Source organism: Prevotella sp. SGI.167 (assembly GCF_050313615.1).
GTDB lineage: Bacteria > Bacteroidota > Bacteroidia > Bacteroidales > Bacteroidaceae > Prevotella.
Map to the genome: position 1 here is coordinate 1 of NZ_JBNPLT010000024.1, position 56,974 is coordinate 56,974.

The window sequence follows — 56,974 nt, forward strand, 5'->3', positions numbered from 1 at the left end:
GGGGGGGGATTTTTCGGCATTTTAGTTAACAGACCTTAAATCAAAGAAATTTTTTCTGTTTTTGTAAGCCAATAAGAGAAATTTTGGCTATATTTGCAGCAGGAAATAACATCGAGATGAAATTGCAGCAATAATGAAATTAGCTTTTCTGTCTAAAATCATTAGACAAATAATATAGAACAGTAAATATAAAAGACGCTGATAGATGAACATCAACAGAAGATTGAGCATGTGGCTCCTTCTTGCTTTTATTCTAACGACTACTCCTATTTCGGCACAAGATTGGCGATTGAAGACCAACCTAGCCTATTGGGCAACAACTACGCCCAATATAGGAGCAGAGAAAAAGATTTCAGACCAATGGTCAATAAACTTCTCCACTGGATGGAACCCATTTACTTTTAGCAAGAACAAGAAACTGAAGCACATTGCTTTACAAACAGAAGTACGCCGTTGGCTCGACAGTCCTTTTTTAGGGCATTTTCTTGGAGCCAACCTACTCTACTCTCATTACAATGTGGGCAGGGTACATTTCCCTTTTGGCCTTTTTCCGAAGGTCAAGAATCACCGATTTCAAGGCGACCTAGGAGCCATTGGCTTCGTCTATGGCTATGACTGGCAGCTCGACAAGAGCAACCGTTGGAACCTGGAGGCAGCCATTGGCTTAGGAGTGGGAATAACACATTATACCAAATATAATTGTGAGAAATGTGCCAGTGCCATCGAGAAGAAGACGAAAGTTTTCGTCATGCCTACCAAGTTGGCAGTCTCTCTGGTTTACAACTTGGGCACAAAAGATACGGACAAGCCAAATTAGAATAAAAAATAGTAATAATATATTTAAATCAATTTTAGATTATGAAGAAAGTGAAGTTTTTCGGCTTAGCAGGAATCATTCTTCTTGCAAGCGGAGCAGGTTTCTCTTCCTGCTCATCAGATTCAGCAGACTCTACGGGCGGTATAGGTGTGGCAGGACAGGTTGTTAAGACCCAGTTCTACCTGAACATTCCTTATGCAGGAAATGAAAAGGGTGGAAATGCCAGAGTTTCAACGAGAATGAGTGATGTAAACACGCAGCACAATAATAATTTCTTGGGATTACAGGATATGCAAATGTATGCTTTTGAAGGAGAAGCAGCAGGTATTACCTCTACTTCAACCAAGTCTATAACATTGGGTACTAGCGGTAATGCGCCTAGCAAGGACGACATTAGTACTAGCACAACTTCCTGGCGCAGCATTTATCGTGACATTGAGATTCCTTTGCGTACAAAAAGTTTAATTTTGTATGCTAAAGCATCAAGAGCAACTACAACAGGCTCCAGCAATACAAAAAACGAATTTCAAGCTGGCAGTTTGACAAATCCTTATGAAACTCCTAATGATGTGACAACATTATCAAGTTTAAATTTCAGCTTAAACCAGATTTACAAAACCGACAATTTTACAAGCGATGGTTCTGTCATTTTGGAGGCTTTGAATACTGTTGCACAGACAAAAATTACGCCTACAGAAGGAACAGAACTTGAATGGGCTAACGTAGGCACATCAAACATCGGAACAGCGAATGAAAGAGATGCTTTGCAGGAGCGATATAATAATTTTATCAGTGCAACTGCAGGCTCTGCAAATTCAGTTCGCCTTCTCATCACGGATTTAAAGAATGTCATCACCGGTAGCGGACTCGAGAATGACCAAGCTATGGCAAACCAGATTGTTACCAATTGCAAAACAGCGTTAGACAAATTAACATCTAAAACATTCCCTCGAGATTTAAATCTGCCAGATGGCGTAGCACAGGTAAGATGGGACGGCAATAGTAAAGAATTTAACTTTGTCGCAGCAACTGGTGTGAGCGTTGGAACAACAGTAGCTAATACCGGCAACAACATCAACTTTACAGAAATAACCTATCCTGCAGAACTGGCATATTTTGTAAGCTCTCCTGTCAAGACTTCTGAAAATGAAATCACAGCAGCTAGCAAATTGCCAAGCTATCAAGATTGGGTATCAGATACATACACATGGGAAGGTTATGACGATGAGGTAAAGCACAGAACTCGTTTCGTAGCTTTGAAAAAACCTCTCCAATACGGAGTTGCGTGTTTACAATCTAAAGTAAGTTGCAAAACTGCAGCATTAGCAGACAATGCACAAAAATTTGGTTTTAAGACTGACAACACAATTAATGTAAATAGTACCAAAGACTTTAAAGTTACAGGAATTTTAATAGGCGGTCAACCATTAAGTGTTGCATGGAATTTCGAGCCAGCGTCAACTGTTAACACCAATGATTTCAAATACACTATTTATGATCAACATGTTGATTATGGCAACAATGTAAATACTACAGGAACATCAAATAACTATACTTTAGTTTTTGACAATAAGGATGCTCACAATAATAGTAAAGTATATGTTACGATAGAGCTGGAAAATAAAGTTGAGAATTTCTATGGTGCAGAAGGTTTGATACCTATAGGTAGTAAGTTCTATTTAGTAGGAGAATTAGACCCAAGCAACACAACTACAGCATCAAAACCAACTGGTGAGGCAATTGACCGTGTATTCGTTAAGGATCACACTACTTTTGCCAACTTTACCATCAATGACTTGAAGAACGCATACAACCATATCCCTGATATGCGTACATCAAAGATCAACGTTGGTCTCGCAGTAGATCTTTCATGGAAGGCAGGCATCGAATTCAATGTAGAATTGTAAGAAAAAGATAATGAAGGATACCCTTCAAAAAACTGAAGGAACTGAAGGATAGGATACACTGAAGGAACTGAAGGATGAAATTAAAAAATCATTTTTATATGCAGCGTAGAGCAAAATAGAGGTAATTATGTGATTATCAGAATAATAACCGATTATTATACCATACGTTAAAATGGCATTTTTAGTAGGATATTATTATGTTTGAAAACTGCCTTCAGTTCCTTCAGCCCCAAAATCTGTCCAAACGGTTTGCTTTTTAACAGAAATTACACATTCTGTGATACCCATCCTTCAGAACCTTCAGTTTTCACGATTCTCTCCTTCAAAAATACTGCATTTTTGGGGTTTCAAATATTTTTACCACACTCCTGCAGGGAAATATGAAGCAGAGAAAAGGATTTATCTTACTGAGATAATTTTCTATCTTACAGAGATATTTTTTTATTTCATAGAGATAATTTCCTATCTTACAGAGATACTGGACAGAACTACTCCCAATAAGGGAGACATACAGATTATGAAATTAAAAACTCGGAAAGAACAATGAAGATTCGATATAGAATGTTTCTGATAGCTATGATGATGACAGGCATCGCCTTCGGATTGTCTTCTTGTATCGATGAAGACATGAGCAAGTGCGGCAAAGACTATAAGATAAGGTATAACCTGGTACTCAATACGCAGATTAATACCATCATCGACATGGATCTGAATCTCATCACCGAACAGGAAATAGCAGAGAGACTGAAACAGGCGCTCAGCAAGGTCTTCACCGACCATGCCAACGACAACGACCTCTCCTTCTTCGTAGGCGAAGACCTCTTTCACCACGAGGCAAACAAAATGGGTACCAACTCGGTATCCTATACCATCTATCTGCCCCGCAACAACTATAAGAATCTCTCCCTCGCCAATACCGGCAGTGCAGACAACGTACAGATTACAGGAGCCAACACCTGTAAGACGCTCGCCCTGCAGCAAGAGCAGAAAGATACCATCAACAGCCATAACATCGGATTGTTCTCTTCCCGTTTCACCATCAACGAAAACGACTTTGAGCACGACCTGTATACCACCCTCTATATGGCAAACTGTGCTGCGGTGGTGGTCATCGACCAGAGTAAGGTGCAGCCTACCAGACTCTGGGGATTTGTAGAAGGCATGGCAACCCAGTTCCAGGTGAACGACAGTCTCTACACCTCAACCCGGAATACCATGGTGAGAGCCAACCGACTCAACGAAGGCATGACAACCTATTCCATCCCTTCTCACGATGCCCTCTATACGGTCAGTTTCCCCAGCACCCAATCAGAATGGCGCTACCACGTCATCACCCAGATAAACGGTAAATATACCGAAACCATCTTCACGATGAACGAACCACTGAAGGCCGGCAAGCTTAAGATTATCAAGACCCGACTGAAGGAAGACGGTTCGCTCTCTACCAGTAACACCGCTGTAGGCGTAAGTGTGAAACTCGACTGGAAACCGGGAGGAAGCCACGACATTGACATTTAAGTGAAGAGTGAAGAACGAAGAGTGAAGAAACAACGTTCGGCGGCCGAAGGGCAAGCCAATTCAACGGCTATAAAGATTTGATACATGAATCATATTACGAAATACATATTTGCGATACTATCGCTTATCATGCTGGCAGGATGCAGCGAGAAGGACGAGGTGAGACCGATGGATACGTTGGCACCCATCTCGCTCACCCTATCTGTGCCTGCCGATAAGACAAACACACGCGTCGGAGACCCGGGAGCAGACACCAACGACAAGGTAGACTGGGACCGGCTCACCATCATCGTTGCCTATAAGGAAAAGGCCCAAGGCGACGAAATCATAGATGGAGCACCCCAGAAAATGGTATATTACGACACCTATACCAAAGAAGAATTCGACCGGGGAACCCTCGTCACCCATCCCACCTCAACCCTTTCAGGACCTGATGCCAACGGCTTTCGCACCTATACGATGTATCTGCCGTTAGGCACCTGTTGCGTTTATGGGGTTACCTATAGTAGCGGACAAGGACTGAATCTGGAGGAGATGCTAGACGGCATCGCAAAAGACGGACAAGACCATAACTCAGACATTTATGATTTACAGATTAGCAACGACTATGCTCATAAAAACGGAGCCATCGACATAGCCAAGTTTATCAGCGTAGCCACAGGCTATGCACTCAAGCTAGACCCTAAGACGCAAATTCTCACCAATGACAGAGATATAAAAGTAGAAAAAAACATCAATGCCAATATCAACACCAAGCAATACTGGCGCATGGTACTGGGCAGACTGGCTGCCAAGATTGACATCCAATGGGATGCCAAGGGAGCCTACGAGAAAGACAAGGATGGAAATCTGAAATATACCAACGTGAAAGTAAGCCAGTTTACTTATCACGGAGCATCGGCAGATGCAGAATCTTCCATTTCCGGTTCAGGAAAAGGAAGACTCTTCCCTACCCTTTACCACCAAGAAGTATCTTCCAGGACTTCGGTAAGCGGTCACACAATCTTTGTGAACACCTCGGAAATCAGCAAGCGTAACGGAAGAGTATATCATTATACCTTCCCAGACGGAGCCATTCCTCCTCGCCTCACCTTCCTGCTTGATACTGAGAAAGATGGAACGAAAAAGCCATACAACGTGACATTTGACATGAGCAATCTGAAAGATGGCTTTATCCCAGCTCGCTGGTACAAGATCAATGTAAAAATATCGGGCACTCAGCTCAAACGGGAGCAAAATATCACGATCAACAATTTCAACATATAAAACTCTTTTCAGCATGAGAATACAACATACGACATACAGGAAAATCATAGCAGTCCTCATCCTCCTGGGTTGCACCTGCCAGCTGTCAGCACAAGGCAAGACCTATCATGTAAAAGCAGATTCCGAGAAAACTGCATCCGGCAACGACGGTTTATCGTGGGATAAGGCAATCACCCTGACAGAGGCGCTGAATAAAGCCAAGGCTGGCGATGAAATCTGGGTGAAAGGCTACGAGGATATTACCGGTCACATCTACAAGGCACCGGAGGGAGGCTTCGTTCTCCCTTCGGGCGTTGCCATGTATGGAGGTTTTGCAGGAGATGAAAACAACAAGAACGATCTCCCTACGGGCAGACACAAATATCAGATGAAGTATCAGACGGCTCTGGTGGGCGACATCGATACCAACGACAAGGCGAGCCAGCAGCTGATTATCTATCCAGAGAACACCACCCGCACCGACAATGCCACCCATGTGCTGACCCTCCAGATGGGCGTAACACATGACAACACCAACGAAGGCAACAAGCCAACTATAGTTTCCGGTTTCCTCATCGCAGCAGGTAATGCCAAGGGAGAGAACACTTCTGCAAATGGCAGAGGCGGCGGCATCTACGTGGTGAACAACAGCAACGACAACAATGCCGGCAGCCGTTACTTCCGTATTTCGCAATGTAACTTTGCGAACAACTACGGCATGCGCGGAGGTGCCATATATGTAGATAATTCCTGCACCAACCAGCTGTCAGCCATCAGCTACTGCAGCATTTTTAATAATGTGGCAGGCAAGCGAGGCTCCAGCGAAAACGAAGGTGGCGGTATGTGGATAGACGGAACAGCCACCGTCTATAACTGCAACATCAACAACAATACGAACGGCGGTATCCGACTTTCGAACACATCGAAAATCGTCAACTGTTCTGTTATTGCCAACACCGTATCAGCCGCAGACCTGACCACAGACGGGGCTTCAAACAGCAATGGCGGCGGAGCAGTTTACAACACCGTGCTATGGCATTCCACTGCACTCAGCAAGCAAGACAGCCGTCCTGCCTTCTATTCCTGTGCATTTCCGGAAGTAGAGGTAACCGATTCCAAGGCCAACACCGACGCAAACGGGAACGTAAGGATCAGCAAAGAGAACCACGGCATTGAGCCAGCCCCTTGGTTCAAGCAGATTGCCGTAACCCAGGGTTACGACTTCTCGTTCAGCAGTAACCTGAAGCAATTATACAGCACCGCCTTCACTTTTGAGGAAACCTCTGCCCTTTTGAACAAGGGAAATCTGGAATACTATAAAAATCTTGTAGTTGATGCAACCCTGGAAACTACCTCTACCGACATCATGGGTAGAACACGCTACCAGAATCAGGACAACACCATCGACATCGGCGCCTACGAGTATGCCCGAATGAAGCCAGGACGCATCAGATACGTGAAGCCCCAGAAAGAGGGACTTGGCGACGGATCATCATGGAAAAATGCCACGGACGATATCCAGTGGGCCATCAACAATTTGGCAGAAAAGGCACCAGGCGAGAAAGGCGAAGTCTGGGTAGCAGCCGGAACCTATGTAGTAAAAGACCGTATCATTGCTAATGATGCCTCTGCACCGGTATCCCTACTGATGAAGAATGGCATCAGCGTTTATGGCTCCTTCAAGGGAACAGAGGAAAGACGTTCCGAGCGCATTGAGGACTCCAAGAATTTAAAGCCATGGGGCTGGAATCAGGAATCCATCATCAGGGGTGCGGAATTCAAGGGAAGCGATGATGCCAACTGGAATAATAATGACGAAGCCTGGAACATAAAGAACAGCGGTTCCTACCATGTGGTATGGTTTGCTCCCCTGCCTGAAGAAAAAGCCTTTACCGACGAAGTATATCTGGAAGGTTTCACCATTGAGGGAGGTAAATATAACGAAACGAACGCAACCCAATACGCCCCAGACTGTGGTGCTGGCGTTTATATCAACGACCCGTCAGCCCGAATGCGCTACTGCACCGTGAGATTCTGCAACCCGGGCATGAAAGAAAGCGGAACCATCAAGCCTCGTGGCGGCGGCATCTACTGCAAAAACGGACAGACGGAAGGTAACCTGGTATACGACTGCTCGGCTTACCAGGGCGGAGGCATCTATATTGACGAAGCCGGCTTCATCACCCGAAGTATGGTAACCAACTGTTCTGCCTATCAGGGAGCAGGTGTTTATCTGAAGGGTGACGCTAGCAACCCAGAGAAAGCCTATTATCAGATTCTTGCCACCTCGGTAATCAGTAACAATACCAGTACCCGAAATGGTGCTGTGTATCTGGATGGTCACGGACTGGTGATTAACAACACCATCGTCAACAACTATACCAACAACACCAAGGATCCTGCTGACGAGCTGTCATCCAATACGGGTGGTGTGTATATCAAGGAAAAAGGTCTTCTTGCCAACAACGTCATCTGGAACAACTCGCTGCTCCGGCACAAGTCTGGCACCAGCAACTCTGCGTCCATGGCACAGATTTATGCAGCCAACCCATCAGAAGAGACCGTACAGTTCTACAACAACGCCATCTCGGATGTAAATGCAGCCAAATGGACCAGCACCTATCAGAGCGGAACCATCTCCATCAACACGAATTACTCGGGCAAGGGATTCGTGATGGGCAAGGAAGCACCTTACAACACGGAGGAAGCCTTCAACGAAAAACGTGGCGTTCTTACAGACATGAAGACGGTGAACTATTACTGGGAAACATTGACAGGTAGCCGACTGCGCAACGTGGGTATCAGCTATGCTCTCCTACCATCTTCCTACCTGTATCAGCCAAAAATAGACCTGAACGGAAAAGCTATCAGTTCGGTTCCGTCAGCAGGAGCCTATATGGCTGACAACCACGACCTTGTATTTGAAAAGAATGACAGCAAGAAACGCCTGCGCATCTACTTTGACCGTTCACGAGAACTGGTGGACGGAACAGGAGAGTCGTGGGAAAAGAGCTATACCTCAACATCTGCAGATGAAGTACTCGGTTATCTTGCCGACATCAAGGCTGGGGACAATATCAAGGTAGTTACCAAGGACAATACTACACCAGAGGATTTCACTATTGAGAAGAACAGCGGATGGGAGTTTGAAATCTGCGGTCGTGAGGGTATCTTCGAACCGAAGATTGCCTACACGTTCGAGGAAACAGATGCCAGGTCATGCACCTTTAACATTCAACCTTGCGTACTCCCAATTACCGTGTATGGCGGTTATCCGGAATATTCAGAGAATCCGAATCCGAAGGATGAAGACCGCGACCCTATCAAATACCGCACCGAGCTGAACGGAAACCTGAACGGTTCAGAACTCAACGAGGGTCTCTACCATCTGGTCCGCATCGAAGCGGGTGCCAACATCACCATCGACGGCTATGCCTTTACCCATGCATACGCTGCCGGTACTGCCTACATGCCTTATGGTGGCGGCGTGCTGATAGGCAGCATGGACCAGAGCAGCCAAGCAACTACCGTAAAGCTGAAGAATTGCATCTTTGAGAACAACACGGCGACAGATGGCGGTGCTATCGCTACCATGCCAGATGCTGTGAATGTGAAATTGGAACTGGAAAACTGCGTCATCAATAACAATACGAGCAAGGATCCGCTTAATCCAAATCCTTCGGGGCTGCCTTCCATCATCTATCTGAACAAAAGCCAAGGCAGCAACAACACTCTCACACTCAACCATGTAAGCATCATCAACAATGAGGGAGTAGCGCCAGATGACGACCTTGTGAAGGCTACCTCGTATGCTGTAGGAAACAAACTGAACATCAACGGCACATGGGATGATTCGAAATGCAAGAACAGCAGCATGGATATCAACACTCTGGGAAAAGACGGAGCCAAGAACTTCAGCAACCCAACCAATGAAGTGGGTGCCAGAATGAGCGGCAACGTTTATTACGGAGGCTATTCATCCTTCCGTCCGTTGACCAGTTCTGCAGAGGCTGGTGCAATCATCAACAGTGCCCAAGAAAGCGATGCTACCGCAACAGCCAAGGACATCACCGGCGAAGACCGCAACCTTGGTGGTGCTCCTGACCTGGGTGCATACGAAGCTCTCCTGCCAAAAGCAGGAAAGATTATCTACGTGCGTTCGTACAACCAGAATTATGATAGCAGCAACGATGCCAACTATGATGACCAGGACGGCAACCCGAACTTCAATCTTCTGAAAAAACCAGATACCGAATATGACGGAAGCAGCTGGGACAAGGCTATCATCGGCAACGCCATGTGTGATAATACAAAGGCAAGAAACGGCAATGATTTCTATGTAAAGCAGAGTGACAATACGCTGCTTAGCACCACTATTGACAATACGGATTATAGTCAAGCTAAAGGCAAGTATCGTTCTAAGACAGATTCTTACGGTAAATTCTGGACAAACTCTGGCAATGAGGAAAAGCAGTCTCTCTCTGGCTGGGGATTATATAATAAAATCACCAACAACAGAGAGGAACGTTACATCAGCGGTCTGCAATACGCTGTGGAAAGAGCGGCAGAGTTGAATAAGGATATCAAAGACAAGAAAGACCGGGTTGTAGTTTGGGTAGGTGCAGGCATCTATACAGACTACAAAGGCTTTGTTGTCAGAGACAAGGTGGAAGTAATAGGCGGTTTCCCATACAAAGGCTATCCTGGAGAAGACGACCGTCATCCGCTGCTGTCACAATACGTGCCGGCACGCAAGGAATACGAGAATCTGGACAAGACCAAATATGAGACCATTCTACAAATCAGAAAGGAATCGCCTGTATACTTCACAGACAGCAGCAAGGAAATGTGGTATCAGGAGAACAAACCTTCTGATGGCTCTAAATATGACTTTACAAAAAAAAAGTTGATGGACAGTAGAAATACAGAGCGCCATTATGTACTGTATCAGCCAGACGTATGCCTTCCTACCTGGTCACCATCGGGTAATGGAAACGCCTCACGTACCGACGGTAATGCTGTACGCTATAAAGAACCTTTAAAAGACGATAAAAACTACGTGGATTACGAGCATGCCAAATGGGATGGCTTCTCTGTACGTCACGGTTACATCATCAACTATCCTGATGCCAATCGTGACGGAGGAGCTGGTGTGCGTGTATTCCGAGGAGTAGAACTGGAAAACCTTATCATCGTCAACAACTTCAACCATGGCAGTCGCGTGCGTGGTGGCGGTTTGTATATGGACGGCGAGAACAGTAAGATTTCGAACAGTTACCTGCTGAGAAACCTGAGTTATACCAACAGCAATACCAACAGCAGTGAAAGTTATGGAGGCGGAGCCTATATGATTCAAGGCACCGGCTACAACCTTGTGGTGGCAAACAACCGTTGCTATAACGACAATAACAGAGGAAGCTGTCGTGGCGGAGGTATCTTCCTGGAGAGTGCCAAGTTCTACAACAATACCATCGCCTACAATATGGCGCAAGACGGAACCGGCATCTATCACTGGCAGGATGACAAAACCGGAGTTGCATCGCAGCTTTCACTCTACAACTGTATCATCTATGATAATTATAACAACGGCAAGCAGATTACAGATCAGGTGATCTCTGCGGCAAAGGACAAAATGAATCCATCTCACAACTGCTACATGAACAGTAGTGAGAACAGTAGTGACAGCAATAGTAAATTCAAGGAAAGCGATGGCAATTTCACTGGCACAGATTTGGCTTTCCCATTTGAGGACAAGACCTACGAAAATGGAAAAGACGGACTTTTCCGCTTCCGCAATGCCCGATTAAAGAATAACTTCCGCCTGAACGAGGCTGATGGTTTAGCAGGTAACAAGTGTCTGAATGGTGGAACCACAAATGTAGGAAATGGAATCATCCTTCCGGAAACCGATATGGACTATACCAACCGAATCAAGGACTGCGCCATTGATATCGGTGCCTATGAGGCTGATAATACGACCAATATCGCGCCACAGGAAAAGACAAACAGCGCAAATATTAAAGATTACATTTATTATGTAACCCAAAACGGATGGGGAAACAGAAGTGGAGACAGTCCGGAAAACGCTGCCTGTGCTGACAAGCTGCAGGATGTGCTGACTGCTGCGGGCAAGAAATTTAAAACAGCGAACCAGGGCATCACAGATAGCAACCTAAAGCATCAGGTGTTTGTAAAAGTGGCAGGGTATCAGGCTGATGAAACCGGAAAGCGCTTTACTTATCATGCCAATACGCTGGCAGACCCTAGCGATCCGCAGAGCTATACCTTCCTGATTCCTAACGGAGTATGCCTGATGGGTGGCTACTATGAGGGTGACCAGGAAGGAGGAAAGCTGAAAGCTGGAACCTATAATTGGGATAATGACAACCGCGACTGTATCAGCTCATACCAGACGGTATTAAGCGCGAAGACCGAAATAAAAGAAGGTTCTGCCGTTAACCAGGAGGTGAACGGCTACCACACCGTGTGCTTCGGTAAATGGCCTACGGGCGACTATGACGAGTACAACACTTCTGCCCTGACAGAGAATACCATCATAGATGGCTGTCGCCTGATTGATGGTAACGCTAGCGACAAGTCGGGCTTCAAGAGTATGGGTGGTGCAGCCATTGTACCAAGAATGGCACATGTACGCAACTGTGAGATTTCCGACTGTCAGGCTACCCAAGGCGGTGCTCTCATGTTGCTGAAAGGTAGCATCGTAAGCGGTAGTGTCATCGTAAGAAACAAGGCACAGAAAGGTGGTGCCATCTATGCGCTCCGTTCCAACGATAAGAACGAAGACACCAATTACTACCATGCCTACGTCATCTCATGCACCATTGCCAGAAACGAGGCGACCATTGGTGGCGGAATCTACCAGGAGGAGAACTCCCTGATTGGCGGTAACTCCGTGATATGGGGAAATTCGGCACAGACCGATAACAACATCAGCGGTGATGTGAACTATCAGTCTCACGACTTTCTGCAGGGAATCGGAAAATATTCGGAAGAATTATTCTATCCATACAACTATTGTTTTGTAGAGAAGATGGCGTTGCCAGCCAACAGAATGAATACGGAAATGACCAGCGACCTGGACAGTTACTTCAACGACAACAAAATCTTCAAGCCTCGTGCCTATTCACCATTGATTGGTAACGGAGTTGAGAAAGAATACGTCAATGCATGGAAGAATTATGGTATCAGCAGCTACGACATTACCGGTAAGGAAAGAAACATGACCAAGCAACAGACAGCAGGTGCATACACATCTGATCTGCCTGAGTTTGATAATACCAAGCTTCTGAAGCGCCTGTTCGTTTCTCAGACAGGTGGTGAGATTGTAACAGAAGAAGAGAAGGCAAAGTATTATGGCCGCTCCTTCCTGACTCCTTTCAACAGTCTCGAAGCAGCCCTCGATTACATCAATGAGGCACGAGAAAAGAAAGTGGCTGATGATAATACCCACTTCGAGATTCTGATGACAGGTGGAACCTACAAGCCGAGCAAGATGCGACAGAATAAAGACCTTTCGCCAGAGCAAAACACGATAGACCGCCGCTTGCAGAGCTTCACCATCCCTGTGAACGTAGATATCTTCGGCAGTTTCTCGAAAGATGACCTGTATTCTTCTACTCCTGTTGATCCTGCTACGGGAAAAGAAACTGAAGATAAGTTTACAAGCTTTGGAGGTAAGACTTTGACTCCAGATGAAGCCATCAAAGATATTCTGGCAAAACGCAACAAGGACTACATGACCGACAACAATAAGAACGGATTGATAGAGCCATGGGAGTTCCAGAATCCTACGATTCTTTCCGGTGACATCAAGGCATCGGAAAAGGAACGTAATGTATATCATGTAGTCTACAGCAATGCGGGATCAACTAATACTTCGACTACATCGAACAACGAAGTCGTATTAGACGGTATTACCATCATGAATGGTGAGACCATGACAAAACTGAAGACTGAAGAAGGAGGAACTAACGAAGTTGCCGAGATTGGTCGAGGAGGCGGTATCTACACCAACCGCGTGAACTATACATTGAACCGTTGCCGACTGATTAAAAACTCCGGTCTGCATGGCGGAGCTGTCTATGTAAACAATGCAAGTCTAGACATCATCGGCAGTACAATCAGCGGCAACAGTAACGTATCAGAAAAGGCAAGTCAGGATGAAGTCACCGAACCAGGTAAGGGTGGAGCCATCTATCTCTATCTCACAGATTCAGAGAATGGAAACCTGCATATCGTCAACTCGCTCTTAGCCAACAATGATGTAACTTGTGGCAGATATACGGGCACACAAAATTCACAAGGCGGAGCCATCTACATCCGTAGAGCAAACTATGCCGGCAGTATGGCTGCGGGCTATCAGGATGCCTACATCGTAAACAGCCTCATCGTGAACAACAAGGCAAAGGAAGACGGAGCCATCCATGTGGAGAACGAGGTGCCAAGCGGTACGATTACACCTATATTATATAATACCGCCATTTGGGGTAATGAATCTACAGATAATAGTGTACTCCTCCAAAGAGAGCACATGCGCAACTGCGCCTGGGATAAATTACCTGCTTCTACAGTTTCTCCAGCAACGGATGGCAACATCAAGCTGAACAAGGAGAATATCGCATCGGATGGTCCACGTTTCACAGAGCCTACAACCACAAAGGGTTACGAAGGCTATAAACCGGATGCAAAATGGAATCCTCAGGCTATCTCTGTGCTTACAGATGCAGGTGACGGAAAGAAGGATGCAAACGATGCAAACGAGGAAGGTAAATATAAGAACTGGTGGAGTATGCACAATACTCGCCTTGAGAAATATGGTTATCCATCTGAGTACATCCGTTCTGCCAGTGGCTCCAAGAAATACGACAGATACGTTGGTCCGAAAGACGAGAATGGCAATGTAGCAGAAAAGCCTATCGACATTGGTATGTATGAATTCCAGTATGTATTCACGTTTACAGACTTTGAAAAGGTTTATATCGGTACGGAAGAGAAAGGAAATGGCGATGGTAGCAGTTGGGATAACCAAAGCACCGACCTTCGTGGTGCCATCATTGCCATGGCTAACCCTTCTGGTAACAAATTTTCAGGTACTACAATCAACAACAACAGAAAAGTGTTTGTACGTGGAGGTACCTATTATTCGCCAACCTACTCTAGCGGTGATGCCTTCTCTCTCATTGTAAACAAAGCCGACAAAGCTAAATATATAGAATCAATAGAACTTGTGGGTGGTTGTACAGGCTCGAAAAATGCTGACGGTACAGAGGTGCAAGACTTTAGCAAACCTTCGGTACTCATAGAGAACCCTGCCAAGGCGGGCGAAACCACAAACTTGCTCAATATCGAAACGAATGGTAAGCCGGTAACTATTTCCGGTTTCACATTCCAGAACCAGAGTGGCGTGGGAGTAAAGGCGAAGGTTAACAATGATCAAGCCGGAACGGGAAAAGAAATGGTTATTCATCACTGTTCCTTCCGACATAATAAAGGCATAGCGTTAGACATCGATAATACTGCCAAATTAGGTACACGAATGTGGAATATCCTCTTTGCTGATGGAGAGAATGATGCCATTAGACTTAATGATTCACAGAGCATGCATTTTGTAAATGTTACCTTTGTAAAAAACAGACTTAAGGCAATTGATGGCACAGCTAGCGTCTATAACTCATTAGCATGGCTGAATGGAGAAAATTCCATTAAGGAAGGAGGAGATAGAAACAATGTAGTTTTCCCAAATGATGTAGCAAATGGAGATGTATTAAAAGGACCAAACTTTGTTGATCCTGAAAAAGAGGATTACAGAATACGACCAAGCCTACTCCTGCTTGACAAAGGTAGCAATACTAAATATATTGATAAGACCGGTCTTAAGAAAGAATCGACTGTTGCAGAGACCTTTGCCAAAGAAAAGGACTTAGGCAATACTGCCCGTCTGATTGGCGACAACATCGATATCGGTGCATACGAGTGCGACACGAAGTTGCGGGATATTATCTATGTAAAAGAAGGTTCTGCTGTTGCAGGAACAGGTGAAAGCTGGGATAACCCAACCAACGACCTGCAAGGCGCCATTAACCTGGCTGAGCTTTATGCCAACAAGAATGCAGGTAAATATGGCTACGTCTTCGTAGATAGGAACCTGAAGGCTGATAACGTGAACATCAGCATGCCAGGCGTCAAGATGTTTGGTTCAATGCACGAAGAAAAAAGTTCTGAAACAGAACCAGATGCTATCGTGAAGGATCTCCTTACTCAGAGAAAAGGAATCATCGAGTCTGCCAGTCAGTCTACCATCAATGGACTGACACTCAACAGCGGAACTACAGATACCAGAATGTGTATTGTAGATGGTTTCAAGGTTTCGGGCAACGTCAGTCTCCAAGGCAACAGCATGCTCTCCACCTCTATCCTCGATGCAAATGCAAAGGTAACAGGCGATGCAAGTGGTTGGCTCTACAACAGTCTGGCATTAGGAAGCGTGGAGAATGTGAAGACCGTCAATGTAACTGCTTCTGGCGAATTACCATCACCAGATGGTAGTGCTGCCAACAGAGCATCTGTAACCACCGATAATAAATATGTGAAAGATGAATACTGGAAGTACCAGCTTGACGAGACTTCAAAAGACATCAATGCCAATGCAGACACAACAACAACCAACGAATGCATCGTCAAGGTGATGCACAGCCATGACCTTGCCGGCAACAAGCGCATCAGAGACAAGGTAGTAGATAACGGATGTTTCGAGACTTGGTATCTGACAAACGAGGCAGAAGCAAAGAAGACAGATTATCCTCATGGTAAATCTGTGGTCTATGTCATGGCAGAAGACAAGGAGTTAAAACTCGACAACACATTCTATATAGAGACGAATCCGTTCAGCCCAGGCTTCCTGCTCTTGAAGCACCACGCCGGTTTAAGAGGCAACAACAGTTATGTAAACCTCACCAACTTTGCCGTGGAAAGAAACTTGAAGGCAGGAACCAACTTCTTCTCCATGCCATTCAAGGCTACCAATATGGAGGTTGAGGGCACAAATAATCCTGCTGATGGTAGCGTAGTAGCCTACTACTATAATGCAGCAACTCGTGCCAAGTACGACTATAAGTTTGACCAAAACGAGAGTAAAGCATGGGTAAGAGGTGTAGATAACCAGCGAAACTTTACCGCAGGTTTCAGAATGGATGCCACAGCAGCTAAGACCGTCCGTTTCTATGGAATCAGTTACATAGAGAACGGTAGTCAATTAGGACAGATTACCCTGGTACAGAACAATAACCAGCAACCATGGTCAGACAGTAATGGCGGCGGTTTGAAGTTCACCCACAAGGAGAACATGGGCTGGAACCTCTTCGGTTCTCCTTATCTCTGCGCCATGAACTATAGCGATATGGAATATGGCAGAGTCATCTACCAATGCGAAGAAAACGGCAGCTACAAGGCTATCAATACGGATGACGGTAGCACAACGGATGGCTACATCCCGGCGATGGATGCCGTGTTTACGCAGACTGCCACTCTGGATAATTCAGAAAGCGTGATAGTAGGACATTCGGAAGCAAGGGCAACAACGGCCTATCAAGCAACCCGAGCCCTCGACATCGCTATCACCCAGAACAGCAGAACAAGCAGAGCGGGCAACGGCACTCCTGCAGATGACCAGCTCCAGTTGAACGCAGTTCCTGCACAGGAGGCGAAATCAGACTTCGACCTGGGAAGTGACGGCGTGAAATGGATAAATAGCCAGAATGCCCAGATTTATGCTAACCGTAATGGTGGACGCTACTCGCTCCTCTCTGCGGTCAGCATTGAAGCAGAACAGAGCATCGGCGTCAGTCTGCCGGAAACGGGTGAATACTCCATCAGCATCCCTGAGGATTGCGATGCCAGCGAATATGAAACCGTTTGGCTGAAGGACAAGGAAACCGGTAAGGCGGTAGATCTGAAGGAAGGAAGCTATCTGTTCAATGCCACCCAGGCTGGCGAGATGAACAGCCGATTCAGCATCAGCTTCAACCGTATGACAACTGACATGAAGTCAGTCATCACGGTCAGTACCGATGGCAGGGGCATCATTCGCGTGAAGGGTTTGAAGCCTGCCGACTTCATCAGAATATACGGTACCACGGGAGTTCTTGCTGCCCAAAAGGAGGCTAGAGCTGAGAATGAGACACTTCGCACAGCCGTGAACGGTACGGTGGTCGTAGAGGTGACACGAGGCGGCAAACAAGTTGCCGTTAGGAAGATAGCCGTAAGATAACGGCTGGAAGATTGTAAAAAGACAGTCGCAATAACGTAATATTACGGAATAAATGTTAATAAAGCGCAGAGATAATTGCTAGTTTCAATAATTGGCATTATCTTTGCGCTTAGTTCTTTGAGATTACAAACAAATAAGTAAGATAAATTATGACAGAAAAAGAAATGTACAATCTGATAAATAATCAGAACAATCAGCAGAGCAATGGCTTTGCATTCAACGAACGAGAGCGCGGATTGAGCGGTGCCTTCCCTGTATTGATGCGCAAGGTTTATACCTGGATGACATTGGCTCTCCTGATAACCGGTGTCACCGCCTTTGGTGTTGCTGCCAGTCCTACCCTCTTCATGAGTCTTCATAAGATGATGTGGGGATTGATTATCGCAGAGCTGGTTCTGGTCTTCGCCTTGAGCGGTGCCATCAACCGCCTATCATTGGGTACAGCCACATTGATGTTCATCGGCTACTCGGTACTGAACGGTGCGATGCTCTCATCCATCTTCTACGTCTACAGTCCGATGGTCATCGCAAAGGTATTCTTCATCACAGCGGGAACCTTTGGCGTAACGGCTTTCTACGGTTATACCACCAAGAAGGACCTGACCTCTATCGGCAAGATCCTCTTCATGGCTCTGATTGGCTTGATTATCGCGACCGTAGTCAACATGTTCCTGAAGAGTCCAGGATTTGATTACATCCTGAGTTATGTGGGTGTGGCAGTCTTTACGGGTCTGACAGCCTGGGACAGCCAGAAGATCAAGCAGATGCTCCAGACACAATACGACGTAAGTGAAGGAGCCCAGAAGCTCGCCTTGCTCGGTGCATTGACCCTGTATCTCGACTTCATCAACCTCTTCCTCTATCTGCTCCGCATCTTCGGAGGAAGCAACAAGGATTAAGTTTTAAGAATCATATAAAAAAAGAAAGTTGGCTGGCCCATCAACGGGTTAACCAACTTTATTTTTTTTAGAAAAAGCAAATGATAAAGTCTATACTGTTTTATCATATTCGTGATGCAAAGTTATCGAAAATATCGTAAAGCTCCAAATTTTTCGGCAAAAAAATAGTTTCATTCCTATCAAATAGGTGTTTCATTGGGGGGAATGAAACTTTTTTATATAGGAATGAAACTATTATTTTAACATTTATTTCATGGCTTTCATCTCGAAGTGCAGTTCACCACCCTGCAAGATTTGCTGATGGGAAATGCGATAATCACTCCAAGGATTTCCATTCAAGGTGGTAGACTGGATGAGATAATCATCTGCCTTCCTACGTTGAGCCGACAGAACAAATCGCTTGCCGTTCTCCAGATTCAACGTCACCTTATCAAAGCTTGGCGTTCCGATATAATACTCTGGCGTACCTGGACAAACCGGATAGAAACCGATGGAAGAGAAAACATACCATGCCGACATCTGACCCGCATCATCATTGCCCGACAATCCACCTGGCGTATCATTATACTCGGTATTCAGGATATGATGAACACGCTCCTGAGTCTTCTCCGGTGCACCAGCCGCATCATAGAGATAAGGTATCTGATGACATGGTTCGTTGCCATGCCAATACCATCCCTTGTCAAACATATCATCCAGACGGGTAACCACAGGATCATCGCCCTTAGCCGACTTGCTGTTGCGGATTACCTCAAACAGTCCTTCCGGATTCTGTGGCACATACCAGGTATAATGACAGGTAGCACCCTCGGTGATATAGCTCTTGCGATGAACCAGATCACGATTGTTTTCCCACTTACCTTTCTCTGTTCTGCCGTCAGCCCACCCAGTAGAAGGATTGATGACATTGCGCCAGTTTTCAGAACGGCGCATCAACAGCTGATAATCTTCCTGATACTTCTGACGTTGAGAAATATTCTGACAAGAATCCATCAAAGCCTTCGCCATCTGAGCCACGGCGAAATCATCATAGGCATACTCCAAAGTGCGGGATGTCTGTTCGTTGGTATGGAAAGCATCTGCCACCGGATTCTCCAGAGGAATATATCCGTTCTCAATATACGAGGTAATGGCACGTCGACCCTTGCCGTCTTTATAATCCTTGCTGTAATAAGGAGTGGAGAAGGCATTCTGTCGCATGCCGTCGTATGCCTTCTTTGCATCAAAGTTACGAATGCCCTTCACATAGGCATCAGCAAGAGCAGCACTCGCATGATCGCCAATCATCGCTGCCGTATAACTGTTCCAACATGGGAAGATAGGCATCCAGCCACCCTCCCGATACATCTGGACCAGTGACTGCATCATCTCGCCAGAGAGCTTCGGAGTGATGAGACTATAGAGCGGCAACTCTGCACGATATATATCCCACATCGAGAAATCGCCATACTTCTTCAGGGCATTATATGGAGAATAGTTTCCATAAACAGAATAATCAACCTGAGTACCGGTAGAGAACTCCGGATAATCACCATTCACATCGCTGATTTCATGAGGCAGGAATGAAGAACGGTAAAGGGCACCATAGAACTGGTTCACCTTGGACTGATTCTTGCTTTCCACATCAATGGTATGGAAACGCTCGCACCAGAACTCAGCAGCAAACTGCATCATACTGTTAAAGTCCAAGCCTCCAAACATATAGTTCTCGCCATTGAGATTTCCCAGTGCATTCTCACGGGAAGTGAAGGAAGAAGCCGACAGCCACTCCATCGACTTGCCTGCCTTGCCACGGAAGGTGAGCCAGGCACCAATACGCGCTTTGTCCTGCATCTTCAATCCCCTACTTATTCTGTTATCACCGTCAAAGACACCGTAATCCACAAGCTCATCTTCATCGTATGCCAGAACGAAATGACCGCTGAAGCCTGCCGGCTCTCCCCATCCCTGATAAATGCGGTGAACAGGATTATAGCCATATACCACATGGTTGACGGTATCAATCTCTATATACCCCTGTCCCTCGTCACTGTTCGGATTGATGACCAGATGCACCAGCTCATCCTTGTCGGGCGTGACACGGAGGATGGAAGTATGACTCAATGCCGTGAGCTCTGCCTTGAGATGTTCCTGCTTGAGGTGAACAGCATAGTAATGAGGGTGGGATATTTCATCATCATGACTGAATGGCGTGGCACGCTGCTCTGGCTGAAGACGCAGGTTACCACCCAATGCAGCTACGGTAAAGGAACCGTAATCCTGCGTACAGCCTCCCACTATCCAATGGCTGTTGCGGAAACCCTGCAAGTGGGTATCCTTATAATAATAAGGTGCAATACATTTCTGTTCGGTATCCTGTGTCTGCGGCGTCCAGAAGTTCTGTCCGTTCGGAACGAGGACAGCCGGAAGGGTTTGTCCATGTTCCTCGCTACCCTTGCCAAACATGCCGGCAGTCTGGGTATTCGCCTGTGCTGTACCCACCATCGTATTGAGGGCATTGAGCTGGCGGATATGTTCCAGATTGTGGATGCGTTCGTGCATCATCTGCTTCCATGTATTCCAGGAATAATAACAAGTACCGTATTCTACCTGAGCAAGACCACTGAGTTGGATATCCCGCTCATTGAGCATGAACTTGAAAAGAACCGAATCCTGAGCATTCTTATAAAATACCATCTGCAGGTTGGCAGCCATCGGAACCACACGGTCCATCCTGTCTACCCCATTACCCAAGACCACCTTTTCCTCATCCTCTCTGGCACTCTGCGGAAGAGAAGCCGTATCGAAAAGGAACGACAGAAGACGGTAAAGAGCCGTATCGTGACCAAAGCGAAGGGTAGCGGAAGAACGGGGAGAACACAATGCTGCATCAGCCTCAGCCTCGATATTCTGCCAGAGCGAGATGGCACAGCGTGCCGGAATCGACTCGTTGGTCGGGTCGTTGCCATTATTGATGGTCATGCGACGGTTGTTGGCATCATAGATAGCCCGGAACTCCTCATCCGTAAACAGCGCATTCAATCCATCTTCTATATCCTGCGGATAAGTAGGGAAATTCAAGCCTACATCCTGAATGGAAGAGGCTACCGTATGCATCTCGGTCATCAGCTTCAAGGGTTCATCTACTTGAGAGACATCCTTAAATAACTGAAGAAGGAAACGGCGAGGTGATACATGTGCCTGCACATGCGTACGATTCTCCAAAGCTTTTATTTCAGGAGAGACATACGCTATCCAAGCCATATCGGCAGAATCGGTCTTGACATCAAGATTCAAACCCGGCTGAAGGGTATGCAACTCCGAAGTAAAAGCCTGCATACTCCTGGCGCAACGATCCACCACGCTGGAGCGGGCCTTCACCGCATTGCCTGCAGCAAAGATCTGTGGATAACGCTCAAACATACGATGAGCGATGCCCTGATGCTGAAGAGCACCCAACTTGCTCAGTTTTCCACCATTACCCTTGGCATTCTCCCATACACGCTGCAGCATTCCCTTCACCTGCAGACCCAGCGGAGTGAGATTACTCTCATCTTCAAAATGCTTGCAGATCCAGACATACCGGTCATCCTTCGGCATCCAACGGGAACCATGGCGACCGTAATGACTGATATAAAAAGGTGCGTATCCCTGAGGAACACTCGGAGAATCAGACAGCACATAGGTAGCCGTACCAAAAGTTCCTGTCTTGGCTGAAGGACCTTCCGGGTAAGCATAATAGACGCCACCCATCTGCTGGCGGGTCTGAGCTTGCATGGATAGCACGCAAGCCAAAGAGATATATAATAATGTTACTTTTCTGTTCATATAATATATGAAACGGAGAATACTCCCATTTATTGTTTTTCCAACCTCCAATCAATACCTAAAGGATTTCCTTCCATACGCAGCACCCAAGGGAGATTTCCGGTGGTGGCTATCTGCATCACGGTATCATCCTGTTCAGCCTTCACGGTGACGCTCTCTGCATCTTGCGAAACCTTACGCCATACGATCCCATTATAAACGAATGAGCCTGTACCCAGAAGTTGCTGCAGGGCTTTCCGGGAGATAAACAGGAAGGTGCCATCCCGCATTCCATGATTGGAGCATTGGTTGCAAACATACAGGTTCTTTCCTTTCTGCGGACTATCCCAACAGAATCCGTCAGCCTCAGCCACGAGTTGACGAGGGATGAGATAGACCGACTGATTACATTTCAGCACAAGGGTATCAGGGATACTCACGGAATCTACACCCACTTCCCATTGACGATATTGACGATTAAGAATGAAGTGAGATATAAACTGCACAGGAATAGTTTTCCCGTATTTATCCACAAGTTGTTCACAAAGTGTGAATTTCTCTTTCTCCTTTATATTCAACGGTTTGAAAGCTTTATCAACAACCTTTTCCACAGCAGAAGAATGAGGGAACACAAGTTTTCCACCATTTATCAACACATCGTGAGTTATGAACATCTGCTTCCATTGCTCTCCTTCTCTCACCACCTTCAAGTCCTTTCCATTAGACAGATGGATGGTGTATTCCGGAACCATCGGTGAACCTACGATATAGAGATTCTGTCCTGCAATAGGATAGAAACCCAGCATATTGAAAATAAGCCAGGACGACATCGCTCCCCCATCATCATTACCCGGCAAACCACCAGGAGAATCATCATAGTTATCGTTCACAATCTGATGGATTCGCTGAACGCTCAAGTCAGGGCGCCCCACCCAATGATACAGGTAAGGAGTCATGAAGCTCGGTTCATTCGCCACATTGAAATGGCCATTGGCGAAGAAGGTATCCAGTCGTTTGATGAAAGCATCCTTTCCTCCACAAGCCTCAATCAGTCCCGGCACATCGTGTGGAATACTGAGACTATACTCAGCCGACAAAGCCTCGTAGAAGAAGGTTGACCACCATGGAAGATACCAGGGCGCCACCTTGGTATCCGGATGATAAGGAATCACAGGATGATAGACCTTCGACTTGCCCCAAGGCACAGAGTCGAGCCATCTGCCATCCGCACCTCTCGGCATGACAAATCCCTTCATCCCCTGCCATTCATAATCAGAACGCCAGAGGTTGCGCCAGTTATGCGAACGCTTCATATACTTATCGTAGAGTTCCGGATAACCCAGTCCTTTTGCCACCTGGGCAATACACCAGTCATCATAGCTATACTCCACGGTACGATTGCCGGCACGGTCTATTCCATACGGAATATAGCCCAGCGTATTATATTCCATCAATCCACCTCTACCATGCTTTTCCTCAGGCACACTGCCCACAAAGCCATCATCATCCGTTGGCGGCACTTCGGCATCCTTGATCATCGCCTTCAACGCCAGCTGATAATCGATACCCTTCATTCCTTTGGCAAAGGCATCAGCTATGACAATATCCGCATTACTGCCTCCCTGCGTTCTACCGTTCCAGTTGCCACTTCTGGCATCAGGCATATAACCGTCATGCTTGTAGATATTGAGCAGGGAATTGACCATATCACGCTGCTGCGGTTCCTCTATCAGCATAAGCAAAGGCATGGAAGTACGGTAAGTATCCCAGATGGCATAGTAATCATCATAATAAGGCGTAGCGGAGAAATGAGGGTTTTCACCCGACTTATCCACAGGCATCAGCATCGTATGATAAAGAGCTGTATAAAACATCCGCTTCTGCTTTTCGGTTCCTGCGATTTCTATCTTTCCCAACTTTCCGTTCCAGGTTTTCCGCACATTCTTCAACTGGGCATCGAAGCCGCAGGCAGGGATATTCTTCCTTGCCTGGGCAATACTGATATGCGAAATACCAATCTTCAGATTGACGGTACTTTTCGAGAAGGCAACATCCAATCTTGTCTTTGATTCCTTCACCTTATTATATAGAGGCGCTTCGCCATTAGCTAAAGGGACATCGCTATTAGATAAAGGCGTATCGCTCTGCAAATAGAAATAAACGGTATAAGGGCCTCCATTGTTCCAGCCACCCCTTACAGTACTCCATCCTGAGACGGCATATTTCCCATCACAAGTAACATACGAATCCACATACTGCTGAGTTTCGCGCTTATCTGGAATCGTATCTATACCCAGGAAGGTAGCCACATCTATCAGGAGTTTTCCCTTCTGTTTTCTGCCATAATCCAATCGATAGAAGGCACAACGTTCTGAGGCGGTAATCTCCGTTCGGATTCCATTCTCAAAAGTACAGGCATAATATCCCAGGGCAATCTTCTCATCCACCCGTTTCTGGATGATTTCCCCTGCATCCAAGAAAGGCTGAATCAGGATATTGCCATACTTCTGTCCACCTCCCGTTCCACTGACATGCATCTGCGAGAATCCTTTGAGAGGCTCAGGCATCGGCGCCCATCCCGCATTCGGCATAGACACGGCATCCGGTCCCGGCTTCGCCATACCGTATGGCATGCAAGGTCCGGGGAAAGTTCTACCCAATCCCTCACTTCCGATACGTGGATCAACGTATCGGGAAAAATCTTGCGCTATCAATGAGGATAGCCCAAGGACGCAATATAATGCTAAGGCCAAGATTCGCTTCATTTTTTATTTCTGAATTTGCGGTAAAAGAGTGCGTTACTGTAATAATAAAGGGAGAGCAGCAGACTGCCACCCTCCCTTATTGCTATCTAAATCACATGATTTATCAATATCCAGGATTCTGCTCCCAACCATTCAAATTGATTGTGTTTTGTGGCACTGGGAAGATGCGATGACGCTTGTCAAAGCTTGCATCCGGGAAGTCCTTGTAATGAGGGAAGAACTCATCCTCATAATGACCGAAACGAATCATATCATTACGACGCCAGTTCTCATCAAAGAATTCACGACCACGCTCATCATAGATTTCCTGCAAGGTAGGTTCGTTAGCTATCGTTGGAGCACCTGCGTATGAACGAATCTGGTTGAAGAGAGCTTTTGCACCACTACTACCCTGACGAGTAAGAGCCTCAGCCTTCATAAGGAGAACATCGGCATAACGGAAAATCGGCAGGTCATTAGACTGGTTACGACCATTATTATAGTCGGCTGGAGTAGTAAACCATTTGATGGAGTGACAACCCTGCTGATAAGCATTTGCGTCATTGCCAACTTCAATGGTGTTATCTTTCTTAGCAAGAGTGATGTTTTCCGTAAAATGTACCTGGTTGCCTTTATACATAAAAGGTTCAGTTGTAGGACGTAAAGTCTTTGGGTCACGAACATAGACATCACCACGAAGAATGCTGAGATTACGAATATCCCCATCCAGAGAGAACAATTTGGCAAACTCAGGAGTGACTACCATGTTACCACCAAACGACTGAGTAAACTTATCTGTTGAACCATAGACATTTGGCAACAAATTTTTCATATCCTTGAATGTACGAGGACGAGCATACTGCATACCCTGACGATTGATGGCATCATATGGTATTGCGTATATGAAGTCTTCCACCTTCCAGCTATTGTCGTATGAGAACTTATGAAGATAGTCAACAGAACCCAAATTGAACTTACCACTATTGATAATATCATCGCAAGCAGCAATACAAGCATCCAACTTTGGATTTGCAGCAGTTGCTGCATCATATTGGTCAACCGACTCCGCCGTATAAACAGGCCAGTTGATATATAGCTTGGCAAGAAGAACCTCTGCCATCCATTTAGTAGGCTTGCCGTATGTATTTTCAGTAACATCATCCGTCAATGCAGGGATAATGTCATTAAGCTCACTCTCAATCCACTCCGCAACTTCCTTACGTGGAGAACGAGGTACCACAGAACCTTCAGCCTGAACTTTATCCAAAATAGGCGTATCACCATAATTATCCATCAAAATCCAGGTATAATAAGCACGTATGGCACGAGCAGGCGCTTTCATCTGGGCAGAAGCTCCACTACCCAATTCCTCCAAGATGGTATTCGCCTTTGTAATACCAGCCGTCACATCATCATACCAACCGATAGAGGCATCATTAGGAGAACTACAATGTAGTGCTTGGTGAGCATAGGTACCACTGTCATAATAACCGCCAGCAAAAGCGAGTGAAGTAAACTCATCGGAAGCCAAGCATTGCGCCTCCATATAACGGCGACCCAATGTTCCTGCAAGATGGTAATATACATCCGCCATTTTTGCCTCCACAACAATCATAGGATCAACTCCTGAGTTTTGACTAGGATCCTCAGTATATTGCGAGTTTGGACTCATGTCCAAATCCGTACAGCCGGTAAGTGTCATAGCTAACAATCCAGCTGAAATAAACAATCTATTTAGTTTCATATTCTGTAATCTGATTAAATGTTATTACTTAACAGTCACAATAGCGATACGGTTAGCATGATTGGTATCCGCACCCTTGGCGATAATACGAGTCACATTCACGCCCTTATTCTGTAGATACTTAGCTACTGCATCTGCACGTTTCTGAGACAACTGCTGATTTACAGAAGACTTGCCTTCAGGAGAAGCGTATGCTACAATCTCGACATTAGCGCCACTCTTGATGCCATCAAGTTCTGAAGTATTACCAATCTCTGCAGAATTTACAGGGAATGTTACAACGTATGTGCTCTGTACGAATGTTGTCTTTCCTGGAACCTCCTTAACCACTTCCTTGATTACTGGTACTTCCTTGATTACCTCTCGGTCGATATACTGTGGCGTAGCCTTTTTCTTCTTGCTTCCACCGAAATTAATCTTAACACCCACCATGAAGGTACGTGTATGTGGATAACGGCTCCAACGATAATCGATACCCGGATCAATGCCACCCATATTCACCTCAGAATCAAGTCCCTTATAGTTAGTGATCGTAAAGAGGTTATTGGCTGTGCCATAAAGAGTCAAATCCTGAATCCAGTCATTAAAGCAATTACGGAATGTATAACTCAAAGAGAGCGTCTGAAGACGAACATAAGATCCTTTCTCTATATAACGGTCCGAAGGAAGTGAGCTTGAAGCATCGCCAACAGGATTAGAAAGGAATTCTTTCAATACGTTCTTACCATCTGAGAACATTTGAGCAGCCGTATAGTGAGCGCGAGCACTATTATAAACGTCATTACCGAACACACCTGTGATAAATGCGTTCAGACTCCAGTTCTTATAAGTAAGCGTATTATTCCAACCTGCATTGAGCTTAGGTTGCGCACAACCAGTTATAGAACGGTCTTTCAAACTTGGATTATTGGTAGTTTCGCCTGTACGATTACCATTTTCATCAAGAACGTAGTACTCTGAGCGTCCATTTACAATTCCTGCATACTGATACGTATAGAATGTACCAATAGGTTCGCCCTCCATAATTCTCTGTGTCCAACCATCAGCAGAAACACCAGCTACCATTGGGTCACCCTGGGTGAGATTAGTAGTATGGAATGTCTCATTCTGCATCTTATCGACAGTATTCTTGTTATGAGAGAGGTTGAGGGTAGTACTCCACATGAAATTCTTGGTACGAACAGGCACCGCATTCAATGTGAACTCAATACCCTTATTGGTCATCTCACCCACATTGGCATCCATCCAACCATATATGTACTGAGTTGTAGAAACAGGATAGCTCCAAATCAAGTCCTTGGTCTTCTTATGATAAACTTCTACAGTACCATTCAGACGTCCCTTCAAGAATGCGAAGTCGAGACCAATGTTCAACATACCTGTTGACTCCCACTTCAAATCAGGGTTTGCATTCTTGGTTGCACCGTATGTGCGATAAGTCTTACCATCATATACGAATGTACCAGAAGCACCATACGTATTATAAGAAGAATACACATCGAAGCCCATGGCATTACCAGAAATACCATATCCCGCACGAAGTTTCAAGTTATCGAAGATATGCTGGTTCTGCATAAACTTCTCCTCAGTGATATTCCAGGCAGCAGATACAGAAGGGAAAGTTCCCCAACGATTGTTCTTGCCGAATACCGAAGAACCGTCACGACGAATGGTTGCCTGAAGCATATAACGACTGTCAAAAGAGTAGTTCACACGACCGTAGAAAGAGATATTACGTACCTTCTCCAAATAGCCGCTCTGAACGGAGTTCTGAACGCCCAAGATGGTTTGTGCGTATGACATATTATACCATCCAAGATCATCATTATAGTAACCTTCAACACTGAGACCGAATCCATCGTTATTCTTCTTTTCTTCCCAAGAATAACCAGCCATCAGGTCAACCTTGTTCTTACCGGCCGTAAAGTTGTAGTTCAGATAAGTCTCAAAAGTCTGTTCACGACCAAAATAGGTGTTACGGGTTGCCTGACCATTCTTGTTACCAATACCCTCTAACTGAGAGTTACGGGTATTATAGGCACTATAAGTACTTTGATAATTACTCCAAGAATAGTTGACATTCCAGACCAATCCTTTCCAGAGTTCAAGTGCTGTCTTTCCAACAAACTGGTTACGTTTCCATACAGTCTCAGACTTATTTTCCTCCATCAATGCAAGAGGGTTATAGTTCTTGGAACCAGAGCCTACTGTCCATATTCCATCCGCATTTTTGATGGCATTTGTAGGAGAATAGTAGTTCATGGCATCAAGCACAGATGCACCCTCATTGCCAGATGGTACGCCAAAGTGTTTGCCATACATCATATTCGCACCAAGAGAAACAGTAAGGTGGTCTTTCAATGTCTTGGTTGACACAAGAGAACGGACATTGAAACGGTCAAAGCCTGTCATCTTGATGACACCCTCACGCTTTCTGAGATCGGCACTAATCATATAATTAGTAGAACCATTTCCACCACTAATGTTTACATTATGATTATGACTTATACCAGTACGAAGCACCTCGTCTTGCCAATCCGTATTGGCGCCACCATCCTTGAGAGTTATATTGTTGTCCTTTGCATACTGACGCAAATCATCAGCTGTACACACATCATATTTCTTCAGAATATTATCAAAAGCCACATAGCCATTGTAAGAGACATTGGTTTTCTCCTCAGCACCCTTCTTGGTAGTAATGATGATTACACCATTGGCAGCCTTGGAACCATAGATGGCCGTAGCTGTAGCGTCTCGAAGAACGTCAATGGACTCGATATCTTCTGGAGACACAATAGAAATATCAACTCCAGGAATTCCATCCACTACATAGTAAGGTGACATGGCACCTGTACGGAGAGTAGAAGCACCACGAAGTGTAATGGTAGGAGAACCGTTAGGATCGGCAGTAGAAGAAACCACCAAACCCGGAACCTTTCCCTGAAGCATCTGACCTGGGTCTGTGAACACACCTTGGTTCAAATCTTCAGCCTTCACAGTAGTAATTGAAGAGGTAACATCCTTACGGCGCATCGTACCATAACCTACCACAACCACCTCGTTGAGGGCAGTGTTATCTTCATCCAACACAATCTGACTATTGCCACTTGCCTTAATGGTCTTTGACGTAAATCCAATGTAAGAGAACTTCAACTTTGCTCCCGGCTTCACATTCAAGGTATAGTTACCATTTATATCGGTAACCGCACCATTGTTAGTACCTACCTCCATGACGCTTACGCCCATGAGAGGTTCGCCATTGGCATCTTTTACGGTACCGCTGACCTTACTTTGTGCAAATGTGAGTGTACTCACCAGCAGAAGGGCGGAAGAAAGCAATACTCTTTTCATGATTCTTCCATTTGTCTTTTGTACTATTTGCATAACTTATTAGATTTTGTTATAAATAATCGGATGCAAAGGTAGTACTACCTTATTACACCTGTTTAAGATTTTAGTTTCAATTCTATTAAAAGATTGTTTTTCTAGTCATCTATACCGAAAGTTTTTCCTCCATAGTTTACTTTCGTTCCAACCTGCACTCTCAGATCATCAATCTCTACATCCCTGGCATTCTCCACATAGACTCCATATACCTTATTATATATAAAGCCCTCGCCACGACATGGACGCTTGTCATACACGCCGCCATCATAGCCTGTCAGTTTCTTCAAGTTGAGATGTACATTGTTGAGATAGATATTGTTTACCTTATCCGGAGTATCTCCGCCGATAAAGCATCCGTTTTCTGAAGTGGCATAAATATGATTGAAGTAGATATGACTCACCTCGCCACATCTTCCTACCGTCTGACCTTTAGGGAATCGCCAGTTGGCATCCTTGTGATTTCCATTGGCACGAGGGTAAGAAGTAACGTAAATAGATTCTGCCTTGCCCCACCATACATCGCTCCACAGCTGGCAATCCAGAATGATGTTAGAGAAAACCACATTGCTCACGGTTCCCTCGTCACGGTTCTGAATACCAAGACCACGGTTGCTACCCTTGATCACGCAATTGTCGATAACCACATTATAGATGGAATCCATATTCTCACTGCCAATCTTCACTGTACAGCTGCGGCTCTCCATCACACAATTCGTTACAACGATATCGTGGCAAGAACCATATTCTTCAAACTCACGGCGGTTTTTCAGGCAGATAGCATCATCGCCACTGGTAATATGACAGTTGGCAATGCGCACATTCTTGCTATGATCAATATCAATGCCATCACCATTACGGATCTTGAGATTGTTGAGCAGATTGATTCCATCAATCACTGCCCCATCGCAACCGATGAGATGCACCGTCCAGTAAGCACCTTCCCGAATGGTAATATCACGGATATTGAGATTCCTGACTCCCATCAGGGTAAGCACATGCGGACGGGGATCGAAAGTAGTGACCGGCTTGAGCTCATAACTATCAAAAAGTTCAGCCCCCATAAACTTGATACCATTGCCATGAATCGTACCATGCCCAGAGAACGAAAGATTCTCCACATCCTTCGCCCATATCCACATCATACCTTCACCCTCGTTCTTGCCGAAGGCGCTGAGATGATAGATACTCTCATCGGGATTGGCTTTCCAGACGGAATTGGTTTCAAGAACGATGTTCACGTTTGATTTCAACTGTACGGGTCCTGAAAGAAAAACATGATTGGCGGAAAAGACCACATCTCCCCCTCCGACATTCGTACAGGCATCCACAGCTTTCTGAATGGCGATTGCGTCATCACTGATTCCGTTACCTCGAGCACCGAAATCCATCACATTGAAACTACGACCATAGAGAATACAGGGTATGGCCAACAGAATCAATAAGTTCATCGTTATTTTATTTACCATAGGCTTAAAGATTAGTTGCTGCAAAAATAAACAAAAAAATTAAGAACAGCAAGTTTTAAGCAAGAAAAATGCAAAATATCTCAAAAATACGTTTTATTCCCTCCTTCTCAAAACCGCAAAATGCATAACATGCATATTTATTCTGCATATTTCATGCATAAATACAATAATAAACAACAAATTATCGTTAATTATGCAAATTTTATTCATATATTCTTGGCGTTTTCATATATTTATTGTAATTTTGCAACCGCAAACGTATAAAAATACATCACATGAAGGTAAAGAATAGCAGATTAGAAACATTAAAGATGCTTATCTCAAGCCAGGAGCTCAGTTCGCAGGAGCAACTCCTGCAAGCTCTTCACAAAGAAGGCTTCCAGATAACGCAAGCAACATTGAGTAGAGATTTGAAACTGCTCAAGGTTGCGAAAGCCGCTTCTTCCAGCGGTAAATATGCTTATGTCTTGCCAAACGACACCTTGTATAAGAGAGTTTCCCATCCTTCATCTGTTGCCAAGATGATGGTGAGTACAGGATTCCAGTCTGTCCACTTCTCTGGCAACATGGTTGTTATCAAAACAAGACCAGGCTACGCCAGCAGTATCGCCTACAACATAGATAACAGTGATATTCCTCAAATACTGGGAACCATCGCTGGTGATGATACGATATTCCTGGTAAAGAAAAAAGGAACTGCCGAAGAAGAAGTAATCAATGCTTTGGCTGAAGTTATTCCTGACATTCATAAAGATAATAAATAAGAATACAAATACATTATAAATATACAGAGAAAATGGAAGAAGTAAAAGTAATGGTGGCTGACGAAAGTCACATCAAGTACATCGACACCATTCTGACTACAATCGCAGAAGCAGCAAAGAAACGTGGTTCAGGTATCGCCAAGCGTTCACCTGAATATGTGGCTACCAAGATGAGAGAGGCAAAGGCGGTTATCGCACTTCAGGGCGATAAGTTCGCAGGCTTCAGCTACATCGAGACTTGGGGCAACAAGCACTATGTCACCACATCAGGTTTGATCGTTCACCCAGACTTCCGTGGTATGGGACTGGCTAAACGCATCAAGAACCTGACCTTTACGCTCGCCCGACAGCGATGGCCTCATGCCAAGATTTTCTCTTTGACATCCGGTTCGGCTGTCATGAAGATGAACACCCAGCTGGGTTATCTTCCTGTTACCTTCGCCGACCTGACCGATGACGAGTCTTTCTGGCGTGGTTGCGAGGGTTGCATCAACGTAGATGTCCTCCATCGTACCAACCGCAAATACTGCATCTGCACCGCCATGCTCTTCGACCCAGAGGAGCATCTGCCTATCAAGCTTCCTCAGGAGGTGATTGAGAGAATCAGAAAGATTGACGGACCTTCTGCAGAAATTTAAATCCTTATATATGATTAAGGTGTTGGCAAGAATGCCATCTAAACATTATTCATCACATATTAAACATAAAATAAAATGGCAAATAAGAAAGTAGTAGTCGCTTTTAGCGGCGGTCTCGATACATCATACACTGTAATGAAGTTGACCCAGGATGGCTGGGATGTTTATGCAGCATGCGCTAACACAGGTGGTTTCTCTGCCGAGCAGTTGAAGACCAACGAGAAGAACGCATATAAGTTGGGTGCCAAGGCATACGTCACTCTCGACGTTACCCACGAGTATTACGAGAAATCATTGAAATACATGATTTTCGGTAATGTGCTCCGCAACAACTGCTACCCTATCTCTGTATCTTCTGAGCGTATCTTCCAGGCTATCGCCATCGCTCGTTACGCCAAGGAGATTGGTGCTGACGCCATCGCTCACGGAAGTACAGGTGCCGGCAACGACCAGATTCGTTTCGACATGACATTCCTGGTAATGGCTCCTGGTGTAGAGATCATCACCTTGACCCGTGACAAGGCACTTTCTCGTAAGGAGGAGGTTGACTATCTGAACGAGCATGGTTTCTATGCAGATTTCACCAAGTTGAAGTATTCTTATAACGTAGGTATCTGGGGAACCAGTATCTGCGGTGGTGAGATTCTCGACCCAACCCAGGGTCTCCCAGAGGAGGCTTATCTGAAGCACGTTACTGCCAAGGAAGAAGAGGCTGAACTGAAGATTACCTTCGAGAAGGGTGAAATCGTGGCTGTCAACGGCGAGAAGTTTGATGATAAGATTGCTGCCATCCAGAAGATTGAGGAGATTGGTGCTTCTTACGCCATCGGTCGCGACTGCAACGTGGGTGATACCATCATCGGTATCAAGGGTCGTGTAGCTTTCGAGGCTGCAGCTCCTAAGCTCATCATCGAGGCTCACCGCCTTTTGGAGAAGAGCACATTGAGCAAGTGGCAGCAGTATTGGAAGGACCAGGTAGGCAACTGGTACGGAATGTTCCTCCACGAGAGCCAGTACCTGGAGCCTGTAATGCCGGATATCGAGGCAATGTTGACTTCTTCTCAGCGCAACGTAAACGGTACAGCTATCCTGAAGCTCCGTCCATACAGTTTCCAGACTGTAGGTATCGACTCACCAGACGATTTGACCAAGTCTAAGCTCGGTGAGTATGGTGAGATGCAGCATGGTTGGACAGCCGAGGATGCGAAGGGCTTCATCAAGGTAAGCTCTACCCCACTCCGTGTTTATTATGGTATGCACCCTAACGAGGAAAGATAATATGGTAAAAGTAGGTATTTTAGGAGCAGCTGGTTATACAGGAGGTGAGTTGATTCGCCTCCTTATCAACCATCCTGAGGCAGAGATTGTATTCGCCAATAGCGAGAGCAACGCCGGCAACCTGGTGGCTGAGGTTCACGAGGGATTGTATGGCGAGACTGATTTGAAGTTTACCGCCGAGATGCCTTTCGACCAGGTGGATGTCATCTTCTTCTGCTTCGGTCACGGCAAGAGCGAGGCGTTCCTGAAGGAGCACAATGTTCCGGAGAACGTGAAGATTATCGACCTGGCACAAGACTTCCGTCTTGCCCCTGAAACTGTGGTTGCTACCCTGCAGCCAACCCCAGCAGCTCACGATTTTGTATATGGTCTTCCAGAAATAAATGAATCAAAAATAGCCGTAGCTCAGCACGTGGCAAACCCAGGTTGTTTTGCAACTTGCATTCAACTTGGTTTGTTGCCTGCTGCTAAGATGGGCCTCATCAACAGCGATGTTTTTGTTAATGCCATTACCGGTAGCACCGGCGCAGGTCAGAAGCCAGGCGCCACTACCCATTTCTCATGGCGCAACAACAACATGAGCATCTACAAGGCATTCAACCATCAGCATGTGCCAGAGATTCGTCAGAGTCTGAAGCAGACACAGGGTTATCTCGATGCAGCCATCGACTTCATCCCTTACCGTGGCGACTTCGCCCGCGGTATCTTCGCTACAGAAGTTGTGAAGACCGATAAGCCAATCGAGGAAATCGTAGCAGGTTACAAGGAATTCTACAAGGATGCCAAGTTTACCCACTATGTGGATAAGGCAATCGACCTGAAGCAGGTGGTGAATACCAACAAGTGCCTGGTTCATGTGGATAAGTATGGCGATAAGCTCCTGATTACTTCCTGCATCGACAATCTTCTGAAGGGTGCCGTAGGTCAGGCTGTTCAGAATATGAACATCATGTTTGGTCTCGACCAGACTGCAGGTTTGAAACTCAAGCCATCAGCATTTTAGATAAAAGAATACGGAAGAACGGATGAAAAATCATTCGTTCTTCTATCATAAAAATAGTTTGTAATAAGATAACTCTATGAGTTGTCTTTCTTAAAACATAGATTTAACATGAAACTTTACGAAGTATATCCTCTTTTCGATATTAATATTATAAAAGGACAGGGCTGCAAGGTATGGGACGACAAGGGGCAGGAATATCTCGACCTTTATGGCGGTCATGCCGTTATCAGCATCGGTCATTGCCATCCTCACTATGTGGAGATGCTCACCAACCAGTTGAACAACCTGGGTTTCTATTCCAACTCTGTCATCAACAAGTTGCAGGTGAAACTCGCTGAGCGTCTGGGCAAGATAAGCGGTTATGAAGATTATCAGTTCTTCCTCATCAACTCTGGTGCCGAAGCAAACGAGAATGCCTTGAAGCTGGCTTCCTTCACCAACGGAAGAACCCGCGTGCTATCTTTAGAAAAGGCTTTCCACGGCAGAACATCCCTTGCCGTAGAGGTAACAAATAATCCAAAGATCATCGCTCCTATCAATGATAATGGTCACGTAACCTATCTTCCTATCAACGATTTGGAGGCTTGGGAGAAGGAACTCGCCAAGGGCGATGTATGTGCTTGTATCATCGAAGCTATTCAGGGCGTAGGTGGCTGCAACATGGTAACTCCTGAGTTTGCTCAGGGCTTGCAGGCAGCCTGCAAGAAATACGGCACTTTCCTGATTTGCGATGAAATCCAGTGCGGCTATGGTAGAAGCGGTAAGTTCTTTGCTCACCAGTGGTTGGGCATCAAGCCTGACCTCATCACCGTAGCCAAGGGTATCGGTAACGGTTTCCCTATGGGTGGCGTGTTGATTTCTCCTGAGTTTACTCCTGTATATGGTCAGTTGGGTACTACCTTCGGTGGCAACCACCTGGCATGTACAGCAGCTCTCGCCGTTCTCGATATTTTCGAGAAGGAGAACCTGGTACAGAATGCGCATGAGGTTGGTGAATATCTCATTGCCCAGCTGAAAGAATTGCAGAAGCGCAACAGCCATATCACAGAGGTTCGTGGCCGTGGCTTGATGGTAGGAGCCGTACTCGACATTCCTCACAAGGAAGTTCGCAGCAAGCTCATCCACGAGCAGCACTGCTTCACCGGTTGCGCCGGCACCAACATCCTCCGCATCCTCCCTCCATTGGTATTGACCAAGGAGAATGTGGATGACTTCATCGGAAGATTGGAAACCGTATTGAAGGAAGTATAAACCCATTGAGATAAGAATATAAAGAAAACTCAACCCATAAAAGAAATAGGAAACACTCCTATCGTGAGCAGCAAGCCCTTTGCGGTTTGCTGCTTTTTTGTTTCACATTGGAATGGTGTATAAAAATACTTCATGAGCGCAAGATTGAAAGCGGGTATGGTGACAGCGTTGTAAGACGGTTGTCAGCAGACCTAAAAGAACGATACCCGAAGATGGGTGTCTCGCCACATCAACTTTGGAACATGATGAAATTTTATGAGCGTTACGCTGGGCATGATGAAAAAGTGCTACGGAGCGTAGCACTTTTGCCGTGGTCGCACAATCTGCTACTGTTGAGCAAGGGGCTGAATGATGAAGCTACGCTATAGAAGTGGAACTTGCACTTAAGATATGGGAAAACCTATCGGAGTGGCAGACTATCAGCTGATAGTACCGAAAGAGAAATTACAGAAAGCCCTTACTGATGAGATAAAAGCATTTAGTGAGGAAAAAGAAAAAAAGATTAATTGAGCAAGCAAATGTCAAAAGCAAATAATAGAGCGGCAGCCGATACATTTTTGGCTGTCGCTCTTGGCCTATGCCTTCCCCATAAAGATGACGGAGAGTGAATGCGTAGCGGAGCTGTTCAAGAGGTATGCGAAAATAGTGGAATAAAGAATTTGCAATATAAGCCAACAAGGGCATTTGCCGACAATATCAGCAAATGCCCTTGTGCTATTAAGGCTCCAAGACTATCTTTCCTTTCGATGGATAACGATAACTAAAACATATTTTTCCTTGATTATTGCTAACAACGAAATCTCCCTGAGCTATAATATCCATTCCCACAACAAGGTCATAGTCTCCAATGTCACTACAAAGTGCCTTTACATTCTTGAAAACAATGTCATTCGCCAAATAAAGACTTATCTCATAAACCAAGGACTTGACTATTCCACCAACACCCTCTACAAGACTTTCTTCCAACGGAACTAGCTCTAACGCATCAACCACTTGTGAAGAAATAAGGGTATTGGTTGCACCTGTATCCCAAACCATAGATGAAACCTGCGTATATTTTAACTGCCCACTTTTAGTAATCTCATCTATGCTCGGCATAATAATACTATCAGTCTGGATGACATTAACCAAACTATCATACTCCCTGTTCAATACAGCCATAAGCTTATAACCTTAACTTATATCAAACTTTTACCGCATTGACAGTCACAACCCTTGCCACATAGCCATTAGGCAAAGATGGCATATCAACTACCTCATTTACAGGATGCTCCTTAAGAAACTCCTCCCAGGTAGTATGAACTACTTTTAATTTATTGTTCTCTTTCATATCTTAAATATAAAAACATTAACTTTAAACGACTTTCACGCTGCAAATATACGCCTTTTATTTTTTATCTCCAAACATTCCTGCCTAAAAGTGCAAGCCTACCTCAAAAAATATAATCTTAAATGGCTTTACTTTCAAATAAAAGTAATAAAAGATATTTATAGTCGATTCAGCTCTGTATTACCGGCACCAGTTCCCTTGTACTTGCTACGTGTGGTATTGAACTTATAGCGAAGGGTGAGTTGCAGGTCTCTCGTACCTCGCTTAGATACTTGCAAGAGTTCCATCTTCTGGTTATAGAGCAAGTCGGCATCCCAACATTTGTAAAGCAGGTCGTTGCCTTTTATTTCCAAGGTAAGGGCATCCTTTAGGAATGACTTACTGATGCTGACATCCAGTACATGCTGCTCTTTGGCAAGATATACATTCATCGTGTTACCCTTGCTCTGATAGCGATAATCCACGTTAAGGATGATGCCGCATGGCAAGGAGAAGGCATTATTGAAGTTGCCCATGAAGATAGGACGATTCAAGCGATAAGATGCCACATCAGTATGGAGGGTGAACCAGGGTTTCTGCATGCCCAAGTTGATTTGTGGCGCCCAAATGCCTATCTTTGGAGCGGCACTGATGTAGGCGGTCATGCTCTTGAGACTCTTCACGTTCTTACGACTTATCATGGTAATAGCTTCGTCCTCAGGAATTTGCTCTGCCCAATAGATGATGGCATTGCGAGAGTCCTTGTAGTTGACCATAAACTGGATGAACTTCCATACACCCGATAATTCCACTCTGTGATTGGTTTCGTTGTCGAGATAAGGATTACCTGTCTGGCGAGTAAATCGATTCATATAAGATACATTGTTGCTCAGTTGACTATATGAAGGACGAGAGGTCTTTACCGAATAGCTCAACTGTGCCATTACCTTACCTATCTTCGCACCATAGCTGATGGTAGGAAAGAGGTTGCGGAAGGAGCGACTCTGCTCGGGCTGATAGATGCCTGCATCATAATACTTGAATCTTACATACTCGTATCGCAATCCCGCCGTGATGTTTCCTATCGGGGTGAGGCGTGCGTATTGGATGAATAGACTTGCCGTCTGCTCCTCCAACTTGCTATAAGAGCTGGCGAGGAGGTCGGTGCGATTCACTTCGTAGTCATCGTTACGATGAGTATTGATATACTCAGCTCCATAGGAGAGATTACCGCCTAAGAGAGGAGAGGTAATTACGAGTTTGGTAGCTACCATCTTATTGCTCACACGATTCTTGGAGTTGATGTTACGAGAATCGTGCTCCTGGCTCTGTTCATCGCTATAGGCATAAGCCCTGTTTGTACTGAAATAGAGGTCGGTATTCAGATCAATAGTGGTCTTGCCCAATGTGCCGTTGTAGTAGGCATTCAATTGATGGCTAGGGCTGTCCTTGTCGACCGTCAGACCATCGGTTTTGATATAGTCGTAAAACTTACCGTCGGCAGTCACCTGACTATCGAAAAAATCTTTTGAGCGAGAATAGCCTGGCGAGGTCAAGGTGTATCTCGCACCAATGGAATGATTGGCATTGAAATCATAGCTAAAACCACTGATAAGACGATGCGATTCTATACGACCTGTTACTTCGTTGTTGTTATGCTGTTGCCAAAGCGTATCGACATGTACAGTCTGTTCGTAGGTGGCCTTTTGCATCCATGTTGCATCAGAGAACTTATAAGTGGCAAAGAGATTCAGTCCATTATGACGATAGTTCATGTTAACCTGTTGGATGGTATTGTCGTGCTTATTGTACCAATACACAGAGCGAGTATCAAAGCCGAAGCCTTCGCCTTTCTTCTTGATGGTCTTGATTTTGATTACCGCATTTACCGAAGCATCGTAGGCGGCTCCTGGATTCTGGATGACTTCCACACTCTTGATGTCGGACGATTTGATGTTATCCAACTCACTGATGTCTTGCATCTTCCTGCCGTTGATATATATAATAGGTGTACCCTTGCCGACCACCTCATATCCATCTTTCTTCTTCACGATACTCGGCACATGCTTCAATACATCTTCTGCCGTACCCATCTTGCCAAGCACGGTTCCTGCCACGTTGGTCAGCAGTCCTTCGTGGGTCTTCTTATATTGAGGAAGATGAGCTTTCACCACCACTTCGCCAAGTTCTTTGGAGAACTTATCAAATAGGGTCGTGTCGGAAATCTGTTCGCCGTTGATGTTCTGTGCCATTATCTGTGTTATGGCAATGCCACTGAAGAATGCTACTAATGCAAGTCTTTTCATTGTCTTATTATTCTTTATGTTGTTACTATTCTTATTTGTTGCAAAATAGCAAGGCAACGGCTATGCCAAAAACATAAACAACTGATTATCAGAATATATAGGAAAAAGGCCATAAGATGACCTGTCTAAATACTTGACACTGCTGTCTAGTTATTAGACAGAAAAGCCATCAAAAAGGTTGCGATGCGACATCATCTCCTTCATATATTCATGGTATTATCATTGTATTCTTGCTGCAAAAGACTGAAAAACAATAAAATAGCAAAATCTATCGCATTTTTAAGAGGAACTTTTTGCACTATCAATACACTTTTATGAGGGACTTTTCGAGCTATCCATACACTTTTATGAGGGACTTTCTACTTTTTTGTAGCAGTTTCCCAAAAATGAACTGTAAACAAACATAAAACCAAGACAACAACAGACAACAAACTGGATTTCAATAGAGAACTGCGATTATGCCGAGATACTGCGACATGCTGTCGCAGTAATTGAACATGCCAGGACAGAAATAGCCCGACATATCGATGGTTTTATGCAGGGCATAATGAGAAAGTGCAACGGAGCGTAGCACTTTTGCCGTAGTCGCACAATCTGCTGCTGTTGAGAAAGGGATAGAGGTGGAATTTTCACTTGAAAATATGGGAAAACCTATCGGAGTGGCGGATATGGTAAAGAGGTATGCGGATATGGTAAAGTAGAAGCTATGTAAAAGAAGGATCGCAAGTTCAACATAGAACTGTAATTTTCTGGTAGATGAGAATAAATAATCTAATACCAGAAAACACCGAGGGGTTTGGGGGCGAGAAGCCCCCATCAGTTTAAATTCAAAATACAATGGACTAGACGAAAGAATGCCATGGAGTTGCAAACCGCCTTGCATCTCATAAAAGAAGGAATTGTCTTCGAGAAGGAGAACGCTCAGACTGAGGCATTCCATCATTGATATAATGGTTGGTTATGATTGCTGAACAGATTCGTCATTCCCCACAATAATGTTCCCAATCTATCTCGTTCAGGTATTTCTCCACTTGAGCCTTGATTTCGGGAATATTCTCTTTTGCGGTTGCCCAAAGAATACGAGGTAACACCTGCGAATAACCATGCACCAAAACATGGCGCATACCTTCCACCTGTTTCCAAGGAATCTCCGGGTGACTTGCATTGAATTCCCTAACTAGCTCTCTCATATACCAAGATTTTATCTCGTTCCACACTCTCCTGAGCATACGGACGCAAAGAGCCATCAACAACCAAGTCAACTTCACGACCTAGCAGTTGCTTCAAATCCTCATACATTCCTCCATGAGTAAGCAAAGTAAACGAACCATGCTCAAAATCGGGGACAAAGAGAATATCTATATCGCTCTGAGCCTTTTCTTCACCACGAGCAAAAGACCCAAAGATCCATGCCTTCAACACAGGCTTCCTAGACATATAATCATGGATTATACGTATAATTTGATATCTATCCATATTTACCTCCTCATATTTAAATAGTAATAAGAAGATGTTTAACCCATTCATCACAAGCAGTATTATGCCAATGCCTCCACTTTCCAGTCATCGATACTTCGACGGTCTTCCGAGAAGTTGATACCCACCTTGTATTTCTTTCTGCTGTCATCGGCGAAGGCAGCGAGATAGTCCTTGCTGTCGATTTGCTCCATCGCTGCCTCAGCATCCTTTTTATATTTAAGTTCCAATACATAGATGCTGCGCTTGGTTTTCAGCACCATGTCGATTCTGCCATCAGATGTAGGCACCTCTGGAGTAACATCACATCCGAGGATTAACAATATGGTGTAGAGCACGGCTTGGTAATGGCGTTCGTTGTTGTTGACCAATGTATATGGGAACTTCTTGTAGAAAGTCTGGAGATGAGGGAGGAATGCCTCCATATTGTCCTCGGCACTCAGGATGAAGTTCTTTGCCCATGCCATGTAGATAGCATCACGGTCGCCCATGCCGTCTGGGGCATAATAGCGGAAGAGGCTGTTGGAGAAGCCCTTGCGCACCTCTTCATTAGGGAAGGCAAGCTTGTATAATTTCGCCAAACGATTGTATGACTTGATTGTGAGATAGCCGCTTTGGTATAATACCGGCACAGGGTCAACAATCTTCTCTGTTGGAGTATCGAAGCGGTCGGAGGTTGTCCAAATGTCGTCCAACTGGAGCATATCAACATTTTTCTCTTGAAGCAGTTCTATCAGGAAGGTAGGAGTACCCGTAGAGAACCAATAGCTATCAAACTCATGGGTCTCTAAGCAATTGAACATGCTGTAAGGATTATACATATCGGCACCTTTCCCACTAAAGTGGTAGCCATCGTAATTATATCTCAGCTCAGCTAAGGCCTCCTCATAGTTCATATCATTGGCCTGAGCCAATTCCTCTATGTCATCGTGGAAATTTTCCAAGAGTTCTTCCTTGCTGATGCCACAGATAGAACTGTACTTATCCCACATGCTGATATTCGTGATATTGTTCAGTTCGCTGAAGATACTCAACTGGCTAAACTTGGAGATTCCTGTTAAAAAGACAAAATGAAGATTGTCCTCTTCTGACTTCAAAGGACTGAAGAAGTTGCGCATGATGTCACGTATCTTGTCCTGCAAGTCCTTGTCTTTCATAGAGTCGTGCATCGGCGCATCATATTCATCGATGAGCACAACCACATTCCTGTCGGTCTTTTGCTTGGCGGCATTGATGATGCGAATCAATCGGACATTAAAAGCCTCGGTACTAACAGAAGTTATTTGGTATAAATCCTCGTATGTTTCAAGAATCTTATCAAGAGTTTCTATCAGGCTTTCCATATTATAATATTTCCCCTTGCTAAGATCAAGATGGATAACGGGGTGTTTCTCCCAATCTTTTTCCAAAGCTTCCAGCTTTAGTCCTTTGAATAGCTCTTTCTTTCCTTCGAAGTATGCTTGTAGGGTTGTGACAAGGAGTGACTTTCCGAATCGTCGAGGACGACTCAGAAAGCAATATTTCTTCTCATGCACCAACTCATAGATTAAGTCGGTCTTATCTACATATACATAATTTCCCTCTATGATATTCTTGAAAGTCTGTATTCCGAGAGGATATCTTCTACCTTTCATAAGCTATTCCCTTTAATTATGGTGGCAAAGTTAAGGTATTTTTCTTGATTAACCAAACATTTTGTAGTCTTTTAGCCCGATAACTCGAAAAATCACCTTAAATGTCTCTACTTTTGAATAAAAGTAACAAAAGATTACTAACGCTTCCTACCTCATATCGTCAAGAAACTACAATGTTGCAAATCGCCTTGGCCAGCAAGTTCACTATACACAAGAAAAATGTTTTTCTTTTTTTATTGCCACATCTGCCACACATGAATTTAACTCATTGATTATAAACGAATAATGCGTGGCAATAAGCGGTACTTTTATTGTCACCTAATGCCACCTAATGCCACGCTCCAGGTCAGGCAACTAGGGTTCTTGAGCCAGCTTCATGGCATCGGGGATATTCACCGAAGACGTTGCCCAGTTTTGCCCGAAGCCTCGGGCAAATGTGCCCGACATGCCCGGGCACATTTGTTCATTACGTCGGTCATTCGTGCTCATTATGTCGGTCATCCTTGCTCATTACGTCGGTCATCCTTGCTCAAGTACGTGGGATGGCAAACCTCTGTGGTTTAACGATTTTAGGTGACCACTTTTAGTTTTATTTATAAGACGAGTTGGCTCGGTTAAAACTTATTTATAATTCACGTTGACTTTCCTGAAGCTTAGTCATATTTTTAGTTGAGCACCTTAAATAGATAGTCATATCTGGAGTTTGACTTCATATTCTCCACAAAGCAAGTCCACTGGTTCACAAAAAACACGATACCTCCAGCCATACTTTTGAAATATTATGCTTATCTTTGCACCAAACTTATCAGTATGGAAGAATATCTCATCATATCAAATGCCAACTTCTTGCTCAGAGTGGCTTCCGAACAGATAGCATACGTCTGTTCGGAAGGAAGCTATTGCAATCTCCGACTCACCAACGGCGATGAATACACCTTCTCGTTCAACCTTGTGGTCTTTGAGAAGAAAATAGTAGAGCAACTTGCCCAAACGGCACACTTCTTCGCCCGTGTTGGCAGAAACTACATTATTAATAGTCAGCACATTTTCAGCATCAACCTCAACACTTCAGAACTAGTGTTGTACAACGAGTGGTTTAGCGAGAAATTCACCCTGCACGTCAGCAAGGAACCACTCAAACAATTAAAAGCACTTTTAGACAACTCCATAAAATCGTAAAAGGTATGAAAGGAAAAAACAATCAGGAAGAAACTTATTTCCTGGGCAAAGCACAGGAAACAAGATACACAAAATCTCATTTATATAAAAAGGTAATTGGGATTGCCGCTTGCGTGATAGCAATAATAGGTATAACCATCGTCCTTATGTTCAAACCGCAAAGCGTATCGCAACCTCATGTGTTAAAGACGATAGCAGTTTTACCGGAAGGTGGTCAGATGCCTGTCTTCAACGGCAATGGCGACATCAACGATTTCCTAAGATGGGTGATGACAAACATCCAATATCCTAAAGGATTGGAAGACAAACCTGCGCGAGTAGTCATCAACTTCACCGTTCAAAAGGATGGAACATTGGGATTGTTTAAAGTTCTCGAAGCTCCCAAAGAAAAAGCATACGAGCAGACTGTGATTGAACTTCTCAAGAAAAGTCCCCATTGGAAGCCTGCCAGGCTCTCCGATGGCGAGGAAGTCAACATGGAGTTTACCTTGCCTGTCGTTTTCACTCCCGAAGTAAGAAAGAAATAATCAGCAAAAACGATGAAACAGTTTAGATTGATCCTTATATTATGGCTATGTATGGCAATGAATGCCAAGGCCAACGAGACCACAACAAATCAACTTCAACAAGGAGATAGCTGTTTGAGTAGATATGATGTGTTTCATGCAACCCAATACTACCAAAAGTATCTGGAAGCAAATCCGTCTCACCTGGGAGCACGCAGGAAACTGGCTTCCTGCTATCGGAAAGTAGGCAACTACACCGCCTGCATTTCTTGCCTAGACAAGATTCCATCAGATAGCATCAACCACGAAGACATGCGAATGTTCTATTATGCATATCTCAATCAGAACAACAATGACAAGGTTTCTCTCTGGGGTGAACGCATCGCATTCTTATTCCCATACGACAGTGAAATTATCGCTTCGCTTGCAGTGCATTACAATGGAGTGAACAAACCAGACAGAGCAGAAAAAGTGGCGAAGAATTACATTTCTCAATGTGATTCCACGAACTTATATGTCAACAAGGAATATGCCTATTCCCTATTCATGCAATTCAAATACGATGAGGCTATACCCTTGTATGAGAAACTGATAGCGCAAGGATTTGATAATTTCGAATCCAATTTCATCCTTGGTCTCTGTTATGAGGACCTGCCGGACAATGAAAAAGCGCTGAAACATTACCAGAAAGCAGTTCAGTTCAAAAGCGACAATGCCACTTGCCTTTTCCACTTGGCTTTGATAGAGAAATCCTTCTGCATGGATTCATTGTCTATGGCTCATTTCAACCAGTCATTAGAGGTTTCCTTGCCAAAAGACAGAGCTTTGCGAACCTATAAATGGCTAGCCGACTTACATTTTCAACACAACCGATATGCAGACGCAGCCCATGACTTTGAGTTATGCACCTTATACGATGAGGAAGATAATCCTCTCAACCATTACAATGCCGCCCAAATGTTCATAGCTTCCAAGAACAAGCTGAAAGCGAAACAGCATCTCCAGATGTTCTTAGCAAATGCAAACAGACTAGAAGATAAAAAAGAGGCAGCGCAACTCATATCCAAAGCCAAAGAGCAGCTCAAGCAATAACCATCAAACTCACATAAATACATGAAAATAAATTTTATCTTAGGTTCAGCATTATTGCTGAGCCAGCCCCTTTGCGCTCAAAACGAAGAGGCAAAAGACACGCTTACCACCCAGATGATGATGCAAAACCTGCCAGAGGTTTTCGTCAAGGCGACACGTCCTATCGTCAAGGCAGAAAGAGGACAGTTGGTTTACAACATGCCACTGCTCATAGAGAAAATGCCGGCAGACAACGCTTATGATGCCCTTACCCGAATACCAGGAGTAAACGAACTAAACGGCAACATCAACTATGCAGGAAAGGAACTGACTCTCATCATCAACGGCAAACCAACCACGCTCAATTACGCACAACTGGCAGAGCGATTAAAAGCCATGCCCGCCTCACAATTAGCCAAAGCCGAAGTGATGCTGGCAGCGCTAGCACGCCTACATGTTCGTGGAATGGTCATCAACCTGATTACCAAAGACTATGTAGGAAAGAACCTACTTTCAGGACAAATACAAAGCATCTGGAGCCAAAGCAAATACGGAGAAGGGGAAGGCAAAGGCAACCTGCTGTTCCAAAAAGGAAAATTCGGACTGGATGCCATGTATTCATTTACAGATGGAACATCATACGGTGAAACTACTACCAATGCCAATCATCCGCTTCAAGGAAAGCGAGTAGCGTATCATGACAAGACCTCACAGAAAACCCTTGGATTGACTCACAACTATCGCTTGGGACTGAGTTATGCATTTGCTGATAACCACCAGCTATCCCTGGCATATACAGGAAAATGGGACAGCAGTCATCCTCATCATGAAACGATGGGAACAGGCACATCCCAGCAACAGGGCAATGAACATACCTACCTGCACAATGTAGATGCCAGCTACAACCTGCCCTTTGGACTACAAATAGGCATATCCTATCTCAACTACCAAAATCCCAGCCAGCAATGTCTGGAAGGAACAATACTTGACGAAGAACGTATTCTATACACAAACAGCAAGCAGGTAATAGACAAATGGCTTTTCACCGCCGATCAATCCCACTCATTGAAGAAGGGTTGGGAACTGTCGTATGGTATGAAATTCCAAAACAGCAACAACAGAAGCTACCAAACCACGACCAACAAGGATGGAGCAGACATTCCAGATGCAACCAGCCAGGTGAATATCGAAGAAAGAATCTTGAGTTTCTATAGCGGCATAAGCAAACAGATAAACGAGCGAATCAGCTTGGAAGCCTCTGTCGAAGCGGAGCAGTACCATTCTCCACAATGGAACAAATGGCATATTTATCCCACACTTAATGCATCGTGGAAAGCCAATCCTGGCAACATACTCAACTTATCCTTCAGTTCCAGCTCACAGTTTCCTAGCTATTGGTCAACTATGAGCAGCATTTACTATGCCTCTACCTATATGGAGATATGGGGAAATCCTCATCTCAAGCCTTACTCTACATACGAGACCAACCTGATGTGGACTATCAAAAGTCGCCATGCATTGATGGCATTTGCAGAGTTCCAACCCAACTATTCTGTGCAGTTGCCTTATCAGACTACCGACCACCTGGCAGTCATTATGAAGGAGACCAATTTCGACTATAACCATACTATGGGCATTAGAGCATCGACGACTTTCGGTATAGGCAATTGGATGAACGGAAGTGTTTCGGCAACAGGAATCTACAGACATGACAAGAGTAACGATTTCTTTGACTTGCCCTTCAATCGCAAACATATCTCTGCCATTCTTGCCGGAAATCTATCCGCCCAGCTTAGCCAAAGCCATCACATCCATTTCATACTTAACCCATTCTATCAGTCAAAAGCCATTCAAGGACTCTATGACATCAAATCAGTCTTTCTTTTGAATGCTATGTTGAGATGGGCTCCCGATAATGATAAATGGAGCATTGTGGTTAAAGGCAGCAACATCTTCAACGAGGGATTCTCTACAAAATCAGTACAAGCCAATCAAGACTACCACATGAACATCAAGCAAGATTGGGCATCTGCCTCCATCTCCATCATCTATAAGATAGGCAAGTACAAGGAAAAGAGAACCAAGGACGTAGATACTTCCAGAATGGGAGTAAACTAGCGAATTTCTTAAAATATCGTCAGTAAACAAGCGTACTTTCTTAAAAAATCGTCTATAGACACGCTATTTTCAGATAAAAGTAGTATCTTTGCACCATAATTGCATTTTAACTATAAGACGACAATGAAAATAACAATTATCGGAGCAGGTGCCATGGGCGGTGCTATGGCTGAAGGACTCTTGCAGAGCGAGAAGTTCACTCCATCAGATATTACGGTATCAGACCATAACCAACCAGTATTGGATCACTTCGCAAGCGAAGGAGCCAGCGTAACTCTCGACAACCAGTTGGCTTGCCACGGCGCAGACATCGTATGCGTGGTAGTAAAGCCATGGTGCGTGGAGAAGACATTGAAAGGAATCAAGGAGGCACTCAACTACAAGAATCAGAAACTCGTAGTCGTTGCTGCCGGTGTGCCATCAGCCAACATCAAGGAGTGGTTAGACAAGGATGGTATCACCCCAACCTTCTTCCTCGTGATGCCAAACATCGCCATCGCCTACAAGCAGTCGATGACCTTCATCACTCCTGTAGATGCATCTGCCACAGAAATCCAGCAGATTACAGAAATCTTCGATGAATTGGGCGAAAGCCTCATCATGGAAGAACGCCTCTTCCCTGCTGCCACCGCCATGTCGTGTGCCATCGCTTACGCCATGCGCTATGTAAGAGCCAATGTGGAAGGCGGCGTAGAGATGGGCTTCAAGGCAAAGGATGCCCAGAAGATTGTCTTGCAGACCATCAAGGGAGCCGTAGAGCTGCTTCAGGAAACAGGCGAACACCCTGAGGCTGCCATTGATAAGGTTACTACTCCAGGCGGCTGCACCATCAAGGGCCTCAACACCATGGAACAGGGCGGCTTTACTAGCGCTGTCATCAATGGTTTGCTGGCAGGAAAAAAATAAAATCTATCTGTAGATGATAGAAGACATATAGCAAACAACCCATAAAAAAAAGCAAATGCAACAGGAGTTTTATGCTCTTGCTGCATTTTTTATGTTTTATAAGATAGCAAACTACATTTATTGCACATAATCCTTGGATAAATGGAAAAATAAATGTATCTTTGCCAAAGAATAAAAGAACAGAAAGACTATGGCAGAGATGATCACAAGGAAATTGCCAGCAGGCATACAATTCTTTAGCATTATCCGCAAGGATGGCTACTTATATGTTGACAAGACCGACTTGGTATGGCAACTTACTCACTCAGGTGATTTATACAATTATCTGAGCCGTCCTCGTCGTTTCGGTAAATCTCTGCTTATAGATACCTTGCAATGCTACTTCGAAGGCAAGAAAGAACTCTTTGATGGGCTGAAGATTATGGAACTGGAAGAAGAATGGACTGAGTATCCCGTCATCAGACTTGACATGAGCGGTGCAGGTGCCACTGCTGCCGAAATCAAAGACTATCTCAATCTTGAGTTTTCGAAATATGAAGCTTTATACAGCATCAAGCCTAAAGAGACATCTCGCGAATCCGTACGTTTCCAAGTTATCCTTGACACAGCCTATCAAAAGACAGGTAAGCAAGTAGTGGTACTGATTGACGAATACGATTCCCCTTTGCAGCATTCATGGAAGACACCAGAGCATGAAGGTTGCACTGAAGTTTATCGTTCTGTATTCTCCGTACTCAAACTCAAAGGAAATGTACTTCGCTTTGTCTTCATCACAGGCATCACGAAGTTTACCCAGATATCCCTATTCTCTGTACTTAACCATCTGACAAACATCAGCTTTCTCCCACAATTTGCCCCTCTTTGTGGCATCACCGAGGAAGAAATGACAGTCAACTTCGCCCCAGAGTTGGAAGCCTTGGCAGATAAGATGGAATGCAGCATTGAAGAAGCACACGACAAGTTGAAGACCTATTATGACGGTTATCATTTCAGCGATGAGAACATGACCGACATCTACAATCCGTTCAGCTTGCTCAACGCCCTCTCCCAATTGCGTCTGCGCAACTATTGGATTTCATCCGGCGCCACTTCCATGCTGAATAAATTCGTAAACAACATGGAGTTACGCCTTCATGACTTCGAAGATTGCTACATCGACAAAGACACACTGGAGACATCAGATGTCATAGAAGGCGGTTCCGAACTATTTCTCTATCAGACAGGTTATCTCACCATCAAGGGTTTTGATGAAGATGGATATTCTTTAGGCTTTCCGAATGAGGAAGTAAGAAAGGCTCTCTATAAAGCCGTATTGCCTGCACTGACCCAGAAGGACATCACGGATATTGTCTCCATACAAAGTAGGTTGATGCACAATATGAATAATGGCAATTTGGAAGAAGCCAAGCAGTGTATGAAATCTCTCATCTCAAATGTCCCATACAGCAATAAGAAATTGGTAAGTATGGACATGGAGGAGCGTTATCGCCTTATCATCAGCACCATACTGAATGCCATAGGCTGCCAAGTAGAAGTAGAACACATGCTATCAACTGGCAGGATAGACATCGTAGCCTCCACCTCTCGTTTCATCTATGTGATGGAACTAAAGTTAGCAAACAACGGAGGGATAAATGCTGCCGAAAAACAAATGATTGACAACGGCTATCTCAAGCCATTCTTGGCAGATGACCGAAAAGTTATAGGGGTAGCTGTAGAATTAGATGACATGGGCAAAGGACTCATTGATTGGAAAGAAGTTAAATAACAAAATGTTTAATCAAAAACAAATGAAATTATGAGACGATTATTATTAACATTTGCCGTACTAAGCACATTTGCTCTTACGGCTAACGCACAGGACGTAAGAAAATTCACCTATGATGTAGGCGGCTATTGGGTAAAGCTGGACACCAAGAACATGCGCTTTCTCATGGATGGCTGCGGCGAAGAAGAGTGGGACAAAGTCCTTAACTACAAGAAAGTAGGCAACAAGGAGAGTTTCTCTACCAAGAGCGGAACTGGTGGAACTATACGCCATGAGTTTGTAAAGAAAAGCGAGAACAAATATACCTATACAATCACATACCCTGGTTATAAGCCGCAAACGGAGAACGTTACTGTCGGCTCAGATGCCCCTTCAGCTAAGGAGGCAGCCAAGAACCCTGTGAAAGCTGCCAGCGATGGCGTAAAGGGATTGTTCAATAAAGGCAAGGGGCTGTTCAAAAAGAAAGACAAGAAATAACCATATATAAAAAATGCTGCAAGAATCTGAGTTCTTGCAGCATTTTTCACATATAACACGAAAATTATCTTGGTCCCAAGAATCGATCACCGTTCAAGTGAATCATGTGGTCGGGCATATCTGCCATCCACACTTCCGTATCCCAAGCAAGAGACTCCGAGAACTTTTTGAATGTTTTAAAATCTAGAAAAGCCGTAACAAAGATTTTACCGCTCTTCACATTCTTTGTCAACTCTTGAAGTTCAACTATTCTCTTGTTATCCATCGGACCTACGGAAGTAACAGACTCTATAAAATAAAGCCAATCTTTATCTTCCCGATAGAGAACCACATCTGGCATTTTATCATGCAATGTTATCTCAAAACCCAACTCGCAGAGTCTTTGCTCATTCTTTACAAGGTCTTTCTCTGTTGTATCACCCACATAAAGACATTCGGCACCAGGTGCAAACCGAGCACCAAACTCTTCTATGATTGCCTTTTGCAATTCATTATGCTTTCCTGTTGAGAAAGACATCTTCAGGCATTGTTCCTGGGTCCAACGATTCAAACTATATGCTAAAGAAAAACAAGTTTGGTATATGGAAGATGAAGTCTGCGCATTCTAATAGTTTTATGCTCTTATACATAAATATCACTTTAATCTATTAATTTATCAGCAGATTGTTTGGATATATCAACAAAAAGTCGTAATTTTGCCCCAAAATGCGAAGGTTTGCAATATACCTTCGCCAGGAACAACTAAAAAGAATAGCACTATGGATGAAGCAATCAAACAAATCGGTGAAAGGCTGAAAGGTCTCCGCGAGGTTCTCAATATTCCTGCCGAGGAAATTGCAGAACTGTGCGAAATCAGTCTTGATCATTACCTCAAGATAGAATCCGGTGAGGCGGATCCTTCTGTTTATCGCCTGTCAAAAATCTCAAAGCGATACGGCATCGACCTCGACGTATTGCTCTTCGGCGAGGAACCTCGCATGAAGGGATACTACGTTACCCGCAAGGGACAGGGACCGGAGATAGACCGCAACAACCAGTATAAATACCAGAGCCTTGCCGTAGGATTCAAGGATAGAAAGGTGAATCCGTTCATGGTACAGGTGGATCCGTTGCCAGGCGACAAGAAGCCGAACAAGAACGGACACGACGGGCAGGAATATGATTATGTGATTGAGGGACAGCTCGAAGTAACCATCGAAGAGAAGGTGATGGTGCTGAATCCGGGCGACAGCATCTATTTCGACAGTAGAAAGTCGCATTGTTTCCGCTCACTCAACAATGAGCCTGCCAAGTTCCTTTGTATAATTATCTAGAAGAGTAACTATGATCGAGAGATTTCTAAAACAGACAAAATTTACTTCAGAGCAAGACTTCAAGGAGCATCTGGAGTTTATCATACCAGAAGATTTCAACTTTGCCTACGACGTGATGGACGAATGGGCAAAGATCAAACCAGACCACGTGGCGCTGCTTTGGGCAAGTGAACGTGGCGAAGAAATCCGTTTTACATACAAGGACCTGAAGGAGCAGAGCGACAAGGCTGCTGCTTACTTCCAGAGTCTCGGCATCGGTCACGATGATAAGGTGATGCTGATTCTGAAGCGTCACTATCAGTGGTGGCTTGCCATGCTCGGTCTCCACAAGTTGGGTGCCGTAGCCATCCCTGCCACCCACATGCTTACCAAGCACGACATCGTTTACCGCAACAATGCAGCAAGCGTGAAGGCTATCATCTGCTGCGGCGATGATTACGTGGTAGAGCAGATTAACGAGGCAATGCCAGAGAGTCCTACCGTCAAGACCCTGATCAGTATCGGTCCGGATATCCCTGAAGGTTTCCACGACTGGATGAAGGAATGGAACGAATGTGCTCCTTTCGTTCGTCCGGAGCATGTAAACTCTAATGAGGATACCCTGCTGATGTACTTTACATCGGGAACCACAGGCGAGCCAAAGATGGTGGCACACGATCACCTCTATGCGCTCGGTCATCTGACCACGGGTGTATATTGGCACAATCTCCACGAGAACTCCATCCATCTTACCGTAGCCGATACCGGTTGGGGCAAGGCTGTATGGGGCAAGCTCTACGGACAATGGTTTGCCGGAGCCACCGTCTTTGTCTTCGATCACGAGAAGTTTACGGCTGATAAGATCATGCGCCAGATTGAGAAGTATCACATCACCTCTTTCTGTGCCCCTCCTACCATCTATCGCTTCATGATTCAGGAAGATTTCTCTAAGTATGACCTCAGCAGTCTTGAATACTGCACCACTGCGGGCGAGGCTATGAACCCATCCGTGGCAGAGACCTTCCAGAAACTTACTGGTGTTCAGATTTACGAGGGCTTCGGACAGACTGAGACCACGATGACACTCGGAACCTTCCCTTGGATCAAGCCAAAGCTAGGAAGCATGGGCAAGCCAAATCCACAATATGATGTTCACATCCTGCGCCCTGACATGACGGAATGCGAAGATGGTGAAAAGGGCGAGATTTGCATCCGCATCGGCGACAACAAGCCTATCGGTCTCTTCAAATATTACTATCGTGACGAGAAGCAGACCAAATCGGTTTGGCATGATGGTTTCTATCACACGGGCGATATGGCCTGGCGTGATGAGGAAGGCTACTTCTGGTTTGAGGGCAGAATCGATGACGTAATCAAGAGCTCGGGCTACCGCATCGGTCCTTTCGAGGTAGAGAATGCCCTGATGACTCACCCTGCCGTAGTAGAGTGCGCCATCACCGGTGTGCCAGACCCAATCCGCGGTATGGTAGTCAAGGCTACCGTCGTACTGAAGGATGAATACAAGAGTATGGCGGGCCCTGACCTCATCAAGAAGCTGCAGGATCATGTAAAGCATGAGACCGCTCCTTATAAATATCCTCGCATCATCGAATTCGTAGATGAACTGCCAAAGACCATCTCCGGCAAGATTCGAAGAGTAGAGATTAGAGAGAAAGACAACAAAAAATAAAGAAGAATGCGCTGGGAGGGCAGGTTTTGTTTCCTGCCCTCACCCAGTATGTCAACATAAAAGAATTTATGAGAAGAATAGTAGTAAAGGTGGGCAGCAACGTGCTGACCCGAGAGGATGGACATTTGAACGTAACTAGAATGTCGGCTTTGGTTGACCAACTGGCTTGGTTGAGAAGGCACGACTACGAGGTGATACTCGTATCTTCTGGTGCCGTGATGGCAGGCAGGGGCGAATTGCAGGTAGACCACCAGCTGGACAGTGTAGAGCAGCGACAGCTGTTCTCTTCCGTAGGTCAAGGCAAGCTGATTAGATTGTATTATGACCTGTTCAGAGAATACAACATCAAGGTGGGACAGGTATTGACCATGAAGGAGAACTTCCTTGCCAAGGAACAGTATCAGAACCAAAAGGCTTGTATGGAACTGATGTTGGAGAATGGCGTACTCCCTATCGTCAACGAGAATGATACCGTATGCCTCACCGAGCTAATGTTTACGGATAACGATGAATTATCTGGCTTGATTGCAAGAATGCTGAATGCCGATGCCCTCGTTTTGCTCTCCAATGTAGATGGCATTTACAATGGCGACCCATCTCTCCCAACCTCTCGCATCATCCCTTCGGTATATTACGACCGAGATGTGAGCGAATATGTGAGCGATGAGAAGAGTAGCCACGGCAGAGGCGGCATGATTTCCAAATTGAAGACCGCCCAGGATGTAGCGAATGCCGGCATCAAGGTGATCATTGCCAATGGTAATACCCCAAACATCCTCATCGACCTCAAAGAGCATCCGATGGAGACCCTACATACAGAGTTTGCTCCAAGACCGATGGAAAAATAATAGAATCACAAGCAATGGCAAAGAAAAAAGAAATACGTAACAGTACTGCAGAGTTTCTTACCTTCGTGGCAGAGGGTAAGGAACAAGGCGTACAGGTATTGTATAAAGACGAGACGGTGTGGGCTACACAGAAGGCAATGGCGACATTGTTTGACTGCTCAACCGATAACATCAGCTTGCACTTAAAGAACATTTTCAAGTCTGGTGAACTGCAGGAAGATTCAGTTACCGAGAAAAACTCGGCAACTGCCTCAGATGGCAAGACGTATCAAACCAAATTCTACAACCTCGATGCTATTATCAGTGTAGGATATCGTGTAAACTCCATCCGTGCCACCCAGTTCCGCCAATGGTGTACTTATGTCATCCGCCAATTCTCACTGCGTGGCTACATCATAGACAAGAAGAGAATGGAGAACGGATCGTTTATCGGGGAGGATTACTTCGAGCACCTGCTCTCCGAGATTCGCGAGATCAGAATGAGCGAGAGGCGGTTCTACCAGAAATTGACGGACATCTATGCCACAAGTATCGACTACAATAAGGATGCACCAACGACCCGCCTATTTTATAAGAAAATGCAAAACAAGATGCATTTTGCCGTACATGGTCATACTGCGGCAGAACTTATCGTTGACCGTGCCGATGCTGACAAGGAACACATGGGGTTGACTACATGGGAGAAAGCTCCCAACGGAAAAATAGTAAAAGCAGATGTGAGCATAGCTAAGAACTATCTCAAGGAATCGGAGCTTGATGATATGGGAAAACTTGTCAACACCATTTTGGATTTTGCCCAACGCATGGCAGACCGTCACATTCCCATGACAATGGAGGATTGGGCGAAACGTATAGATATCGTTTTAGAAGCTGGTGGAGATGCCGTCTTGAAAGACGCTGGGGAGGTGACGGCAGAGTATGCAAAGGAATATGCCGAGACTGAGTTTGAAAAATACCGCATCATCCAAGACCGCCTTTTCCGCTCCGACTTCGACAAGTTTGACGGCAACGAAGACTTGCCATCTTTGGATTTCAAGGAGTAAGTATTTCTTTGAAGGCATTACATAAATATATTTAGACGCATGAACCATTCGAGGTGAAGATTATTGAATAAAAATAAAAGGCATCAGAAAATATGGACAAAAAAGAATTGAAAGAAAGAGAAGTGAAGGTAACAGAACTTGCTGTGAACTTCTGCAACGAGAAGTTGGACGAGGAATGTGCCACACTATGCACCCAGCTGATACAGAAACTTGGAAGGAAACGCACCAATCCTCTCCAGTCTGGAAGATTAGAGATTTGGGCAGCAGCAGCTGTTTACACCATATGCAGCATCAACTTCATATTCAGCAAGGACTCCCGACTAAGCTTGACATCGAATGACATCTGTGAATATTTTGGCACAAGCAACTCTACCACGGCGCAAAAGTCGAGGACGATAAAAGACTTGCTGAAGATAAGTCAAGTATTCGATCCCAACTTTTCATTGAAAGAGATTGCCACAAACAATCCTTTCAATCGTCTTCGAATGTCAAATGGATTTTTCTTCTTCGACTAATGTCAAAAGACAAGGCTACATTACGGGCATTCCTTGCCAATAACTATGCACCATGCCCAAAAAGTGGGACAACGTTCCACCTTTTTGGCATGGTGTATTGTTT

General features: G+C 44.9%; 35 protein-coding genes and 1 pseudogene. 24 read left to right on the plus strand and 12 right to left on the minus strand.

The features are described from left to right. Positions 1-205 precede the first annotated feature (205 nt). The 6 genes from ACQRBJ_RS11725 (at position 206) to ACQRBJ_RS11750 (ending at position 18,672) form a co-directional block, all read left to right on the plus strand. Complete coding sequence (locus ACQRBJ_RS11725; protein WP_445303700.1) at positions 206-817, plus strand: DUF3575 domain-containing protein; 612 nt, start codon at positions 206-208, stop codon at positions 815-817. Positions 818-858: 41 nt separating this feature from the next. After that, positions 859-2,724, plus strand: a complete 1,866-nt coding sequence (locus ACQRBJ_RS11730; RefSeq protein ID WP_445303701.1) for a hypothetical protein — start codon at positions 859-861, stop codon at positions 2,722-2,724. Between the two features lie 543 nt (positions 2,725-3,267). After that, on the plus strand, positions 3,268-4,242 hold the full coding sequence (locus tag ACQRBJ_RS11735; RefSeq protein WP_445303702.1) for a hypothetical protein: 975 nt from the start codon (positions 3,268-3,270) through the stop codon (positions 4,240-4,242). A gap of 84 nt (positions 4,243-4,326) precedes the next feature. Continuing rightward, positions 4,327-5,508 (plus strand): hypothetical protein, encoded by a 1,182-nt coding sequence (locus ACQRBJ_RS11740; protein WP_445303703.1) that lies wholly within the window; start codon positions 4,327-4,329, stop codon positions 5,506-5,508. 13 nt (positions 5,509-5,521) lie between these two features. Then, positions 5,522-17,773: a hypothetical protein gene (locus ACQRBJ_RS11745; RefSeq protein WP_445303704.1), complete on the plus strand. Its 12,252-nt coding sequence runs from the start codon at positions 5,522-5,524 to the stop codon at positions 17,771-17,773. 149 nt (positions 17,774-17,922) lie between these two features. After that, entirely contained in the window at positions 17,923-18,672 is a 750-nt protein-coding gene (locus ACQRBJ_RS11750) for a Bax inhibitor-1/YccA family protein (protein ID WP_153121954.1), read from the plus strand. A gap of 246 nt (positions 18,673-18,918) precedes the next feature. Here ACQRBJ_RS11750 and ACQRBJ_RS11755 read toward each other — a convergent pair whose 3' ends face one another. The 5 genes from ACQRBJ_RS11755 to ACQRBJ_RS11775 all read right to left on the minus strand — a co-directional run bounded on the left by ACQRBJ_RS11755 (position 18,919) and on the right by ACQRBJ_RS11775 (position 31,781). Further along, positions 18,919-22,479, minus strand: a complete 3,561-nt coding sequence (locus ACQRBJ_RS11755; protein ID WP_445303705.1) for a GH92 family glycosyl hydrolase — start codon at positions 22,477-22,479, stop codon at positions 18,919-18,921. A gap of 29 nt (positions 22,480-22,508) precedes the next feature. Beyond that, positions 22,509-25,223: a GH92 family glycosyl hydrolase gene (locus ACQRBJ_RS11760; RefSeq protein ID WP_445303706.1), complete on the minus strand. Its 2,715-nt coding sequence runs from the start codon at positions 25,221-25,223 to the stop codon at positions 22,509-22,511. A gap of 103 nt (positions 25,224-25,326) precedes the next feature. Continuing rightward, complete coding sequence (locus tag ACQRBJ_RS11765) at positions 25,327-26,946, minus strand: RagB/SusD family nutrient uptake outer membrane protein (RefSeq protein WP_445303707.1); 1,620 nt, start codon at positions 26,944-26,946, stop codon at positions 25,327-25,329. Between the two features lie 24 nt (positions 26,947-26,970). Beyond that, entirely contained in the window at positions 26,971-30,330 is a 3,360-nt protein-coding gene (locus ACQRBJ_RS11770) for a SusC/RagA family TonB-linked outer membrane protein (protein WP_445303708.1), read from the minus strand. A 101-nt stretch (positions 30,331-30,431) separates the two neighbouring features. Then, entirely contained in the window at positions 30,432-31,781 is a 1,350-nt protein-coding gene (locus ACQRBJ_RS11775) for a glycoside hydrolase family 28 protein (protein WP_445303709.1), read from the minus strand. Between the two features lie 293 nt (positions 31,782-32,074). Here ACQRBJ_RS11775 and argR point away from each other — a divergent pair, with 293 nt between their 5' ends. From argR to ACQRBJ_RS11805, 6 genes are all read left to right on the plus strand, one after another. Then, positions 32,075-32,563 (plus strand): arginine repressor, encoded by a 489-nt coding sequence (gene argR / locus ACQRBJ_RS11780; RefSeq protein ID WP_295345914.1) that lies wholly within the window; start codon positions 32,075-32,077, stop codon positions 32,561-32,563. 32 nt (positions 32,564-32,595) lie between these two features. Then, positions 32,596-33,201 carry a GNAT family N-acetyltransferase gene (locus ACQRBJ_RS11785; protein WP_203041610.1) on the plus strand — a complete coding sequence of 202 codons (606 nt, stop codon included), beginning with the start codon at positions 32,596-32,598 and terminating at the stop codon, positions 33,199-33,201. A gap of 75 nt (positions 33,202-33,276) precedes the next feature. Further along, the gene (locus tag ACQRBJ_RS11790) at positions 33,277-34,479 is read left to right on the plus strand and encodes an argininosuccinate synthase (RefSeq protein ID WP_445303710.1); all 1,203 of its coding nucleotides are present in this window, start codon (positions 33,277-33,279) and stop codon (positions 34,477-34,479) included. Position 34,480: 1 nt separating this feature from the next. Next, positions 34,481-35,482 carry an N-acetyl-gamma-glutamyl-phosphate reductase gene (gene argC, locus ACQRBJ_RS11795; protein WP_445303711.1) on the plus strand — a complete coding sequence of 334 codons (1,002 nt, stop codon included), beginning with the start codon at positions 34,481-34,483 and terminating at the stop codon, positions 35,480-35,482. Between the two features lie 108 nt (positions 35,483-35,590). After that, positions 35,591-36,733: an aspartate aminotransferase family protein gene (locus ACQRBJ_RS11800; protein ID WP_445303712.1), complete on the plus strand. Its 1,143-nt coding sequence runs from the start codon at positions 35,591-35,593 to the stop codon at positions 36,731-36,733. Positions 36,734-36,840: 107 nt separating this feature from the next. Further along, complete coding sequence (locus ACQRBJ_RS11805) at positions 36,841-37,101, plus strand: DUF1016 N-terminal domain-containing protein (protein ID WP_262912644.1); 261 nt, start codon at positions 36,841-36,843, stop codon at positions 37,099-37,101. A 349-nt stretch (positions 37,102-37,450) separates the two neighbouring features. Here the strand turns inward: ACQRBJ_RS11805 and ACQRBJ_RS11810 are convergent, their stop codons facing one another. The 6 genes from ACQRBJ_RS11810 to ACQRBJ_RS11835 form a co-directional block, all read right to left on the minus strand. Beyond that, positions 37,451-37,894, minus strand: coding sequence for a retroviral-like aspartic protease family protein (locus ACQRBJ_RS11810; protein WP_235391811.1), 444 nt, complete (start codon positions 37,892-37,894; stop codon positions 37,451-37,453). A gap of 22 nt (positions 37,895-37,916) precedes the next feature. Then, complete coding sequence (locus ACQRBJ_RS11815; RefSeq protein WP_158556307.1) at positions 37,917-38,063, minus strand: hypothetical protein; 147 nt, start codon at positions 38,061-38,063, stop codon at positions 37,917-37,919. Between the two features lie 158 nt (positions 38,064-38,221). Further along, positions 38,222-40,348: a TonB-dependent receptor domain-containing protein gene (locus ACQRBJ_RS11820; protein ID WP_445303713.1), complete on the minus strand. Its 2,127-nt coding sequence runs from the start codon at positions 40,346-40,348 to the stop codon at positions 38,222-38,224. A 980-nt stretch (positions 40,349-41,328) separates the two neighbouring features. Then, positions 41,329-41,538, minus strand: a complete 210-nt coding sequence (locus ACQRBJ_RS11825; RefSeq protein WP_294970991.1) for a HepT-like ribonuclease domain-containing protein — start codon at positions 41,536-41,538, stop codon at positions 41,329-41,331. Further along, the gene (locus ACQRBJ_RS11830) at positions 41,522-41,824 is read right to left on the minus strand and encodes a nucleotidyltransferase family protein (RefSeq protein ID WP_118415869.1); all 303 of its coding nucleotides are present in this window, start codon (positions 41,822-41,824) and stop codon (positions 41,522-41,524) included. Before ACQRBJ_RS11830 ends, ACQRBJ_RS11825 begins: the two co-directional genes overlap by 17 nt. A 62-nt stretch (positions 41,825-41,886) precedes the next feature. Continuing rightward, a complete protein-coding gene (locus ACQRBJ_RS11835; protein ID WP_298560046.1) occupies positions 41,887-43,458 on the minus strand; it encodes an ATP-binding protein in 1,572 nt (523 codons plus the stop codon). Between the two features lie 810 nt (positions 43,459-44,268). Between ACQRBJ_RS11835 and ACQRBJ_RS11840 the strand changes: the two genes are divergently transcribed. The 7 genes from ACQRBJ_RS11840 (at position 44,269) to ACQRBJ_RS11870 (ending at position 51,483) form a co-directional block, all read left to right on the plus strand. Beyond that, positions 44,269-44,637 carry a LytTR family DNA-binding domain-containing protein gene (locus tag ACQRBJ_RS11840; protein ID WP_154483106.1) on the plus strand — a complete coding sequence of 123 codons (369 nt, stop codon included), beginning with the start codon at positions 44,269-44,271 and terminating at the stop codon, positions 44,635-44,637. Positions 44,638-44,642: 5 nt separating this feature from the next. Then, entirely contained in the window at positions 44,643-45,164 is a 522-nt protein-coding gene (locus ACQRBJ_RS11845) for an energy transducer TonB family protein (RefSeq protein WP_445303714.1), read from the plus strand. A gap of 12 nt (positions 45,165-45,176) precedes the next feature. Further along, positions 45,177-46,235: a tetratricopeptide repeat protein gene (locus tag ACQRBJ_RS11850; protein ID WP_445303715.1), complete on the plus strand. Its 1,059-nt coding sequence runs from the start codon at positions 45,177-45,179 to the stop codon at positions 46,233-46,235. A gap of 21 nt (positions 46,236-46,256) precedes the next feature. Beyond that, positions 46,257-48,332 (plus strand): TonB-dependent receptor domain-containing protein, encoded by a 2,076-nt coding sequence (locus ACQRBJ_RS11855; RefSeq protein ID WP_445303716.1) that lies wholly within the window; start codon positions 46,257-46,259, stop codon positions 48,330-48,332. 123 nt (positions 48,333-48,455) lie between these two features. Beyond that, positions 48,456-49,238: a pyrroline-5-carboxylate reductase dimerization domain-containing protein gene (locus ACQRBJ_RS11860; protein ID WP_298531074.1), complete on the plus strand. Its 783-nt coding sequence runs from the start codon at positions 48,456-48,458 to the stop codon at positions 49,236-49,238. 190 nt (positions 49,239-49,428) lie between these two features. Next, positions 49,429-51,006, plus strand: a complete 1,578-nt coding sequence (locus ACQRBJ_RS11865) for an AAA family ATPase (protein ID WP_445303717.1) — start codon at positions 49,429-49,431, stop codon at positions 51,004-51,006. Between the two features lie 30 nt (positions 51,007-51,036). Beyond that, positions 51,037-51,483 (plus strand): hypothetical protein, encoded by a 447-nt coding sequence (locus ACQRBJ_RS11870; protein WP_445303718.1) that lies wholly within the window; start codon positions 51,037-51,039, stop codon positions 51,481-51,483. A 64-nt stretch (positions 51,484-51,547) separates the two neighbouring features. On the opposite strand, the gene ACQRBJ_RS11875 is transcribed toward ACQRBJ_RS11870, so the two are convergent. Continuing rightward, complete coding sequence (locus tag ACQRBJ_RS11875; RefSeq protein WP_287622006.1) at positions 51,548-52,033, minus strand: BsuBI/PstI family type II restriction endonuclease; 486 nt, start codon at positions 52,031-52,033, stop codon at positions 51,548-51,550. Positions 52,034-52,241: 208 nt separating this feature from the next. Here ACQRBJ_RS11875 and ACQRBJ_RS11880 point away from each other — a divergent pair, with 208 nt between their 5' ends. From ACQRBJ_RS11880 to ACQRBJ_RS11900, 5 genes and pseudogenes are all read left to right on the plus strand, one after another. Beyond that, positions 52,242-52,796, plus strand: coding sequence for a helix-turn-helix domain-containing protein (locus ACQRBJ_RS11880; RefSeq protein WP_006847542.1), 555 nt, complete (start codon positions 52,242-52,244; stop codon positions 52,794-52,796). Between the two features lie 10 nt (positions 52,797-52,806). Continuing rightward, positions 52,807-54,465 carry an AMP-binding protein gene (locus ACQRBJ_RS11885; RefSeq protein WP_445303719.1) on the plus strand — a complete coding sequence of 553 codons (1,659 nt, stop codon included), beginning with the start codon at positions 52,807-52,809 and terminating at the stop codon, positions 54,463-54,465. Positions 54,466-54,533: 68 nt separating this feature from the next. Next, positions 54,534-55,301 (plus strand): annotated as a pseudogene (gene proB / locus ACQRBJ_RS11890) (glutamate 5-kinase); the annotation flags it as partial. Between the two features lie 26 nt (positions 55,302-55,327). Next, positions 55,328-56,356 (plus strand): virulence RhuM family protein, encoded by a 1,029-nt coding sequence (locus tag ACQRBJ_RS11895; RefSeq protein ID WP_235391046.1) that lies wholly within the window; start codon positions 55,328-55,330, stop codon positions 56,354-56,356. Positions 56,357-56,448: 92 nt separating this feature from the next. Beyond that, on the plus strand, positions 56,449-56,871 hold the full coding sequence (locus ACQRBJ_RS11900) for a DUF6398 domain-containing protein (protein ID WP_006847547.1): 423 nt from the start codon (positions 56,449-56,451) through the stop codon (positions 56,869-56,871). The last annotated feature ends 103 nt before the right edge of the window (positions 56,872-56,974 follow it).

Excerpts from the sequence above, each read along its gene's own strand:
- ACQRBJ_RS11730 (WP_445303701.1), top strand. The coding sequence starts at position 859 with ATGAAGAAAGTGAAGTTTTTCGGCTTAGCAGGAATCATTCTTCTTGCA.
- ACQRBJ_RS11745 (WP_445303704.1), top strand. The coding sequence starts at position 5,522 with ATGAGAATACAACATACGACATACAGGAAAATCATAGCAGTCCTCATC.
- ACQRBJ_RS11860 (WP_298531074.1), top strand. The coding sequence starts at position 48,456 with ATGAAAATAACAATTATCGGAGCAGGTGCCATGGGCGGTGCTATGGCT.
- ACQRBJ_RS11735 (WP_445303702.1), top strand. The coding sequence starts at position 3,268 with ATGAAGATTCGATATAGAATGTTTCTGATAGCTATGATGATGACAGGC.
- ACQRBJ_RS11790 (WP_445303710.1), top strand. The coding sequence starts at position 33,277 with ATGGCAAATAAGAAAGTAGTAGTCGCTTTTAGCGGCGGTCTCGATACA.
- ACQRBJ_RS11750 (WP_153121954.1), top strand. The coding sequence starts at position 17,923 with ATGACAGAAAAAGAAATGTACAATCTGATAAATAATCAGAACAATCAG.
- ACQRBJ_RS11775 (WP_445303709.1), bottom strand. The coding sequence starts at position 31,781 with ATGAACTTATTGATTCTGTTGGCCATACCCTGTATTCTCTATGGTCGT.
- ACQRBJ_RS11785 (WP_203041610.1), top strand. The coding sequence starts at position 32,596 with ATGGAAGAAGTAAAAGTAATGGTGGCTGACGAAAGTCACATCAAGTAC.
- ACQRBJ_RS11770 (WP_445303708.1), bottom strand. The coding sequence starts at position 30,330 with ATGCAAATAGTACAAAAGACAAATGGAAGAATCATGAAAAGAGTATTG.
- ACQRBJ_RS11760 (WP_445303706.1), bottom strand. The coding sequence starts at position 25,223 with ATGAAGCGAATCTTGGCCTTAGCATTATATTGCGTCCTTGGGCTATCC.
- argC (WP_445303711.1), top strand. The coding sequence starts at position 34,481 with ATGGTAAAAGTAGGTATTTTAGGAGCAGCTGGTTATACAGGAGGTGAG.
- ACQRBJ_RS11885 (WP_445303719.1), top strand. The coding sequence starts at position 52,807 with ATGATCGAGAGATTTCTAAAACAGACAAAATTTACTTCAGAGCAAGAC.
- ACQRBJ_RS11855 (WP_445303716.1), top strand. The coding sequence starts at position 46,257 with ATGAAAATAAATTTTATCTTAGGTTCAGCATTATTGCTGAGCCAGCCC.
- ACQRBJ_RS11865 (WP_445303717.1), top strand. The coding sequence starts at position 49,429 with ATGGCAGAGATGATCACAAGGAAATTGCCAGCAGGCATACAATTCTTT.
- ACQRBJ_RS11900 (WP_006847547.1), top strand. The coding sequence starts at position 56,449 with ATGGACAAAAAAGAATTGAAAGAAAGAGAAGTGAAGGTAACAGAACTT.
- ACQRBJ_RS11840 (WP_154483106.1), top strand. The coding sequence starts at position 44,269 with ATGGAAGAATATCTCATCATATCAAATGCCAACTTCTTGCTCAGAGTG.
- ACQRBJ_RS11845 (WP_445303714.1), top strand. The coding sequence starts at position 44,643 with ATGAAAGGAAAAAACAATCAGGAAGAAACTTATTTCCTGGGCAAAGCA.
- ACQRBJ_RS11830 (WP_118415869.1), bottom strand. The coding sequence starts at position 41,824 with ATGGATAGATATCAAATTATACGTATAATCCATGATTATATGTCTAGG.
- ACQRBJ_RS11820 (WP_445303713.1), bottom strand. The coding sequence starts at position 40,348 with ATGAAAAGACTTGCATTAGTAGCATTCTTCAGTGGCATTGCCATAACA.
- ACQRBJ_RS11850 (WP_445303715.1), top strand. The coding sequence starts at position 45,177 with ATGAAACAGTTTAGATTGATCCTTATATTATGGCTATGTATGGCAATG.
- ACQRBJ_RS11800 (WP_445303712.1), top strand. The coding sequence starts at position 35,591 with ATGAAACTTTACGAAGTATATCCTCTTTTCGATATTAATATTATAAAA.
- ACQRBJ_RS11815 (WP_158556307.1), bottom strand. The coding sequence starts at position 38,063 with ATGAAAGAGAACAATAAATTAAAAGTAGTTCATACTACCTGGGAGGAG.
- ACQRBJ_RS11755 (WP_445303705.1), bottom strand. The coding sequence starts at position 22,479 with ATGAACAGAAAAGTAACATTATTATATATCTCTTTGGCTTGCGTGCTA.
- ACQRBJ_RS11870 (WP_445303718.1), top strand. The coding sequence starts at position 51,037 with ATGAGACGATTATTATTAACATTTGCCGTACTAAGCACATTTGCTCTT.
- argR (WP_295345914.1), top strand. The coding sequence starts at position 32,075 with ATGAAGGTAAAGAATAGCAGATTAGAAACATTAAAGATGCTTATCTCA.
- ACQRBJ_RS11835 (WP_298560046.1), bottom strand. The coding sequence starts at position 43,458 with ATGAAAGGTAGAAGATATCCTCTCGGAATACAGACTTTCAAGAATATC.
- ACQRBJ_RS11765 (WP_445303707.1), bottom strand. The coding sequence starts at position 26,946 with ATGAAACTAAATAGATTGTTTATTTCAGCTGGATTGTTAGCTATGACA.
- ACQRBJ_RS11895 (WP_235391046.1), top strand. The coding sequence starts at position 55,328 with ATGGCAAAGAAAAAAGAAATACGTAACAGTACTGCAGAGTTTCTTACC.
- ACQRBJ_RS11740 (WP_445303703.1), top strand. The coding sequence starts at position 4,327 with ATGAATCATATTACGAAATACATATTTGCGATACTATCGCTTATCATG.
- ACQRBJ_RS11880 (WP_006847542.1), top strand. The coding sequence starts at position 52,242 with ATGGATGAAGCAATCAAACAAATCGGTGAAAGGCTGAAAGGTCTCCGC.
- ACQRBJ_RS11810 (WP_235391811.1), bottom strand. The coding sequence starts at position 37,894 with ATGGCTGTATTGAACAGGGAGTATGATAGTTTGGTTAATGTCATCCAG.
- ACQRBJ_RS11725 (WP_445303700.1), top strand. The coding sequence starts at position 206 with ATGAACATCAACAGAAGATTGAGCATGTGGCTCCTTCTTGCTTTTATT.
- ACQRBJ_RS11825 (WP_294970991.1), bottom strand. The coding sequence starts at position 41,538 with ATGAGAGAGCTAGTTAGGGAATTCAATGCAAGTCACCCGGAGATTCCT.